Raw genomic sequence first — 55,045 nt, 5'->3', positions numbered from 1 at the left:
TCTGTGCCCACGGGCACTGTCGAAGGGTTTGTCGCCGAAGCCCTGAAAGATCTGCCCCGTCTTGCGCCAGACATTCGTTTGATATTCCTCATTGAGGATCAATTCTCTGACCTGCCAGGCCGAAAGGCAGACATCGCCGTGCGCTTTACAAGCTCTCCCGATCCTGACCTGATTGGCCAAAAAGTCACTCAGAGCGCTTGGGGGTTTTATTCTAGCGCGGATTTGGCCAGGGTCATCAACGCACAGGTTGATGAAGAAACGACTGTCATGGCACCCATCCTGACAACCGAACGTGATGGAGCGTTTCCCGATTGGGCGCGCCGTTATTTTGACCCGGCAAGCCCATGTCACTTTGTCTATGGTTTTCCGTCCAAAGCAGCTATGGCGGCACAGGGCTTTGGTGTGGCGCATCTTCCGCGGGTGATCGGCGACGGCACACCAAGGCTAACATTGCTCAGCAAGCTTGCCAGCCCTTTGGAAACGGAGCTTTGGGTCTTGGCAAATTCCGACACGCGATCCAGCAAAAGGATATCCCAAGTTAAGCGGGTGCTGATTGATGGTCTGACAGCCATGCGGCCGCGGTTTTTCCCAACTGGCGAATGAGAGAACAATCTTGCTTGAAGAATGCAGTGGCTGGCCAGCGGCCACATGGACAACTGGCCAAATAGATTTGCCTTAGCGTGACGCCGACCCAACCAAGTAAGTGAATGACGTCAAGTGCGCATCGTTGAAGGCTGATACTTCCTCTAGGATACCCGTGTTTGCCGCCCGAAACTGGTCGGCCACTTCTGCACTTTCATAGTGAATGACAACCACCTCGTCCGGAGTTGGAATTCCGTCAGCAGCGTGAACCTGAAGAAAAGACTCATTAATCCAGCGGCCATCAAGGGATTGCGCCATCATGTTCAGCGCGGTCAGGTCCTGCTCTCGGGCGTCAACATCGGCGTTGTTATAATAGCCGACTTTCAAAACGTACTGCCGTTGCGCCACGTCGCCATCCACAGCGTCGATCGGAAAATTGATCAACGCGCCTTCGAAGATTGCTATCGCTGTGCCATCGGAAAACAAGTCTGATGTCGCTTGCCTCCGGGCAGTGTTGCCCAAAACGCCCTCCCCGCAATCAAGAACGACGAACTTGTCCGGCTGGGTCAGATCGAACTCCAGTTTGCCCTGCGCAGCCATGATAGATCCTTCACGATGGATGGCACAGCCGAGGTTAGCGACTGCTTCGTCGTTCAGAACGGCGTCCCCGGCATAGAGCCCGACAACCCCGACTTGCCCAGCAAAAGCAGCAGAGGAAGACAGAGCCAACACAGCGCTGGCAATGAGTGTGGATTTCTTGATCATGATCTTAGTCCTTTGTGTCGAGTGAAATGAAAACGCGATGATCGGCAAAGACATCGCTGGGTCGTTTGTGTTTTCCCGACCTGACCGCCTGAATGGCTGCAATCGGCCGTTCGATGAAGGTGGCAGGATGTGCCGGCACGGGAAGTGACGGTGCATGTCCGTGGAAGACTGCCGAAAAACTTGTGTCATCCCATTTGTAGGCGACTTCACATGCGGTTTTGCCGTCATAGGTCAGGCCCAACCGCATTTCCCCATCCAATGGGTCGCGGATATCGGCGTCAATAAGTGTGACTTCGTAGGTCATGGCGCGCTCCAGTTTGTGTTCTGACTGGATATCCATTGGCGAGATGTATATAAATTATCCAAATTTGAGACATAGTGGATAATATTTGCACCATGAAAAATTGGGATGACTTGCGCATTTTTCACGCCATGATTGGTGCGCGCTCTGTGCGTGAAGCGGCCGAGAAGCTCGGAACGACCCACGCGACAGTCTCGCGCCGGATCAGAAGTCTGGAAGCCGAAATGGGCCATACGCTGTTTGAACGCACGCGCACCGGCTATGAGCTGACCAGCTTTGCGCAGGCTGTTGCCGACCTCACGGATGTCGTCGGTGACAACATCGCGGCCATCGACCGGATGGCTTTCGCCAAACAAGGCGGACTGGCAGGAACTGTGCGATTGTCAGTACTCGAAGACTTGTTCCTTGCAGTGCTGGCCGAACCATTGTCTGCCTTCATGGAACTACATCCATTGGTCGAAGTGTTGGTCGACACGACGGCGACATTAAGCGACCTGAGACGACTTGAAGCCGACGTGGTCGTGCGGATAACCCGTGACCCGCCGGAACAGGCATTTGGCCGCAAGGTCGCAGATAGTCCACTCGCGGCCTATGCCTCCCCTGACTACCTCGCCGATCGTCCTGAGATAGATCGGTGGATTGCATTGGATTACCCCCCTGCGCGCGCACCACAGCTACAGGCTCGACCGGTTTTGCGATGCAACTCAATCGGTGCCGTCGTTCGGATGCTGGAGCGTGGGCAGGGTATTGGTTTGCTGCCTTGTTTTGCCGGAGACAAAAGCCAGGGCCTCACCCGCGTCGCTGAAATTCCGCAGGTGCCCGATATGGAAATCTGGGTTCTGACCCATGACGATGTTCGAAAGAACCCACGCGTGCGCGCATTAATGGACCATCTCTATGAAGCATTCAAAGGCACGAGAGGCTTGATCGAAGGCACCAGCGCAGCAGCTGGATGATCATGCTGTTCTTCAAAAGACTGCCCCCTTCGACGTCAAATCTCGAAAGAGTAATTCAACCACACGATCTTGTCGAAAGTCATATCGGCAGAGAATGGGATGATAAGGTAAGGCCGTTTTTTGAACGACCCATTTTTTGGGGGGCATGGGTATCAGCCAAGCGCATTCATATGGCAAGTGCCCCACGAGTTTGAAACGGTTTCGATCAAGCCGTAAAAGCCGACGTTCTTGCGTTGCGCAGCATCGGTCAAGGTGGGCTCTCATTCCTATTTCGCTGCAGCGAGTTTGTAGGCCCGTTCTGAATTGGTGAACGGCACCGGCCATTCGTTCACGACACTGAAAGGATTGTAAGTGCAACTAACGGGTTGCGGACAAACCGGGCTTTCGCTGTGGCGGCTCGAACGACCCTTAGCTTTCTGTGGGGCGAAACACGACATCTAGAGGGAACACAGATCGCGACCGGTGTAAAAAACTAAGGGCAATTTCCAACAGAATTCGGGGGCTGCGTGCCCTCGCCGGGCACGTCACTAGGATACCTTCTTTGCAACCATAAAATAGCTAGATGCACCCTTGAAAATTTCCTCAGTCTCAATGACCTGCAGTCTTTGATCATCCATCAAATCGTCCAAGTCTGCACTCTTAAGCTGTCGAATGGGGACTGGGATAACCCCAACTCTTAACAACGCTCTGACCAACAGAATTTGTAGCGCAACCAAGGCTGACTTTTTACTGCCCAAGCAAGGTGTTACAGAAATAATCAATCCGCCAGGTTTCAGCAGATCAACCGTTCTTTGCACTACACTTTCCGGATCAGGCACCGTGTGCAGCACGTTGAATGCCAACACCACATCGAATGAACCATTCTCGAACTTTTCATCGAAGATGTCAGATTTCTCGAAATCAATGTTGATAATGCCGCCTGTCGCGGCCTTTGCCTTTGCGATTTCAATCATCGCGGTTGAGATATCAATCGCGCGCACGCTCTTGACCAAGCCGGAGATCTCGCAAGCGGTCGTACCTGTTCCACATCCGTAATCCAACACAATGTCGGTATCCTTCAGATGCCTCTTTGCGTATTCGCGGCTGCGACTATGAATGAACTCAAATTTCTCTTCTGTTTTGTCATAGCTGCTGGCGGATTGATTCCAAAACTTTTCCGATTTGTTCATTCTTTCTTTCCCATCAATTCAACATGATCCTGCGGCCTCTTCCGCGTATTCGTGACGACTTCGTCAATGCGCTGCTGCACCTTTTCACTTGCCTGACCGCGCTTGTTTGCCGGGGCCGATTTGACAGCCACAATCAACAGCAACAAAGCCAATGCCCCTAGACCAGCAGCAAGCAAGAATGGTGCGCCGGCGTGCCAAGTGTTTGCCGATCCCTCGTTTGACAATTGGGAGGCGAAAAGCTGGGTCATCATTGGAAACGAAACCAAAGACGCTAATGCGCCAAGGCTTGCAAACGTGCCTTGCAGCTCGCCCTGCCGATCAGGATCGACCTGCGCAGAGCTTTCACCAACAATCGCAATGCCAACAATTGCTCTGAGCGAGAAAGCTGGCAGAAGGATCAAAGCGAACAACCCAGATTGCAGCCAAACCAGTGTTAAATAGCCCGCAAAACCAAGCGACAGCCCTAACGCAGCCACATTCAGGTTGCCTATTCGCTTGGCAACCGGGCCCAGAATTGCCGCCTGTGTCAACACAAAGCATATGCCCATGATACCAAAGGAAAGACCAATTGTGGTGCTGTCCCAACCGTATCGCGCAGCACCGAAATACGCCCAAACCGCAGGAAAGACAAAACCTGCCAATGCATCAAAAAAGTACACGGCGAACAATGCCAAAGACACCCCTTGCACGCGGAATAGCAAGGGACCAAGCGGATTGATGATCTTCCAGGTGATTTGGCGTCTGTTTTCTTGAGGCAACGACTCTTTTACAAAAAAAACCGTTCCCACCAAAGCCACCAATGACAAAGCCGAGGCAGCGTAAAAGGGCGCGCGGGGTCCGTAGGTGCCTAATAGACCACCGATGAATGGCCCCATGACAAAGCCGATACCTGCGGCTGCACCCACGTAGCCAAAAAACTTGGTGCGGTCTTCCTTGGAAGAGCGATCAGCAAGGTATGCCATGGCAACCGATAGCGTCGCCGAACTGGCACCGGATAACGTTCGGCCAACGAAAATCATCCAGAGGTAAGGTGCCGTTGCCATCATTAAATAGTCCGCCGAAGCGAGTGCTAATGAGCACAGCAAGATTGGACGGCGACCGTATCTGTCGGACAACGCACCTAGGATCGGACTGAAAACAAACTGCATCGCCGCAAAAACCAATGAAAGGTATCCGCCAATCGCCGCAGCTCTGGCAATTGACCCACCTTGAAACCCGGCAAGTAGCTCTGGCATGACAGGCATAATCAGGCCGAGGCCCATCGTGTTCAGAATAGCTATTGTACAGATTACGGCTGTTGCTCGGTCAAATCCCTTGGGCATATTGTTCTCCGGTCTCTCGAACAATTCATGCCCGTGAGTTCTCTGGTGGTGACAACATCAGGTAAAACGCTGCCGGAGACTTCTTTTCGTCCCTTGTTCAAACATCATATCCATACATCAATGGTCGTTCTATTGACTAAATACGTTGGTTCTATATACGCAGATCGATGAACTGGCAGGCCGTATCATTCGATTGGAACCAAGTGAGGGCGTTCCACGCTACCGCCCTAGAAGGGTCGTTCAGTGCTGCGGCTCGCGCATTAGATACAACGCAGCCAACAATCAGCAGACAGATATCCGCTCTCGAGGCTTCGCTTTGTGTCACTTTGGTTGACCGCACAGTTAAGGGGCAAACGCTGACCCCAGCGGGACAAGAACTCTTTGCCCACGTACGCTCTATGGGTGAGGCTGCAACGCTCTTGTCGATGGCAGCCAGCCGTCAATCGCAAGACATTACCGGGGAAGTCGTGTTAACCGCGACCGACCTAATGGCAGCGGCTTTCTTACCTGTCATATTGTCGAAACTGCGGAGCCAGGCGCCGGGCATCACAATCTGCATCAACGAATCCAGTGGCATCCAGAACCTCAAGCTACGCGAGGCAGACATTGCTATCCGGCATGCCCGACCGGATCAAAGTGATCTCATATCAACCCATGTCGGAGACCTGAGAGGCAACTTATACGCATCAACCGACTACCTGACACGCGCTGGTCAACCCCGCACCAAAGAAGATCTGGCCGACCATGATTTTGTGGGTATTCCCGACCCCGACCGTCTGATTGCGCCGTTGAACAACATGGGCATCCCGGTGCAACCGTCAAACTTCGTGATGCAGCCCTACTCGAGTTTGGTCACTTGGGAAATGGTGAAGTCCGGTCACGGAATTTCTATGCTGCCCGAGGTGTTAGGAGACGTTGAAACGTCTGTCGAAAAAGCACTCGCGGACCTGCCCTCTCTGGAGTTCCCGATCTGGTTGGTCACGCACAGAGAACTTCAAACAAGTCCGCGGATCAGAGCGGTATTTGACCTTTTGGCCCACTATCTTGGAAAGATCGCCAATGCCCGCATCGAAGAAACAAGCAGTTTGTCGTCATTGTTATCCAAAGAGCCCCACTAAATCGACCATTCGCCACCCCGAAGAAATCTGTTAAATTGGGCCCAAAGCGGGCATCGATGGTGTTGGATGCTGTTCAATAATGCCCTGCCCTCAGTCCACACCCGGAAACGCAAAAAGGCCCCGCAATTTGCGGGGCCTTTCTGGTGTTACAGATCGCGGGTGCGATTATTCGTCGTCGCCTTTCAGAGCGGCGCCGAGGATATCGCCAAGCGATGCACCGGAATCCGAGGATCCGTATTGTGCAACAGCTTCTTTTTCTTCTGCGATTTCGCGGGCTTTGACCGACAGGCCCAAGCGACGTGTTTTTGCGTCGATGTTTGTGACGCGCACGTCGATCTTGTCGCCAACCTGGAAACGCTCTGGGCGCTGGTCAGCACGATCACGGGCAAGGTCAGAACGACGGATGAAGGATTTCATGCCTTCATACTCGACTTCAACGCCGCCATCTTCGATTGCGGTGACTTCAACAGTCACAATCGAACCGCGCTTAACAGAACCGGTTGCATCGGCAAACGGATCGCCGTCCAGCGCTTTGATGGACAGGGAAATACGCTCTTTTTCAACGTCAACTTCGGCAACCTTGGCTTTGACAACGTCCCCTTTGCGGTAATCACCGATCACGTCTTCGCCGCGGCCTTCCCATGTCAGGTCAGACAGGTGAACCATGCCGTCGATTTCGCCGGGCAGACCGATGAACAGACCGAATTCAGTGATGTTTTTAACTTCACCTTCAACTTCAGTGCCTTCTGGGTGTGTCTCAGCAAAGACTTCCCATGGGTTGCGCTGTGTCTGTTTCAGGCCAAGGGAGACGCGACGTTTGCTTTCGTCGATTTCCAGAACCATGACTTCGACTTCTTGGGACGTAGACACGATTTTGCCGGGGTGTACGTTTTTCTTGGTCCAAGACATTTCGGACACGTGCACCAGACCTTCAACGCCGGCTTCCAGCTCAACAAATGCACCGTAGTCGGTGATGTTGGTGACGCGGCCCATGTGAACGGATTCAAGTGGGTATTTGCCAGCAACTGCATCCCATGGATCTTCTTGCAGCTGTTTCATGCCCAAGGAGATGCGGTGGGTTTCTTTGTTGATCTTGATAACCTGAACGTTGACGGTTTCGCCAATGGCCAGGATTTCAGATGGGTGGTTTACACGGCGCCATGCCATGTCTGTGACGTGCAACAGGCCGTCAACGCCGCCCAGATCAACAAACGCACCGTATTCGGTGATGTTTTTCACAACGCCTTCGACCGCTTGGCCTTCGGTCAGGTTGCCGATGACTTCTGCGCGCTGTTCTGCACGGGATTCTTCGAGGATCGCACGACGCGATACAACGATGTTCCCACGACGACGATCCATTTTCAGGATTTGGAACGGCTGTTTCAGACCCATCAATGGGCCCGCGTCACGCACAGGGCGTACGTCAACTTGGGAACCGGGCAGGAACGCAACTGCGCCGCCCAGATCGACTGTAAAGCCGCCTTTGACGCGACCAAAGATTGCGCCTTCGACGCGCTCTTCGTCTGCATATGCTTTTTCCAGACGATCCCATGCTTCTTCGCGGCGCGCCATTTCACGAGAAATAACAGCTTCGCCACGGGCATTTTCAGCAGCGCGAAGGAAAACTTCAACTTCGTCGCCAACCGAAATCTCGGGAGCTTCACCTGGGTTTGCGAATTCTTTCAGATCAACGCGGCCTTCCATTTTGTAGCCTACGTCGATGATTGCTTGGCCAGCCTCGATAGAGATGACCTTGCCTTTGACAACGGACCCTTCATTGGGTGTGTCCATTTCGAAGCTTTCTTGCAGAAGGGCTTCGAATTCTTCCATGCTTGTGTTCTGAGCCATGTGGCGTCGTTTCCTTTACGTATTCTTTTTTCTGGCCGCGCGGTTGTCTCCGCCGGTCTTGGGGTTAGCTTGTTGGTCAAGACGACACATAAAACAAAGAGGGCCGGATAACTCCCGACCCTGCTCGATCTTTTGTTTTATGGCTTAATCGCCTTATTGACACCGCGCGTCTAAGGCGTTTTGCCCTTATTGGCAAGCGCAAACCCAATTTGTGAGACCCAAATGCCCCATCCGATTACGCCCCTCACCGCCGCCCAAACCTATGATTTACGTCATCGGGTGTTGTGGCCGGATCAACCGCGTGACTTTGTGATTGTACCGGGGGATGACGCCGCGCTGCATTTCGGTGTGTTGGATAATGGTCAAGTCATTGGAATCGTGTCGATGTTTGACACAGATGACGGTGTGCAATTGCGCAAACTGGCGACCGACCCCGCGTTCCAAGGCCGCGGCATCGGGTCCGCACTGGTCGCCCACGTGGTCCAAACCGCCCGCATATCCGGCACCCACCGGATTTTCCTAAGCGGCCGCCACAGCGCGCTGGATTTCTACAAATCCTTCGGCTTTGCGGCCTATGGCGATCCCTATCTGGTCGAAAATGTCCCCTGCCAGAAAATGGAGATCCGATTCTAATCCGCCTGCTCGGTTTCAGTTTCCCCTACAATTCTTGCCCTTTGTTCAGCAAGTCTTCGATCAATTGACGCTGCAAATCGGTGCTGTCCCCATTGCCAAACTGGGCCGCGCCGCCAGAATATAGCCCGCCATAGGTCTGGGCGATATTCACCGTCTGAGCCAGCCCCGAGATCAGCTGTTCACGCTCAAGCGGGGACAGCGGGTGGATGTAAGTGGCCCAAAGTTTACCATGCGCAACCGCATAGCGCGCATCCAATGCCGTGTCGAAATTGGCCTGCAAAACCCGCATGATTTCGTCCTCGGTCATGCCTTCCGCATTGCGGATCGGGACCATGGCGCGCATCCGGTCCGCCGCCACATCCACGACGATCAGCACGGGAATGTCGGCGATGGTCAGTTCAACTTGGTTGGGGCCAAATTGCACGTCCGGGTCCAGAATCGTCAGGATTTCCGCCATACGATTCAAGGTCATAGGTGGCTCTGCCCCCTCTGACTGCTGGGCAAAAACCGGCGTTGTAAACGCCAATGTCAGACACAGGGTTAGGACAGACCGCATATGATTTCCTTTCAGGTTATGCCCAGCATGGACCCAAAGGACCGGTGAAGTCCAAGCACGATTGGTCACCGGTTTGTGCGCGATGTTACCGTTTGAGGGTTTGGGCCAACAAAACGCGGGTGAACCGCCCTAAAACGGGGCGATTTCAATGCCTGCCTGTTCTAGTTTTGCCCGCAAAGCGGTGGCCATTTGCACGGCTGTGGCCCCATCCCCATGTAGGCAGATCGTGTCGATCTTGCAGGGAATGCGCACGCCATTTTCGGAAATAATAGCCTGTTCCTGCAACATCTGAATGATCCGGGGCGCGGCGGTTTCGGCGTCATGCAACACTGCGCCCGGCAGGCTGCGATCCACCAACGTCGCATCGTCATTATAGGCCCGATCGGCAAAGATTTCGCCAGCCCAAGCGCATCCCAATTCTTGCACCGCTTTTTCTTGGGCCGTGCCGGACAGAACCATGATGATGATGTCCGGCTGAACGGCCAGAGCCGCGCGATAACAGGCGCGGGCCATGTCGATGTTTTCGGCGCACATATTGGCCAATGCCCCGTGCAATTTCAGGTGGCGCACCTGCCCGCCTGCGACCTTGGCCATCGCTTGGGCTGCGCCCAGTTGATAGGTCACCAGATTGGCCAATTCGGTGGCGTTTAGATGCATCCGGCGACGCCCAAATCCCTGCAAATCAGGAAAACCGGGATGCGCGCCGATCCCCACCCCCGCCTCGACCGCTAACGTCATGGCGGCGGCCATATTATCCGGATCGCTGGCATGAAACCCACAGGCAATATTGGCGGAACTGATAATGTTCAAAAGGGCGGCGTCGCTGCCCATTTTCCAAGGGCCAAAGCTTTCGCCCATATCGGCGTTCAAATCGATTGTTTGGGTCATGTTAAGTCCATTTCGTCATGTCCGGCACTCACTCCGGAAATCAATTGATAGCTTAGCAAATCGGCAATATCGGCCGGATCACGCAACAGCGTTTGCACCTTTGATCGCAAAGAGCGCAGCACATTTGCATCGCTTTGTGCCAAGGCATCGGCCTGATCCAAACTTACCCAGTCAAAGCTGAGCTTGGCCCCGACGGGTGCCTGTGCAATGCGGGGCAAATCGGCGGCGATCACCGTACCGATACGGGGATATCCACCCATCGTCTGGCTTTCGGCCAGCAAAACATAAGGCACGCCCTCACCGGTCATTTGGATGTCACCGGGGCGAATAAAATCCGATGCCAGCCCCGCAGCCAATGCGGTGCCAAAGGGCGCACCATTTTGTTCGATGCGCACGCCTTGGCGATTGGCCTGTGCGCCGCGCACAAAGTCGGTGGCCCCAAATCGGGCCTGCATGTCGGCGTCAAACAGGTCGGTTTGCGGCCCCGGCATGACCCGGATGTTGCCCCCTTGGAACCGATTATCCGCCTGCAATGTCATGGATGATCCGGGGTCAGCAGCATCTGCAAAGGTCAGCACATCCCCGCCAGCCAAGACCCGACCGACCCCGGCCTGTAAATGCACAGATGCGCTTCCTAGCCACGTGGCGTCCAACAAATCTGGGGCAAATGTCAGATAGCCATAGACGCCTTTTTGCACCCCGCCCAGCGTCAGAACCTGACCGGGCAACAGCACATATGATGTGTTCCACGCAACGGGCGCGCCATCAATGGTCGCCCCCATCGGCGCACCCGTCAAGGCAAATTGCACGGCTTGATCAACCGAAAATGCGCCGCCCATTCCGGCCATTTCAATGGCGGGTGTGACGTCTTTTCGCCCCAACAACGCTGCCGCTTCGAACAGGGCCAACCGATCAGCCGCGCCCCCCCGTGACAGCCCCTGCCCCACATATCCGTTGCGTCCCAAATCCTGCAGCGTCATCAATGGACCCGCCCGGTCAATCCGCAGTTTCATGACGTCACCTTGCAGATCGCGCCGCCCAGCCCGTCGGCATTGTCCGCCTCAAGCGATTGCCATTCGGCATGGGAAATCGTTGTAAACTGAACGGCATCGCCTTGTTGAAACAACAAAGGTTCTGCGCGGTCCTGCAAAAAGGGGCGGAACGCGGTTTGCCCGATTTGTCGCCACCCCGTGGCGCTGGCATTGGTAAAAATCACCAATTGACGCACGGCCACCACCAATGCCCCTGCTGGCACGGCTGGGGTCAATTCGGGCAGTCGTGGAAATCCCCAATGGTCTGGCAGCATCCCCAGATAGGGCTGGCCGGGTGCGTAACCGATTGTCAGCACACGCAATTCGGTGTTGCAAATCTCTGAAACGGCCTGTTCCACACTCTGCCCCGCCAGATCAGCCGATTGGGCCAATTGAGGGCCGGCTGCGCCCCCAAATGTCACGGGGATCGTCCAGCGGCGTGTTGGTGCGGGCGTGTCAAACTGCGCCCAATCCCGCGCTGCCAACAACGTCCCTAGCGTTTTGGACAAAACGGCGCGGGTCGTCGCATCCGGATCGAACCGTACCAAAACCGACGTCAGCGAGGCGGACACTTCTGATATGCCCGGCAGGTCCGCCAGCGTGATGTCGCGGCGCAATGTCAACGCAGCCGCACCGGCCTGTTGGGTCACCTTGCGATCAAAACACACAAGAATGCCGTCTTGGCCATGCGGCAAAATTTGGGGGGACAGAATGGTATTTTCAGAGTTCATTCAGGCACTCTAACCGGATTGCCCCCAAGGAAAAGGGGGCGCTGACAAACGCCCCCCGAAAAATTGTCGTCTAAACCCTAATTTGGCCCAGATCCGGTTGGTTTAAGTCTGCAAATCAACCAACATATTCGCCAGCAGTTCCATGCCCGCACCCCAACCAGAATCCAGCCCGGCCATCGCGCCCCGGAAACAGGCGATTTCAGCCTCACTTGCCTCATGCGGGGTCCAGGTCAGACGCATATGGGTTTGGCCGTCCTTTTCCTCAAACGTTACCACCGTCATCAACACCCGCGGCCAATCGGGCATCATCGGATTGCTGGCCACATTCCAGTTTGCATCCGCATTGGCATGAAGCCAAACCAGCTTGGCTTGTGGCTCGACCTCTAGATATTCAACCCGTTGATAACCCGAGCCCTGTTTCATCTTCATTTCATTGAGCCAAAGCCCGCCGGGGCGCACGTCCAATTCGTGGATCACCGTTTCCACACCGGGTCCATACCACTGGCCCAATAACTCAGCTTCGGTCCATGTACGCCAAACCAATGCGCGGGGTGCATCAAAAACGCGGTCTAAAATATAGGTCGGCAGATCATTCATCCGATCCTCCTTCTGGTTGGTTTTTCTTTAATGTTTCCAGCAATGTATCAAGTTGATCGAAACTGTCGGTCCAAAACGATTTAAACTCTTCTAACCAGGCCACAGCATCGGCCATGGGTTGCGCATTCAGCCGTGCGGGGCGGCGTTGTTTGTCGATATCCCGCAGGATCAAACCCGCGCCTTCCAAAACTTTTAGATGTTTTGAAACAGCAGGCTGGCTGATTGCGAAAGGTTCGGCCAAGTCGTTCACCGACGCCGTCCCTTGCGCCAAACGTGACAGGATGGCCCGGCGCGTTGGATCAGCAAGAGCGTGAAAAATGGCATCCAAGGCCGGTGCGTGAGTTTCATAACCAATTTGTTCCATAACAATATGGTTATGTTGATTCGCACATTGGGTCAAACAAAAAAGGCGCCCCAATTGGGACGCCCTTTTGTGTTACGCAAGCAATGCCCTAAACCGTGCCGCCCAACGATCCCTCTAGGGCCACCAGTTCCTGACCACCGGCCATCAGGTCTTGTAATTCCTCTGGGGTGATCTGCCCGCGCTGCGCAGTGCCCAGCGTTTGGCCACGGTTCAGCACCGTAAATCGGTCCCCCACAGCCATGGCGTGGCGCACGTTATGGGTGATGAACACCACACCGATCCCCTGTTTGCGCACCTTATCGATGGTCGACAAAACATTGGCCGTTTGCCGCACCCCCAGCGCCGAAGTGGGTTCGTCCAGGATCAGCACCTTGGCCCCGAAATGCACCGCACGGGCGATGGCAACCGTTTGACGTTCCCCGCCTGACAATGTGCCGACCGCCTGATCAGGGCCACGCAGGTTGATGCCCATTTTGCGCATCTCAGTCATCGTCACTTCGTTGGCGTGATCGTGATCAAACAGGGTAAATGGACCGGCCTTTTTGGTTGGCTCATTTCCCATAAAGAAATTGCGCGACACAGACATCAAAGGGATCATCGCCAAATCCTGATAAACGGTGGCGATCCCGGCCGAAATGGCATCCCTCGGATCGGTGAAATTCATCGGCTGGCCCTCAAACAGGATCTCGCCTTTGGTGGGTTTATGCACGCCCGACATGGTTTTGATGAACGTGGATTTACCCGCGCCATTGTCGCCTAGCAGGCAGTGACATTCACCCGGAAAGATATCCAGCGATACCCCAGCCAGCGCAATGACGGACCCGAAATGCTTTTCGATCCCTTGCATTTGAATGATGGGTGCATGGTCGTTTGTCATATCACCGCTCCCCTGTGATGATGCGGCGGATATAGGTGTTTAGGATCACCGCAGACAGCAGGATCACCCCCAAAAACACCCGGAAAAGCGAGCTTTCGACCCCTGCGAAAAATAGGCCCTGCTGCACGACGCCAAATATCAACGCACCCAGTGCCGCCCCCAAAACAGAGCCGTAACCACCGGTCAACAACGCGCCGCCGATGACCACGGCGATGATGGCTTCGAACTCTTTTAACATGCCGCGATCCGATCCAGCCGATCCAAATTCCATCACCTGACAGGTTGCCAAAATTGTGGCGCAAAAGGCGGTGAACATGAACAACAGGATTTTCACCCGGTTCACCGGAACCCCCACATAACGGGCGGCCTGGGCGTCACCACCGGCGGCGAAAACCCAGTTTCCGAACCGTGTGCGCGTCATAATCAAATGACCAATCACCACCAAAGCGATGGCCCAGATGATCATCATTGGCACGCCTTCGATCACGGGCTGACCCTCTTTGGTGCCGCGGGTGAATGTGTCGATGACGCCTTTGTCGCCCAGCCACTGGAACAGGCCCTTGAACACTTTGCCACCAAAAATCGGCGCCAGCCAATCGCCTTCTGCGACATCCTTTAACCCGCCAATCACAGTTTTGCGTTCCACCAATTGCGGCAGGAAAATCGCAAACCCCCGCAGGATAAACAGGAACGCCAACGTCACGATGAAACTGGGCAATCCAGTGCGCACAACGATATAGCCATTCAGGGCACCAATCGCGATGGCCAGAACAAAGGTCGCGATGATGGCCTGCCACATCGGCCAGCCCAGCGTGACGGAAAAAATCGCGATCATCATGCCCGCGAACCCGATCATCGACCCAACGGACAGGTCAAATTCACCGGCAATCATCAGCATACAGGCGCCCACCGCGATGATCATGAATTGGGCGGAAACGGTGGACCAGTTCATCACGCCTTGGGCGTTGAACATGCCACTGTCTCCGGCGAAAATCAGGAACAATGCAAACACGATGATGGTGCCACATATCCCACCCAATTCGGGGCGGATCAGGGCGGTGCGAAGACGGGATTGTTGTTTAATACGCTCGTCTGCGCCGGAAATGGAGGTTCCGTCTGACATGCTTTTACTCCGAAGCGTGCAAAGATTTTGAGGAAAGGTGAGATGCGTATGGCGGCATGTCGCACGCCGCCATACAGGTTAAGAAACCGCGCAAATCGCGATGGCATTTGCCTCAGGGATTAGCGGTATTCACCTGCAAATTCTTCGACTTTGCCCAGGGCGTCAGCGGTGACAAAACCGGGGCCCGAATTGATGTTATTGCCGGGCAGAACGCCGTAGCGATCGTAGTTGGTCAACACAACAACCGGCAGATAAGCCTGCAGGAATGGCTGCTGATCGATACCCCAGTTGATCACGCCGTCTTTGATCCCCTGAACGATGTTATCGCCCAGATCAAATGTCCCGAAATAGATGTCACCGGCGATGCCCATTTCATCCACGGCCAGCAATGTTGGATCCGCAGAGGTCGGCCCCAGCGTCAGGATCGCGTCGGTTTCAGGATTTGCGGTCAGATAGGCAATCACCCGGTTTTTAATCTCGGCCGGATCTTGGCCGGAATCGATCATCTGATCACCCAGCTCAATGCCCAGACCGTCCGCAAAACCGCGGCACCGTTCGGCGACCACTGTGTTTGAAATCACGTGGTTCACGCACACAAAGGATTCAATGCCGTCGCCCTTGGCGCGCAGACCCGCCGCCAGACCAGCGTCATATTCAGGCTGCCCGACAAACATCAAGGCCCCCACTTCGCGCACCTGTTCAGGTGTGCCGGAATTCATGATGATCACGTTGATCCCCTGATCAACCGCCGCCCGGATTGGGCCGCTTAGCACATCGAAATCCGCCAGCGTGGTGATGATCCCATCCGGGTTAGACGCCGCGGCCTGTTCGATGATGCGCGCCATATCGGCCAGATCACCGGTGGGCGGGTTGCGGTATTCCACCTCAACGCCCATTTGATCGCCCGCCAAGGCAATGCCGTTTTTGATCGTGTTCCACCAGCTGTCGCTGTCTGGCGCGTGGCTGACCAGAATATAGGTCTCAGCTGTCGCAACGGACCCTGCCAATGAAACGGCAGCGGCTAGCGCAATCTTCTTGAATGTTGAAGTCATGATTTCCTCCCAGATTATCACCCTCAAGGTGTCGAAAGAGCGGTCTCCTCCGTCTCTCCGAATCTAAATAACCACAAATTTCACCATTTTGCAACCGGTTGCAAAATTGATCCGCGAATTAGATGCTGAATTCAGCGGCGCGTTCAGGTAAAACATCATCCAAACAAGAAGGAAGCAGGCATGGCCGTCACATTAAAGGATGTCGCAGAACGCGCGGGCGTGTCCCGTTCTGCGGTATCGCGCACCTTTACCGATGGGGCCTCAGTTTCCGACAAAATGCGTCGAAAGGTCGAAAAAGCGGCCCAAGATCTGGGATATAGCCCCAATTTCCTCGCCCGAAGCCTGACCACACGGCGCACCAAATTGATTGGTTTGGTGTCCAACAACTTTCACAACCCGATTTTCCTAGAGGTGTTTGATCTGTTTACCCGCGGCCTACAGGATCGCGGGCTGCGGCCATTGCTGGTGAATTTGACCGATGAAACCGATCCCGAAAATTCCGTGCGGATGCTGCAACAATATTCGGTGGATGGGGTCGTCGTCGCGTCCTCTACCCTGCCCCCAAATTTCGCCAAATCGTTTCGCGATGCCGGGGTTCCGGTGGTGCATTCCTTTGGCCGGTATTCCAGTTCACCTCAGGTCCATGTGGTTGGGGTGGATAACGTCGAATGTGGGCGTATGGCGGCGCAAACCCTGGTTGCTCGTGGCTATAAACATGTTGGATTTATGGGTGGACCGATTACCGCGACATCGACCCAAGACCGCTTCAAAGGCTTTGAACAAGAGTTGAAAAACCACCCCGACATCACCCTGAGCCACAGCTTTGCCGATGCCTATTCATTTGAAGCTGGCCGCACTGAAATGCAGCGTCTGCTAAACGAAACCCGCGCCGAAGCCTATTTTTGCGGGGATGATGTGCTGTCGATCGGGGCGTTGTCCGCGATCGATGACCATGGCCTGACAATCGCACAAGACATTGGCATTATTGGATTAAACGACATGGAAATGTCGCGGTGGGAAAACATAAACCTGACCACAATCCACCAGCCCATTCAACAAATCATCCGATCCTCCATTGAATTGATGGTCGCCATGTTAGAAGAACCCGACCGCTATCCCGAAGCACGCCTGTTCCCCTGTTCCGTTGTCGAACGCGGCACGTTGCGCCCTCCAGAAGGCAAGTAAATGTTCAAAAAAATCGTCGATTTGTTCCGCCCGATCCCACCCCGCACCAGCCCGCGCCCCAAAACCGTGATCGCACAGGGAAATCACATCGAAAATCTAGCGGCCCATCCAGAGGTCACACATGCCCCCATTTCCCAAGGTCAGACAGAGTTCGATCTGCCCGTTTGGGTTGACCACCCCGCCGATGCGGATCACGTCGACACCTACGCTGGCCTGTTCTGGGACGTTGAGCCGATGGGGGAATACCTGTATTACCTGTCCGGTAAATTTCTAAAGAATGACAAAGGGTTACTGCGTTTCAGAACCGCCCCAATCGAAACACGTGTTGAGCGAAATTTTGAAGTCGACGTCATGGAAGTCGCCTCTTTGAACGCAATGGACGACCAATTCATCGCCACCCAAACCGCCGCAGATTTGTCCGATATCGCAGCGTTGGATGTGGCCACAGCGGCGAATATGTTTGTGCCCAAAGCCTTTGAATTGGGTCAGGATCGCTGGATGATTTCGCTCAGCGGCCCCGGTATTAACGTACATTCAGGCGTGGCTCGTTTGATGCTGGGCCTGGGGCCGGATGATGCGCCATTTGTAGAAATTCTGTATCAGCGCCAGCAGCCCAAAGGCCCGGACGTTCCGCATGCGTCGTTAATATCTGTGTTTGTGTTTTGCACCGATGCCACCGCCAATATCGGCGCTTTGGCGCAGGAATTTGAAGCCCTGCGCCAACGGTATCGCGACATGCCATACCGCGCCCTGACTGGCGCGATCCGCATGTAATTACCGCAGCATCGGCGGACGTGCATCGACCCATGCCCCGTCGGTTTTGCCGCTTTCTGCGACCGCAAATACGGCGGCCATGGACCGCAAACCATCCACAGCACGCGGGTACAAGTTCGCTGCGGGATCCATGGCACGCCCTTCTTTTTCAGCGCGGATCGCTTCGGCCAAGTCTTTGTAAATATTAGCGAATGCCAATGGCATACCTTCGGCATGACCGATTGTGACGCGGGTGGTGCGGTCGGCTTCTGGGCTCAGCCCTGCTTCGCCCCGCTCGATCACTTGCAGTCGACCATTCAGCGGCATCCAAAACAGCTGATTTGGATGCTCTTGCGACCACCGCAACCCGCCCTTTTCGCCAAATACCTGAATGCCCAGACCATGCTGACGCCCAATCGCAACAGACGACGTCCACAACCGGCCAACCGCCCCGCCATCCATGCGGAAATTAACCATTGCGTCGTCTTCCAGCTCTCGGCTTGGCAGGCAAGACACTATGTCAGCGGACAGTTTTTCAACCTCTTGGCCAGTCACAAATGACGCCATATGCATCGCATGAATCCCACAATCTGCGAACTGCGCCGACACGCCAGCCTGCGCCGGATCATACCGCCAGCGCACCCGCGGATTGTCGGCATCGGCGGCATCTGCGTGATGGCCATGGGCAAACTCTGCTTTGACCAAACGGATCGCCCCTAAATCACCGCGCAAAACCATCGCCCGCATGTGCCGGACCAACGAATATCCGGTGTAACCATAGTTCACAGCACAGATTTTTCCGGTTGCTTGGCTGATCTTAACGATCTCTTCGCCCTCATCGACATTCATGGTCATGGGTTTTTCGCACAGCACGTGAAACCCGTTTTCAAGGAACGCTTTGGTGATTTCAAAATGCGTCGCATTTGGCGTCGCCACCGTGACCAGATCGACGCGGTCCGCGCGGTCCTTTTCACCGGCCAGCATGTCGCGCCAATCACCATAGGACCGGTCCGCCGCAAGGCCGAGCCGCTGACCGTAGTCACGCCCCGCATCGGGCCGATGATCCAAGGCGCCCGCGGTGAATTCAAATTCCCCATCAAGCCCTGATCCAAGCCGATGTGCCGGTCCAATTTGGCTGCCTTCGCCGCCGCCAATCATACCCCATTTAAGTTTTGCCATGATCAGGGTTCCTTAGTTAAAGCCAATAGATTCAAGGTATTCACGGTTCTTGGTCGCATCCCCCAAAGGGTCAGGATCAAGGTTGGGATCGCAGTCCTGTTCAATCGTGCACCAGCCTTCGAAACCGGTTTCCAACAGCAGGTCGCGTACTGCAGGCAGGTCAACCTCACCATCGGCCAGGTTGCAGAAAATGCCCTGCCCGCAGGCGTCATAAAACCCGGTGCGATTGGCGATAGCTTCTGCCTTGATGGCGGCATCCGTCGATTTGAAATGCACATAGGTGATCCGGTCCATATGCCGTTTCATGAACGCAACCGGGTCAAAGCCCGCATAGGTGCAATGCCCTGTATCTAAACACAATTTCAGCGTGTCTGCATCGACTTCTGATAGAATCCGTTCGACTTCGGGCTCAAAATCCATGAACCCGCCGGCATGGGGGTGCAATTCGGGGATCAGCCCATAATCCGCGCCCATTTTGGCGATGTCCACGATCCGGTCGCGATAGGCGTTCCATTCGTCATCGGCCATTTGTTCGGCCTCTGCGGGGCGGCCAGCGGTGGGGGCACGGCGTTCGGAAATGGAATCGATCAACACCAGATGTTTGGCGCCATGAGCGACCAGCGCTTCGCAGGTGCGTTTGGAGGCATCCACGACCTCATCCCATTTTGACGCGTCGTGGAACGGGCGGAAAATCACGCCGCCGATCAGTTCCAAATCGTTTTTAGCCAGCTCGTCTTTCAGGATCGCCGGGTCTTCGGGCATGAACCCAATCGGGCCCAATTCGATGCCTTTATACCCTGCGGCTGCGCAATCGCTCAGCACACTTTGCCATGTGGGGTTACGTGGATCTTCTGCAAATTCGACGCCCCACGAACAAGGGGCGTTACCGATTCTGATCGTCATTTTTTTGCCTTTCAAGACGGGATCGACGGCACGTCGACCCAAGTTTTCTGTTTCGAAGATGTCAAAGCGGCTGCCACAATCTGGTTCACCTCAAGCCCATCACGAAAGGTGGGCCAAACCGGTTTTCCGGTTTCGATTGCGTGTAAAAAATCGCGGGCTTCGATGATGATTTGATCCTGATAGCCGGTGCCATGTCCGGGCCCCTGACAAAAAGGTTCATAATCAGGATGCGCAGGCCCCGTCAGGATTTTGCGAAACCCGCGGATATGTTCGGGATCGTCTGATTGATACAACCACAACGCGTTCTGGTCCTCTTGGTCGAACCGAATTGCGCCTTTTGTGCCTGTGATTTCATAGGCATAGCCCATTTTTCGCCCCGACGAGATACGGCTAAAATACATCTGCCCCATGGCGCCATTTGCAAACCGCACCATCATTTGGGCGTGGTCATCATTGGTGACGTCGCCACCGGGGCGGGTTTTGTGAACGGTTTCAACTTCGGCGATCAATTTCGCCACAGGACCGATCAACGCGAGGGCCGCATTGATCATGTGGGGTGCCAAATCCCCCATCGTGCCGTTGGCCGCACCGGATGTGCGCCACGTGGCAGGGCTGTTGGGATCGGCGTAGAAATCTTCGGTATGTTCGCCCCGAAACCACGTGATGTCGCCAATTGCGCCATCCGAAATGAGCTGCCGGGCGAATTGACTGGCGGGGGTGCGGATATAGTTGAATCCCACCATGTTCACCACGCCCGCCTTCTCTGCGGCGTTGGTCATGGCGGCACTGTCAGCGGCATCCGCGCCCAGTGGTTTTTCGCAAAACACGGGTTTTTGCAGTGCAAATGCCGCCTCTGCGATGGCGCGGTGGGTGGATTGGGGCGATGCGATGATGATGGCGTCGACCTTGGGGTCATTGACCAACACGCGCCAATCATCCGTTGCGCGCGCAAAACCATAGGCCGCGCGATAGCGTTCGGCGCTGGCGGGCGTCGATGCCGCGACCATTTCCAGCCGTGGACGCAGGCCCGTATTAAACACCGCGCCAACCGCAGACATGGCCACCGCATGGGCCTTGCCCATATAGCCGCCACCCAAGATGCCGATTCCGATCTGTTTCAATGCTGATCCTCCCCGCCGATTGAAATATATTTGCAACCGGTTGCAAAACTTGTATCCTCAGATTCGAAATCTCGCAAGCTTCAAAAGCGGGAACGTTAATTTTGCCGCCCCGCAATTGGGGTGGGGCACAGAGGATAGCGCCACATGAATATGGCCCCGAACACCATTCGCCTGACCACTGCACAGGCCATCATCCGTTGGCTTGCCAACCAGTTTATTGTGATTGACAGCGTGGAAATGCGCGTTTGTGGCGGGGGGTTTGGCATCTTTGGCCACGGCAATGTGACCTGTCTGGGCGAAGCGTTGCATAATGTGCAGGACGAACTGCCGCTTTATCGGGGGCAAAGCGAACAAAGCATGGGATTCGCCGCCGCCGCCTATGCCAAACAATGGCTGCGTCAGCGGTTTATGTTTTGCACCGCCAGCGCCGGGCCCGGCACCAGCAATCTGGTGACCAGCGCCGCTCTGGCCCATGCCAACCGGCTGCCGATGCTAATGCTATGTGGTGATGGCTTTGTGACCCGCCTGCCCGATCCGATTTTGCAGCAGATGGAAAACTTCAACGATCCGACCTTTGGGGTGAATGACGCGTTCAAACCCGTCACACGTTACTGGGACCGCATCACCCATCCGGCGCAAATCCTCAGCGCGCTACCCAACGCATTGGCGACGATGCTGGACCCGGCAGAATGCGGACCGGCGTTTTTGGGATTGCCGCAGGATATTCAGGGCTGGAGCTATGATTATCCGGTTAGTTTTTTTGACAAAAAGGTGCATCGCATCCGTCGCCAAACGCCAGATATGGCCGAGGTTGACGATGCCGCTGCCCTGTTGAAATCCGCCAAACGCCCGATGATCATCGCCGGTGGCGGCGTGCAATATTCCGGTGCAGTGGCTGAATTGACGCGCTTTGCCGACACCCACAACATCCCGGTTGTCGAAACCATTGCCGGGCGCGCCAATTTGCTGGCAACCTATCCGCTGAATATCGGGCCTATTGGGGTCACGGGGTCAAATTCCGCCAACGCGATTGCCCAGCAGGCCGATGTGATCGTTGCGATTGGCACACGGCTTCAGGATTTTACCACCGGATCATGGACCGCGTTTGCGCCTGAGTCCCGGTTCATTTCCATCAATGTCGGGCGTTACGATGCGGGCAAACATATGTCTTTGCCCATAGTCGGCGATGCAAAACTGGCGCTGCCTTTGTTAGGACAGGGCCTAAATTCCTATGCCGCACCACCCGACTGGACTGCGCAGGCCCAGTCGGAACGGCACAAATGGGATGCCTATGTGGCCGAAAATACCGCCCCCGGAAATCGGCCCAATTCCTATGCGCAGGCCATCGGCGTGGTGAATGAATTATGTGCCCCACGCGATCGCATTGTCGCAGCCGCAGGTGGCCTGCCAGCCGAGGTCACCGCCAATTGGCGCACCTTGGATGTGGGCACGGTGGATGTGGAATTTGGGTTTTCCTGCATGGGATATGAAATCGCTGGCGGCTGGGGCGCACGGATCGCGCAGGCCGAACGTGAACCGGATCAGGACACGATCATTTTCACCGGTGACGGGTCCTATATGTTGATGAATTCCGACATCTATTCCTCCGTACTAAGCCAAAAGAAACTGATCGTGTTGGTGCTGGATAATGGCGGGTTCGCCGTGATCAACAAGCTGCAAAACAACACCGGAAATCAGAGCTTTAACAATCTGTTGGTGGATTGCCCGACCATCCCTCAGGCCTTTGGCGTTGATTTTACCGCCCATGCCGCATCCATGGGGGCCAGCGCCGAAAAAGTCGCCAATCCATCCGAACTGGCCGAGGCCTTTAAACGCGCCAAAGCGTCCGACAAAACCTATGTGATCGTGATGGATGTGGACCCCTATGAAGGCTGGACCCAAGAGGGCCACACATGGTGGGAGGTCGGAACACCCCATATCAGCGAGGACGAAAACGTCACCAAAGCGCATCTGGAATGGGAATCGTCGCGCGCCAAACAGCGAAAGGGCGTGTGATGGTGATCGACGGCATCGCCCAAAAGAAATTTCTGGTGATTGGGCGCGTTGGGATGGACCTGACCCCGACGCCGACCAATACCGCAACCCAGCATGCCACCGACATGATGGTGGCGATGGGGGGCTCATCGGCCAACATCGCTGCGGGTCTTGTAAAACTGGGCTGTCAGGCCGCGCTTGTGACGCGCGTGTCGGACGATTCCATCGGCTGGTATTGCCAGAACCAGTTGGATCATTACGGCGTGGACCGCCAACATGTGACGCCCATTTCAGGCGAAAGCCGCACGTCACTGGCGATTTATGAAACCCGCATTGAGGACCACCAATCGGTGATCTATCGCAACAATGCCGCCGATTTTCAGATGGATATCGCCGATGTTGAGGCGGTCGATTACAGCCAATACAGCGCATTGATCACCGCCGGAACTGTCTTTGCCGCCGAACCATCGCGCAGCGCCACATTCCGCGCCTTTGAACTGGCGCGCGCCGCTGGCATCCCGGTCATCTTTGACGTGGATTACCGCCCCTATAGCTGGCCTAGCCCGCAGGTCGCCCAACAGGTTCTATCCCGCGCCGGAACCCTGTCAGACATGATTGTCGGCAATGACGAAGAGTTCGGCTTTATGGCTGGTCACATCGACCAAGGTTTGGCCAAAGCCCGCGAACTGGCCCAGAAAAACGCCGCCATTGTGGTCTATAAAATGGGCGCTGAGGGGGCTGTGACCTTTGTTCAGGGGCAGGAAATCCGCACAGGGATCTATCCCGTTCAGGCCGTCAAACCCACCGGCGCGGGCGACAGTTTCATGGCCGGTTTTCTGGCCTCACTCGCGGATGGGCACCCTATGCGCGACGCCATTTTGCGCGGGTCCGCCTGTGCCTCGATCGTTGTGGCCAAACCCGGCTGCGCCCCCGCCATGCCCACCTTAGCCGAGCTTGACGCGTTCCTCGCTTCGCATCCCGGCGCTACCCAAGCTTGAAAGGATCAAGACATGCATATCCCGCCATTTGATAACAAAAACAAACCGATCGTTGACGCCGAGGATGGTTTTGTCCCGCTGAATTATTTCAACATGATCAACCTGAAAAAGGGCGAAGTGTTTGAATATGCCGTGCCCGGTTACGAAACCTGTATCGTGCCCGCCACAGGCAGCATTGATGTGCAGGTTGGCGATTTTCGCGCCGACGATCTGGGCGGGCGCGGTGTGGATGTCTGGGACGGCGATCCCGAAGGCGTCTATGTCCCGTCTGGCATGAAGGCGACGTTTACCTGCCTCAGCGACACCACCGAAGTGTTCATTGCCGGTGCCAAATTTGACGAGGTTCTGGAACCTTTTGCCGTACGCGCAGACGAATTGGACGTGGTGCAATACGGGTCCGACGACACCAAAACCCATCGCAAAATTAAACATATCCTCGGCCAGAAACAGCATGACAAAGTGGGCCGCCTGCTGGTCAGTGAACTTTACACTGTTGGCGCGGGCGGCTGGTCCGGTTTTCCGCCCCACAAACACGACACAGATCGTCTGCCGGATGAAACCCGCCATGATGAAACCTATAATTACCGGTTCCGGCCCAATTACGGCACCGGCGTTCAGATCATCCAACAAGAAGGGGACGATCTGGGACAAGCCCATCATATCAAAGATAAATCCACGATTTGTCTGCGCTCTGGCTATCACCCATGTGTGGCGATGCCGGGCTATGAAATGTATTATTTCACCATCCTTGGCGGTCTGTCTCAGCGTTCGTTGAAACAATATTTCCAGCCGCAACATGCCGAACAATTGCACACAATTCCCGGTATTCTGGACATGGTGGCGAAATTTAAATGACGCTGGCAACGCTTTCTGATGTGCTTCAACCTGCATTGAAACACGGGTATGCGGTGGCCGGGTTGGTCACGCTGGGCTGGGAAGATATGCGCGCCTTTGTCGCCGCCGCCGAGGCCGAAAATGTGCCGGTGATTTTGCAGGCAGGCCCGGGTTGTCGCGCGCATACACCGTTGCCGATCCTTGGCAAAATGTTCCGCCATTTGGCCGAAGCTGCCGATGTGCCGGTCGTGGCACATCTGGACCACGGCTATACGTATGAGGATTGCAAAATCGCGCTCGATTCGGGCTTTACGTCGGTAATGTTTGACGGATCTCGCACGTCTTTGGCCCAGAATATCGACGACACTGCCCGCATCGCAGACATGGCCCATGCCGCCGGAATGTCCTGCGAAGGCGAAATCGGTTTTGTCGGCTATAGCGGCGGCGAGCGGTCCGCCGGAACCGACCCGGACCAAGCGGCGCAATTTGCCCGCGACACCGGGGTCGATGCCATGGCGATTTCGGTCGGCAACGTGCATTTGCAACAGGACAAAGAGGGCGGATTGGACGAAGCCCGCATTCGCGCCATTCAGGCCGTCACAGATGTGCCGCTGGTCATCCATGGCGGATCCGGCGTGCCTGTGGCGCAACGCACCGCATTGGCGCGCGGATCAAACGTGTGCAAATTCAACATCGGCACGGAATTACGCATGGCCTTTGGCGCGGCGATGCGCAACGCTGTCAACGTTGACCCGGACAGATTTGACCGGGTCACCATCCTGCAAGAAACCCATGACCCGATGGTCGCGGCAACGCGCCGGGTTTTAGCCGCCTTCAAAGGAGCCTGACATGGTGCGTATCGGAATTCTGGGCTGTGGGCGCATTGGCCAAGTCCACGCCCGCACGTTAAATTTTCTGGACACCGCACAGGTTACAGCCGTGGCGGATGCCTTTGACGCACCGGCACAGGCGTTGGCGGCCAAAACAGGTGCACAGGTGATGAACGCGGATGAGTTAATCGCGTCCGATCAGGTGGATGCGGTGGTGATTGGCACGCCGACCACCCTGCATTACGATCAAATCCACGCCTGCGCCCGCGCGGGCAAGGCGATTTTCTGCGAAAAGCCTGTGGACCTGTCATCGGATCGCATTCGCGACTGTATTCGCATCGTCGAAGAGACAGGTGTGCCGTTTATGACCGCGTTTAATCGCCGGTTTGATCCCAGCTTTGCCGCAATGCAAAACCGGATCACCAAGGGTCAGATTGGCAATGTGGAACTGGTCACCATCCTGTCGCGCGACCCGTCCCCGCCCCCGATTTCCTACATCGAAACCTCAGGCGGGCTGTTTCGTGACATGATGATCCACGATCTGGACATGGCGCGGTTTCTGCTGGGCGAAGACCCGGTCAGCCTGCATGCGGTTGGGTCGTCCTTGGTTGATCCGCAAATCGGCCAAGCCGGGGATGTGGACACAGCCGCCGTGACGCTGACCACCGCCAGCGGCAAAATTTGCCAGATCAGCAATTCGCGCCGCGCCACCTATGGATATGACCAACGGATCGAAGTGCATGGCGCCAAAGGCATGTTGCGCGCGGAAAACCAATTAGAGGACAGCGTTGAAATCGCAACGGAAAATGGCATTACCCGGGCGCCAACACAGAACTTTTTCCTGGAACGGTATGAAGCTGCCTATCGCCATGAAATGACCCATTTCGTTGAGGCGCTAAACAATGGCACGCCGCCCCATCCGGGCATACGTGATGGGCTAAAGGCGCAATTGATGGCCGATGCCGCCGCGCAAAGCTGCGCAACGGGTCAACCCCAGATGCTGAACCTATAACGCTGTCGCGCGGTTAACCCCGCGCGGCCTGCACGGCTTGGGCGGCTTGGGCGATGGCTTCGTCGATGCTCAAATCAGACGTGTCGATCAGGATCGCATCTTTGGCGGCCACCATCGGCGCCTCGGCGCGGTCGGCGTCGCGTGCATCGCGGGCTTTGACATCTGCCAGCACGGTTTCGAAACTGTCATCGATCCCGTTGCTGACCAATTCTGCATGGCGACGTTTGGCGCGGATGTCCGCGCGGGCCGTGACAAATAATTTCACGTCTGCATCCGGGCAAATCACCGTGCCGATGTCGCGCCCATCCAGCACAGCGCCCCCGGCCCGCATGGCAAATGCGCGCTGAAAATCCAGCAACGCGGCGCGCACTTCTGGGATCACCGCGACCTTGCTGGCCGCCTGCGCCACATCCGGTGTGCGCAAATCGCCCTGCATCTGATCCAGAGTTAACGCTTTGGCCGCTTCGATCGGGTCAAACCCTGCCAACATCTGCGCGCCCACCGCCCGATAAAGCAGCCCCGTATCCAGATGCCCAAAGCCGAATTCGGCAGCCACGGCCTTGGAAATGGTGCCTTTTCCAGCTGCTGCTGGCCCATCAATTGCCACGGTAAAGCTCATCGCATCCTCCTGATATTCTGCACATATCTGGACCAAATTGGCCCCAAAGAAAAGGAGCCACAATGCGTATCACCCTACTTCACCCGCCCCATAGCGCAATCGGCAGCCGTATGCCGCGCGAAAACCTGCCACCCTTTGGGTTATTGTGCATTGGCGGGCCACTGATTGATGCGGGTCATGACGTGACATTGCTGAACGCGGACCCTGACAATCTGGACGATTTGACGATCCTGAAACGGCTCAAATCGACCCGGCCGGACGCCGTGCTGATCGGCCATTCTGGTTCGTCGTCTGTGCATCCGGTTGTGGCGCGTCTGGTGGCCCGCATTCGTGCGTGGCTGCCGCAGGTTCAGATCATCTATGGGGGTGTTTATCCCAGTTATCATTGGCAACAGGTGCTGGATCAATGCCCAGAGGTAGACGTGATTGTGCGCGGCGAAGGCGAAGCGACAGCCGTGTCATTGATGAGCGCCATTGCGGCCCAACACGACCTGCGCCAGATCCCCGGCATTGCGCTGCGGGTGGCAGGCAAACCCACGGCCACCCGCCCGGCCCCGATGATCAAAGACCTGGATGCTTATCGCATCGGTTGGGAACTGATGGATTTTGCCGATCATTCCTATTGGGGCGGTAAACGCGCGGTGATCCTGCAATTTTCGCGGGGCTGTCCGCATCTATGCACCTATTGCGGCCAACGTGGGTTCTGGACCAAATGGCGCTATCGTGATCCGGTCAAACTGGCCGCTGAAATCGCGTGGCTGCACCGCGAACATGGGGTCGAGCTGATCAATCTGGCCGATGAAAACCCCACCTCTTCGCGCCGCGTTTGGACGGCATTTTTGCACGCGATGATCGCTGAAAATGTCCCGGTTCAGATCATCGGATCGACCCGCGCGGATGATATTGTGCGTGATGCCGATTTGTTGCCGCTCTATAAACAGGCCGGTGTGTTGCGGGTTTTGCTGGGGTTAGAAGGCACAGACGAAGCCACGTTAGAGGCCGTCAAAAAGGGCGGCACCCGCGCCAAGGATCAACAGGCCATTCAATTGCTGCGCGCCCATGGCATGATCGGGCTTTGTACCTTTGCGGTTGGGTTCGAAGAAGAGACAGATCGCGATTACTGGCGTCTTTTGAAACACTTACTGGCATATGATCCGGATCAGGTCATGTCGGTATTTGCCACGCCGCACCGTTGGACCCCGTTTTTTGATCACGTCAAAAACCGCATTGTGATCGAACCGGATATGACGCGGTGGGATTACAAACACCAAGTGATGGAGGTGCCAAATGTTCCGGCTTGGCGGGTGTTTTTATGGGTGAAATTGATCGAAATGTGCCTGCAACTGCGCCCCAAAGCCTTGGCTCGGGTTTGGTTTCACCCGGACCCAGACATTCGACATGCCATGCGGTGGTACACGCGCATGGGGCGTCGTGTGGTGATCCGCGAAGTCTGGGATTTTATCCGTCGCTCACACCGCCCCACGGCCAGCGTCGCACAGGTTTTGGGGGAACAACGCCTGCCGGAAAACGCCTTGGCGCGGGGGGGATAGATCAGGATTTGGCGGGCCGAAAACGGCGATACAGCGCCAACAATCCGCCGATCAACAACGCGGTCATTGCGATTGTGTCACCTGCGGATTTGACCAGGGTGGCCCAATTGGCCGACGCAACCATGTCAGGGGTCACAGCATCCACCGTTTGACGCAACATACGTCCCACCAACATGTTTTCGGTGTAATCCGCAACCGCTGCGACACAGGCGGCGATGCTGAATTGCGTGGCCAATCGCGGCGCCCAGACCAGTCGCAAACCAAGGATCAAGGTCAGAGCCAGCAACCCCGGATAGATTAAATCCAACCGGTGTTGCGCGCCCAGATAGAGGTCACGCCCGTCTTGGCTGAGCGCGGTTAGAAACGTTTGCGCGGCGGCAAAATCATAGCCGCCCGGACGCATATCAAAGGCAGGCAGCCCCCCAGCTGCGGCCTGAATGGTCGGCAATGTCCATGTGATCATTGTCACATAGATCGCCATTGTGGCCGCAAACAGCCCCCAGAAAATACATCGTATCAACGGTTTGCCCGTTCAACGTTGGCACCCAGTTCCGCCATCAAAGGTTCAAAAATCGGGAACGATGTGGCGATTGGGTTGCCGTCATCCACAGACATCGGCGCATTGGTGCCCATGCCCATGATCATAAACGACATGGCGATCCGGTGATCCAGTTGCGCCATGGCGGTGGCCCCGCCCGGCACATTGCCGTGGCCCAGACCGTTGACGATCCACCAATCTTCGCCCTCTTCTACCGTCACACCTGCGGCCCGCAGACCTTTGGCCATGGCATCAATGCGGTCGCTTTCTTTGACGCGCAATTCTTTGACGCCGCGCATCACGGTCTGACCTTTGGCAAAACACGCCACAACGGACAGGACCGGATATTCGTCGATCATGGATGCGGCGCGTGCGGGGTCCACTTCGATGCCTTTCAGGTCCGGTGAAAACCGCGCCCGCAGATCGGCCACAGGTTCGCCGCCCTCAAAACGTTCGTTTTCATAAGTTAGGTCTGCCCCCATTTCGCGCAGGGTTGTAAACAGCCCCGCACGGGTTGGGTTCAGGCCAATATTAGGCACCAGCACGTCCGACCCTTCGGTGATGATCGCCGCGCAGACCGGGAATGCCGCAGATGACGGATCGCGCGGCACGGCGATGGTTTGCGGCTTCAATTCGGGCTGGCCTTTTAGGGTGATCACCCGGCCTTCTTCGGTTTGTTCAACGCGGATATCTGCGCCAAACCCGGCCAACATCCGTTCGGTGTGATCGCGGGTTGCCTCTGTTTCGATCACCACGGTTTCGCCCGGCGCGTTCAGCCCGGCCAACAGCACCGCGGATTTCACCTGTGCCGACGGCATGGGCACGGTATAGCGCACAGGCACCGGGTTTTGGGCGCCCACAATTGTCATCGGCAAACGGCCCCCGGCACGGCCCACCGATTGCGCGCCAAACAACGCGATTGGGTCTGTGACCCGCGCCATGGGGCGGCCATTCAGGCTGGCATCCCCGGTAAAGGTTACGGTGATCGGCGACGTGGCCATCGCGCCCATGATCAGCCGCACGCCGGTGCCGGAATTGCCGCAATCCACCACATTGTCGGGTTCCGCGAAACCGCCAACGCCGACGCCATGCACACTCCATTCGCCGCCGCCATGATCCGTGACCTCAGCCCCAAAGGCCCGCATAGCCTTGGCGGTATCCAGCACGTCTTCACCTTCGAGCAGGCCAGTGATGCGGGTTTCGCCCACAGCCATCGCCCCAAGGATCAATGAGCGATGCGAAATGGATTTATCACCGGGAACATTTGCGACGCCTTTCAGCGGCCCGCATTTACGAGAGGTCATAGGGATCGGGGTGCCGTGGCCAGACATGAGGGTCCTCGTCTTATATATGCAATGATTGCGTTAACGCCGGTTTAGACGACAGAAACGAAAACATCCATCGGATTTGACATCGCTTAGTCGCCAATAAAGTCCGCGCGCCGTTCCAACAGCGCCGCACAGAGGTAATCCACAAACAGCCGCACCCGTTTGACCCGCTGCAAATCGCCGTGCAGCAACACCCAAGTCGACCGGCTGCTTTCGAATTTGGTGCCGGGCACCCGTTGCAATTCGGGGAATTGCGCCTGCACCCAATTGGCCAAAAACGTCATCCCGGCCCCGGCGCGGGCCATATGCAGGTGCATTTCAGGATCCGCGATGGAATGACGAATGCGCCCTTTGGGAAAGGCGGATTGAGCGATCATTTGTTGCAATACCGGCTCTGGCCCATAACCAATCCAATCCAGCCCCTGCCCTTTGGGGCCTGCCTTGGGCAAGGCGCGATCCAGATAATCCCGCGCCGCAAACACCCCGATATTGAGCGGGAATAGCTTGCGCCCGACCACGTCCTCTTGGACCTGCGTCACATGTCGGATCGACACATCTGTTTCCAGTTTTTCGATGGAATCGATGCCAAATGACAGCCTAAGTTCCAGATCAATTTCAGGGTAAAGCGCTGAAAAGTCCGCCAATACCGGGGCCAGCAAAAAATGCGCCGTCATGGGGTCCACCGACACCCGGATGTGACCGCTGGCCTCTCGGTCCAGCCCTTGCACGGCGCTGAACCCTTGCAGCAATTGCGCCTCAGCCTCTAACGCTTGGGGCAGCAATGTTTTGCCGGCGGCGGTTAAATGCAGACCATTTTGCGCGCGCCGAAACAACTGCGCCCCAAGCTGCGCCTCCAGCGCCTCTATTTGACGTCGCAGCGTCGCATGGGTTGCGTTTAAATGATCCGCCGCCGCCCGCAATGATCCTTCTCGGGCCACGGCCAGAAACGCAGGCACAGATTTCCAATCCATCATAGGTGGTTCATTTTTGATCCATAGGTGGGCATTTCAGGCAATTCATGGGTCAATTTTGACGTGCTAGATCGGTCCCGTCAAGTTAACACCCCCAATTAGGACCCATTCCATGACCCACCAATCCGCAACAACAACCTTTCAGGCTGCCTCCTCCACCTCATTCGCCCAAGCATGGCGCGTCACGCGATATGGCGGACCCGAAGTGTTGGAACCCACATCCTTTGCCGTGCCAACCCCACCCAAAGGCGAGGTGCTGATCAAAATTCACGCCTCAGCCGTCACCCGCGCCGACGGGATGATGCGTGCTGGCACACCAAAATTTGCCCGCTTGTTTCTCGGGCTGGGCAAACCCAAACAAGACCGGATCGGCACAGGTATTTCCGGTGTGGTTCAAGCCGTCGGGACCGATGTGACCCAGTTCAAAGTGGGCGATGAAATCTTTGGGGAAACGGGGCTGCGATTTGGCGGCAACGCCAGCCATATCTGCCTGCCAGAGGATTACATGCTGGTGCATAAACCCGCGCAATTGTCCCATGCCGAAGCCGCAGGAATGTGCGACGGCCCCCTGACATCGTTCAACTTTTTATCTCAGCTGGCCCAAATTCGCCCCAATGATAAAGTGTTGATTTTAGGCGCTTCTGGATCACTTGGCACCGCAGCGGTGCAGATCGCCGCCGCATTGGGCGCGCAGGTCACAGGCACATGCAGCACCCGCAACACCGGGCTGGTGGCGTCGCTTGGGGCGCATCATGTGATTGATTATACGGACACCGATTTTACCCAGGACACACGCCAATATGATGTGATCTATGACACGCTGGGCGTGTCGAATTTCGACGATTGCAATCCGGTTCTGACCCGCACGGGCCGCTATTTGTCACCGGTTTTGGGGCTTGGATTGCTATGTGCGATGTTGCGCAGCAAATTCACCCGCAAAAAGGCGCAATTTTCGGCCACAGGCATGTTACCCGTCAAAGAGTTGCGCCCTATGATGGCGCAGATTTTGGACCTCGTTGCCCAAGAGAAACTGCGCCCTGTGATGGACCGGTCCTGGCCTTTGTCTGACCTGCCAGAGGCCCATTCCTACGTGGAAACAGGCCGCAAACGCGGCAATGTCACCGTGTCCTGATCAAACACTGTCCTAAACGAAAAAGGCCAGAGCAATCCCAGCTCTGGCCTCTTTTATACCGTTCTGGGCAAATTACTGCCCCAGACACCACCGCATCACGGCCTTTTGGGCATGCAGTCGGTTTTCGGCTTCGTCAAAAATCACCGAATGGGGGCCATCCATCACGGCGCTGGTGGCTTCGTCATCGCGGTGGGCGGGCAGACAATGCATGAACAGCGAATCTGATTTTGCGTGGCTCATCAACGCGTCATTCACCTGATATCCGCGCAGCTGATTGTGGCGCCGTTCGCGGGCCGATTGCGGATCATGCATCGACACCCACGTATCCGTCACCACCAGATCGGCACCTTTGACGGCTTTTACCGGGTCGCGTTCGATGGTCACATTTGCGCCTTTGGCACGGGCTTCGTCAATGAAACCTTGTTCGGGATCAAGTGGTTCCGGCCCGGTAAAGACCAGATCAAACCCAAATTGACCCGCCGCATGGGCAAAGCTGGCAAATACATTGTTACCGTCGCCAGACCAGACAACTTTCTTGCCAGCGATCGGCCCGCGCTGTTCCTCAAATGTCAGGATATCGGCCATGATTTGGCAGGGATGGGTGCGATCGGTCAGGCCGTTGATCACCGGAACGCTGGCATATTCGGCCATTTCCAGCAGGGTCTGTTCCTCAAAGGTGCGGATCATGATCAGATCAACATAGCGCGACAGAACGCGCGCCGTGTCGGCAATGGTTTCGCCGTGGCCCAGCTGCATATCCGTGCCGGACAGGACCATAGTTTGCCCGCCCATTTGCCGCACGCCAACGTCGAACGAAACGCGGGTCCGGGTCGATGGTTTTTCAAAAATCAACGCCACCATGTGGTTTTTCAAGGGCTGCTCGGCGTCCAGCGTGCCCTTTGGCAGGCCAGCACGCGCAGATTTCATCGCTGCGGCCTGATCTAAGATGCCCCGCAATGCGGCCGGGTCGGTTTTGTTGATATCCAGAAAATGATTCATATCTTTGTCTTTCTCGTCAGAGGCATCCGCCCCAAATTCACTAAACGGGAAATTCCGTTATATATCAAAGGGCAGAGGCCGCCTGATCCAGACGTTTGAACGCCTGATCAATGTCGTCATCTGTCAGGTTCAGCGGGGGCAAAAGCCGCACAACGTTATCCGCAGCAGGCACGGTGATCACATCGTTATCATAGCCTGCTTGCACCAAATCCATGTTGCTGAGCTTGCATTTCAGCCCCAGCATCAGCCCCGCGCCGCGCACCTCTTCGAAGATATCTGGATGGGCGGCGATCAGGCCTTCTAGCTTTTGGCGCAGCAGGGCGGATTTGCGGTTCACCTCGGCCAGAAATGCAGGATCCCCCACGATTTCCAGCACTTTTGCGCCCACAGCACAGCCCAGTGGGTTGCCGCCATAGGTGGACCCATGTGTGCCCGCGACCATGCCTCTGGCGGCGGCTTCTTTGGCCAACACGGCCCCCAACGGGAACCCGCCACCGATGCCTTTGGCAACCATCATGATGTCCGGCGTGATGCCCGCCCATTCATGTGCAAACAGACGCCCCGTGCGCCCAACGCCGCATTGCACTTCGTCCAGAACCAGCAAAATGCTGTGTTCATCACAGATGGCGCGCAAAGCTTGCAAATCTGCATCCGGGATCGTGCGAATGCCGCCTTCGCCCTGAACCGGTTCGATCAGGATCGCCGCGGTTGTGTCAGAGATGGCGGCGCGCACTGCGTCCAGATCAAGGAAAGGCAGATGTACAAATCCCTCAAGCACCGGGCCAAAGCCGCCGATCATTTTTTCCGACCCTGCCGCCGCGATGGCCGCAGATGACCGGCCATGAAAACAGCCGTCAAAGGTCAGAATGTCGATTTTTTGGGGTTCGCCCTGATCGTGCCAGTATTTGCGCACCATTTTTACGGCCAATTCGCAGGCTTCGGTGCCGGAATTGGTGAAAAACACGGTGTCGGCAAAGCTGAGATCGACCAGCATATCCGCCAATTTCTGCTGGGCAGGAATCTGATAGAGGTTGGACACGTGCCACAGGTTTTGCGCCTGATCGGTCAAGGCGTTGACCAGTTCAGGGTTTGCATGGCCCAGCGCATTCACCGCAATCCCAGCGCCCAGATCCAACATGCGTCGGCCCTCTGCGGTCTCAAGCCAGGCGCCTTGGCCTTTTTCGAACGACAAAGGGGCGCGATTATAAGTCGGCAATACGGAAGGGATCATGTCTGTGGTCCTTCAACAGAAAGCCCGTTGGTGCCGTAGCGGCAGGGCTGTGTCAATAATTTGCAGAGATTTGGAGAAGAGATGCGCATAGGCGCGACGAAACAACGCTATTAATTAGCGTCGGCGTCGGACAAAAATGAGTGCATATGTCATCATGCGGCCCGTGTAGAGCATTCGATCGCGTCTGTGAACCCCTTTGGTGGGGCGGCATGAAACGGTGCGAAATCCGTTGCATCCCGTACGGACGATTGTGTCACCACCGCGCATAGTTGTGTCGACCCAATGGGACAGGGACGACCACAATGATAAATGCCTGTTTCTATTGATCAGAAGAAACGGTCGGACCAACAAGTTCGATCCGGTTCGTCCAAATATATCCGTCGAAATGTTCTGGCACATTGGCAAGAGTGGTCGCATCGTCGATACCGCTGATGAAACCAGACCCGTCATACGGACCGGCGATAATAACGTCGGTGCCTTTGTCACCTAGACGGCGGGTGAAACGATGCGGCCAGCCCCACAAAAAACCAGCGTAATTCTGCGGAACGACAATCATCGTGTCCCGGCAGACTTCTGGTACATACCCGCTCCAACCGATTGCAAAATACCTCATTAGGCAGCTTTTAATCATGGCTTTGTCAAAACCGCGCAGGCCAAGTGGCGCATCGATGACGGCCTGTGTTGGCGAGCTGCCACCATAAACCCCGTAAACCCGTTCACGCAATTCTGGGTTTTCAAGCAGTGCCAACAAAGCGACACCGTCACCGCGGCGCGTGCTCTTGAAATTCACCAAAAATGCGCCACCCATATCTTGGGATAAAACGGTGAGCAGGTCAGGCATTTGCCCAATCGCCTGCCCCCGAAGTGGAAACGAACCGCTGCCATCATCGATACGATAGCCAAGGTCGAGAGCTTGGAGATCGGCAAAATTCTGATTGTGGGTGACACCAGTCCCATCGGTCCGACAATCCACGGTCCAATCATGAAACACGGCAAAAACGTTATCGTTGGTCAGGTGAACATCGATTTCAACAACGTCCGCTCCTAGGCGAAAGGCTTCGCGCATGGATGGCAGCGTGTTCTCAATAAAACGATGTTCGATTGGCTCCACAGGAGAGGCATGACAAGAATCGACCGACCGATCTGATCCTGTGTAAATGTGATGCACACCGCGATGGGCAATGACACGGGTTTTGTGACTCTCGACTTGTGAAACCAACAATGAAGAGTTTGCAGCCCAAAGACCGAGGCCAACCACAACAATAACAAAGACGAAACGCTTAAAAAACTTTAACATGTGAAGTGGTTACAATGTGATTCAGGTTTTGAAAAGCTAGATTTCACAGCATGGCAAAAGTTCGCTAAGCCCCTGCGTGTCGCCCCGTGTTTTTGCAATCTGCCGCATCTTTCTTGATGCAGGCGCGCACCCATTTGGCCGCAGATCGATAATGGGATGGGCCCGCAGCTTCGGCCCAGCGGCCGGGGGTCCATTTGTTATTAGCGCCCTGCATTGGGCCACCATATAGCGCGCCGTCATCCCGTGTGTGAATGAAATCGATCAGCGCGGCATGATTTTGCGCCAGCATGTCACGCACATCATCCCAGCCCAAATCCGCCTGCTGCCCGCGCAACATGGCGTTATAGGATTTCAGATCGCTCCACTTATAGCCTTGGGCGGGGAAATAAACCTGTTTGCCCGCCAACCCATCCACATACCACCCTAAAAACAACGCAATCCAGTGGGCACGATGGCCGATCACATCCTTGATCGAAGTGTCTTGTTCGCGTTTGCGCAGGGCCTGATCCGCAGGCATATCCGCGATCAGTTTTTGCAATTTGGCATATTCTTTGTCGGCGATTTTGATCAGGTCCAGTTTGTGCGTCGCTGCAGGCATGGCGATCTCCTTTGAAACTGATTGACACTTTCGCCGAACTGACGCCTTGATCCGCGTCATGTTACATCAACAAAATCCCCGGCTCGCGATCCTATTGATGATCACAGCGACGGCGTTCATCGCTGGCACAATGCTGAGCGCGAAATTGCTGGGCACGGATGCGCTTGGCCCTGCTTTGCCCGCATTGCAGGTAACCCATGGCCGGTTCACATTTGCCTTGCTTGCCTTTTTGGTGGCCACGGCCGTGATCCGCCCTGCCTTTACCCGGCCGCACTGGCGATTGCACATCGCGCGCACGACCTGTGGCGCGTTGGGGGTGACGCTGATGTTTGCCGCAGCGGCCCGCATTCCGTTATCGGATGCAACGGCGCTTAGTTTTTTGAACCCGATCTTTGGGATGATGCTGGCCATTCCCCTATTGGGTGAACGGGTGGGGCCGGTCCGCTGGGGGGCCGCGGGGATCGCGTTGATAGGCGCAATGATCCTGCTGCGCCCCGGCTTTGCCACGTTTCAGGCCGCCGCATTGCTGGCCGTGGGCGCGGCCATGGCGCTGGGACTAGAGCTGATCTTTATGAAGAAACTGTCAGGGCGCGAAAAACCACTGAAAATCCTGTTGGTGAATAATATTCTTGGCTTTTCGATTGCCAGTCTGGTTGTGATCCCGGTTTGGCAAATGCCCAATGCGGCCCAATGGGCGGTTTTGGTGGCGCTTGGTGTGTTAATGGCCTTGGCGCAAACCTGTTTTCTAAACGCAGTTGCCCGCGCCGAGGCCAGTTTTATCACGCCTTTTTCATACCTTACGCTGGTTTTTGTCGCGCTTTATGATGGGGTGGCGTTCCAATCCTGGCCCAACATCGTATCGCTACTGGGTGCCGGTGTCATCATTGCCGGGGCGGCGTTATTGGCCTTTCGTGAGGCGCGGATCGCCCGTTAACCTCGCCTTCATAGCTGTGTTTCAAAGGTCGCGCATGCAAACGATCCGTATTATCCCGCGACAGGCGCTTGTATCCCGGCCAAGGGTGCTTAAAATAGGATGCTGACGAATTCAGATGGGTCGGGCGGTTTCACGCGCGCCCCCTTACCAAAGGAAATGCCATGTCCTGGACCGACGAGCGGGTTGAGCTGCTTAAAAAGATGTGGGGCGAAGGCCAGTCCGCCAGCCAGATTGCCAAGGAACTGGGCGGGGTTACCCGCAACGCAGTGATCGGCAAAGTGCACCGTTTGGGGCTGTCCAACCGGACCAGCACAACAACGGCGGCAAAAACCACCAAAGAAAAATCCGCGCCCAAGCCCAAGGCAACAGCGGCCCCCAAACCCAAGGCCGAGCCCAAGGCAGCCGCCCCGGCGGCCAAGCCAGAGATCGACACATCCAAGCCGCTGCCCATGAGCCCAGCGCGCCGTGCGATCATTCCCGCGGGCCAGCCATTGCCACCACAGCCTTCGGCCAATGAAATCAGCCCCGAAGCATTGGCCAAGGTCAGTGAAGTGGAAAAAGGCGCTAAGAAAATCAGCCTGATGGAATTGACCGAACGGACCTGCAAATGGCCCATCGGCGATCCGGCCACTCCAGATTTCTGGTTCTGCGGCCTGCCCGTTCAACAAGGCAAACCCTATTGCGAAGCCCATGTCGGCGTGGCGTTTCAGCCCATGTCATCACGGCGCGACCGCCGCCGGTAATCCCGGACATATTGATCTGACAAAGCCCTGCCAAACTGGCGGGGCTTTTTCGTTGGCTTGGTGACTGATCACCCCGCTGGTGTCGCCCCTTGGCCGCAGCTTTTGGCGATCTTGGTTGTTGTGCATCGCCCTGCACCCGCGTACCAGTTTTGCATCGCCCTGATCCACCATCAGGTCGGTGTTCAAACAGGAATATTCATGCAAAACCTCGCCCCCCGAAACGCATCTACAAATGCCCCGGCAAACGCCCCTGCAAACGCACGGGCCAACCTGATCGGCAGCTTGTTCATGGTTGCGGCGATGACGGGCTTCGCGGTTGAGGATGCATTCCTAAAAGCGACATTTGTCCAACTGCCCATCGGCCAGATCCTGATGATGTTTGGCCTGGGCGGTGCGATCCTATTTGCGATAGTGGCCCGGCTTCAGGGCACGTCGCTGCTGCAAGCGGCGGTTTTGTCCAAACCCATGCGCATCCGGGTTTTGTTCGAAATCACCGGGCGGCTTTTTTATGGGTTGGCCATCACCCTGACCCCTTTATCCTCGGCGACGGTGATCCTGCAGGCCACACCGATTGTTGTGGTCGCGGGCGCATCAATTGCGTTTGGCGAACATGTCGGCTGGAGACGTTGGTTGGCCATCGTGATCGGATTGATCGGCGTGCTGATCATCCTGCGCCCTACGTCGGACAGTTTTTCGATGCTGTCGATTTTGGCCGTGTTGGGCATGTTAGGCTTTGCCGGGCGCGATCTGGCCAGCCGGGCGGCGCCATCCACGCTGTCCACATCGGTTTTGGGGTTTTATGGCTTCTTGGCGGTGATCGTCGCGGGCGGGCTCTATGCTCTTTGGGACGGCCAAGCCTTTGTGATGCCCCACTTGCGCATCTGGGCCATGATGATCGGGGCCGTGGTCGCCGGTGTTCTGGCCTATTCCGGCCTGATGAAGGCGATGCGTACCGGCGACGTATCCGCCGTCACCCCGTTTCGCTATTCCCGCCTGCTGATCGGGATTGCCTTTGGGGTGCTGTTTTTCGGCGAAACACTGGACTGGCAGATGGCGCAAGGCTGTGTTCTGATTGTGCTGTCAGGTCTGTTTATTTTGTGGCGATCCCCGTCAAAACCACGCTAAAGAAACAAAATGTCGGGATTGCCGACATTTCCGACCGACAAACTTGTGATTTCACCGCGTGGCCTTACATCCAAATCAGCCACAGATGTTTTTTGATAAAGGATCGTCCTATGCCTAACCTCGCCCTCATCACTGGTGCATCATCGGGAATTGGCCGGGAACTGGCGCGGTTTCACGCAGGTCTGGGCGGTGATATGATCATTACGGCTCGACGTGATGCTGAATTGCAGGCGTTGAAATCCGAACTAGAGTCAAAATACTACGTCACCGTGCACACCATTTCACTGGATTTGGGCGCACCGGGCGGGGCAGATGATCTGGCCAAACAGGCCATGGCGATTGGCCCGATTGAGGTGCTGATCAACAATGCTGGCTTTGGCGGGCATGGCGCGTTTATTGACCGGGATCTGGCGGCGGATCACGCGATGGTGGACCTAAATGTCAGCGCTTTGATGACCCTGTGCCATCATTTCGGGCGGGATATGGCGGCGCGTGGCGGTGGCAAAATCCTCAACGTGTCGTCGACCGCATCCTACATGCCTGGCCCCCTTCAGGCGACCTATTTCGCCACCAAGGCATTTGTGTCGTCCTTTTCCCAAGCCTTGGACGAAGAGTTGCGCGACAAAGGCGTGACCGTGACCGCACTGGAACCGGGCGCTGTGGCCACCGAATTTATGGACACCGCAGACCTGAACGGCACGGATTTGGCCAAAGGCGGCGCTAGCGCGGCGGATGTGGCCGCATTTGGATACCGCGCCATGATGGCCGGTGAATTGCGCGCGATCAATGAAACGCGCCTGCAGGTCCTGATGAATTGGGTCATGCCATTTCTGCCCCGCCGCCGGGTGCTAAAAATGGTGCGCAACATGCAGACGAAATAGCATCGCCAATTTGTCTTCGGGATGGAAGGGGCCCATGGTATAAAGGGGCTTCTCGCGGTCCTTATCGCGCAACCCGGAGCGAAAAACAATGCAACTCGGTGCCTTTTCCATCAGCCTATCTGTCGAAAACATTCACGCATCCAAAGCGTTCTATGAAACCCTTGGCTTTGCGACCATTGGCGGCGATATCGACCAAAACTGGCTGATTTTGCGCAATGGATCGGCCACGATTGGCCTGTTTCACGGCATGTTCGAAGGCAACATGCTGACGTTCAATCCCGGCTGGTCCCCGGACGCGCAGCCATTGGACGCATTCGACGATGTGCGCTCCATTCAGGCGCATCTGCAAACCGCAGGGATATCACTGGACATGCAGGCCGACCCCGGCAGCACAGGCCCCGCGCATTTGGCGCTAAAGGACCCAGACGGCAACGGGATTTTCATCGACCAACACGTGGATAAACCCGATTAACGCAAACGGAACCGCTGACGCAGACCCAACCCAAGGAAAAACAGCAGGACATAGCCAAAGATGGTCTGAACCGCCGTTAAGGTTTGGATAGCCGGGTCGGCATTGTTGACCTGACCATCGAAATACAGCGACTGAAACCCAAAGAATTTGAACATATTGGCAAATGAAAACGCCGCTCCGGTGAGGCCAGATTGCACCCACCCCACATCCGCCGGATGCCATAGCACGCGCGCATAAACCATCGTCGCGGCAATCCACAAAAACGCCATCCACAACACTGGCCGGGCAATCGAATAGCCGTAATCCGACAGTGCGCCGTAGATCAAATACGGCACCCTATGCCAAATCGGTCCAATTCGCCCGGAAAAGCCCATTTCGCGCCGAAAAAAGAAATGCGCGTCTTCATGGAACCCTTGATTTGTGAGGGAGTGGCGAATGATGGAGCATGACTCCTTCGCTTGCACTAATTCAGGAGAATAGGCCGTTTTATTGCTCTTCCTTGAAAGAAATGATGAAGCATATTTCTTTACCACCGGCCAATGCTCAATTTCTGTAGAAAAAATGAACCGATCATTTAGCTTTGTATTAGACAAGATCGGATATTGGTCATCAAACTTAGCATTGCGAAATGTAGCTGGCTTTTCAAAACGGGCATTGGTAAAGTTTACTCCAGATGGCCCCTGTGGTGTGCGATGACCGAAATGACAATCTGCAAAACTAACATGCTCATCGAACAAAGCATTTTGAAAGCTGGCTAGCTGTCTAAATTCAGCGAAATCAAACTGTGCTCTATCGTACCAGCTTGTTAAGAAGAAACGCGCTTCGCCAAGGAATTTGGTTCTAGAGAAATCACAATAACCCATGAATTTAGAGCGGCCGAAGTTCGCTGACCCTACAAAAATTGAACTATCGAATGATGATCGATCCGCGACCTGCGTGTTTTCCATACTCATCGATTTACAAGCGACCGACGACACAAATTCCAAGCGATTAAATCTAGAGCTTGCTAGAGATACCGGCCTAAAAAAGCACGCACCATATGCTTCTAATGCATCGCATTTGGAGTTCCGCATGCGAAGTGAAGAAAGGAATAAATAGTTTGAAACATTCAAGGTCTTTGGCATGTTCAAACTTGATAGATCTACGCACTCGTCAGGGTTCGGTAATCCTCTGTACAGATAGTTTTTCCCTCCCTTTTCATTCCGCTCAGTCATTTCTCGCTGATGTATTCTTTGAACTTCAGCCGACAGTTTTTCCCAAGCGATTAGCTCCTCTTCAACTATAATTTGATGCGGAGTATATAAATTCAATTCTGATAAATACCATCGCAGCTCTGCATTCGACAAAGATTGACTCACCCAAGCATTCCACGCTCGTCGGTTTTTTTCTTGTATATACTCGTCAATCTCTTCCCCATCCTGTTCCCCATAAAGGGTCATCAGCACATACCACGGGTTCTCATTCGCGGGTGTTAGCCCGGTGGGCGCGGCGGTGTCGGGGGCTTGGGTGGGTTGGTCACTCATACTCGGCTCACATTCTGCGTTAAGTGCAGCCTAGCGATGCGCATTCCCGCGTCAAACCCCATTCCCCTTTGGCTGCGGCATCGTTATACGGCCCTCATGTCCAGCAATCCGCCCGATCTTCGCCCCGACCTCGCGCCTGCCCCAAAATTCGGGGGCCGCATTACCGAAACCAAACGTGACGGTCAGCCGACCATCGGGATGGTGTCACTTGGCTGTCCCAAAGCTTTGGTCGACAGCGAACGCATTTTGACCCGTCTGCGCGCCGAAGGTTATGCGATCAGCCCCGATTACAACGGCGCAGATGCGGTGATCGTCAACACCTGTGGGTTTCTGGACAGCGCCAAGGCCGAAAGTCTGGATGCGATCGGCGAAGCATTGGTGGAAAACGGCAAGGTGATTGTCACCGGCTGTTTAGGGGCTGAGCCCGATTATATCCGCGAACATCACCCCAACATTCTGGCCGTCACCGGCCCGCATCAATACGAACAGGTGCTGGATGCGGTGCATGGTGCTGTGCCCCCGTCCCCCGATCCGTTTGTCGATCTGCTGCCGGCGTCAGGCGTGTCCCTGACCCCGCGCCATTACAGCTATCTAAAGATTTCTGAGGGCTGCAATCACAAGTGTAAATTCTGCATCATCCCCGATATGCGCGGTCGCCTGTCATCGCGTCCGGCCTTTGCAGTGCTGCGCGAAGCCGAAAAGCTGGTGGAAAACGGCGTGCGCGAATTGCTGGTGATTTCGCAGGATACGTCGGCCTATGGGGTCGATCTGAAACACGCCACGGAACGCGGGCATCGCGCCCATATTACCGATCTGGCGCGCGATCTGGGGGCGCTTGGATCTGGACGCGATCTGTGGGTGCGGATGCACTACGTTTACCCTTACCCGCATGTGCGCGACATGATCCCGTTAATGGCGGATGGGCTGATCCTGCCCTATCTGGATATCCCGTTTCAGCACGCGCACCCGGATGTGCTAAAACGGATGGCCCGCCCTGCGGCGGCGGCCAAAACGCTGGATGAAATCGCCGCTTGGCGCAACACCTGCCCCGATATCACCCTGCGCAGCACGTTCATCGTTGGCTATCCCGGCGAAACCGAGGCCGAATTTCAGACCCTGCTGGATTGGATGGACGAAGCCCAGCTGGACCGTGTGGGGTGTTTCCAATACGAAAACGTCGATGGCGCGCGGTCAAACGCCCTGCCAGACCATGTGCCTGCAGATGTAAAACAGGATCGCTGGGATCGTTTCATGGAAAAAGCCCAAGCGATTTCCGAAGCCAAGCTGGCCGCCAAAGTGGGCAAAACGCTGGACGTGATCGTGGACGACATCGACAGCGACGGCATCGCCACCTGCCGCAGCAAAGCCGACGCGCCCGAGATTGACGGGAACCTGTTTATCGATGTCGGAACCGAGGGTTTGTCGGTTGGCGACATCGTGTCGGTCGAAGTCGATGAGGCTGGGGAATATGATTTGTGGGGTAAACTCGGATAAAGAAACGATCCGGGGGATCGTTTCCCGAGTTTACGGGCGGAGCCCTATTATTGAAGATATTGGAAGCCCAAGAAGAATCATTCCCAGACATTTCATGCGGGGGACTAGTGGTTAACAATTCATAAAATGACATTTTCTTTGTTAACGTGTGAGGATTTTAACCTGACCCTTAGGTGAAATATTCACATTTTTTTTGTGGACGCCCAAACTTTGGATGCGCGCCCATAAACAGTTACAAATCAATGCCTTACAAAACCATCCAGTCGCAAGATCAAGTTTTTGTGGACATTTCCTATTGACCCACAACACCCTGTGTGCGAGAGTAAATGTTGCGTACCCCGCGGGCACATCTTGACGCCGCACGAATCCCCCCTGATACTGCAGTTACGAAAAAAACGAGCCAGAGATTCTCTCTGACCCGTTCATTTTTCGGAGGCTGTAGAATGCTCGAAAGCAGCCGGCTGCTCAGGACTAAAACTACGGCCCCAAAGTTCACACCTTTGCCTAGCATAGTCCTGACCTGTCTAACAAGAGCGTAGTAAGAAGGGAGAACGCCAAATGGCTTCTTTCAACAGGCGTGGGCGCCTGAAAAGTCCAACAATGACGGCAACTGTTGCTGGGTTTATCAAGTGGCTTTGGACCAATACAAATCTAAACCAAGCTCAGATCGCGGCAAAGTTTGACGTCAACCAAGGGCGGGTTTCAGAAGTGATCAGCGGCAAACGTTTCGCCACAATTGCTCCTCTTGAGTTTAAGGGGGATTACTGATGTCTAAAATCACCGGCAACAATGATGGCCCCAATGGTCGAAACGAAAGCTATCGCGTGGACAACAGGCACAACGTCCCCAGAGATGTTGTTGTGCGTGAAGTCGAAGATGGGCTTCACCCCGGGAGGCATATCTATGAGCGGGATGGTGAGCGTTACGTTCGGGACAACCCAGATTCATCTACGAATGACAATGTGAACCGATAGTTTCTAAAAATGGCGTTGCCCAGCAAAGCTGGGCAGCGCCCAGACCTCCCCCATGGGGAGGGCGCTTTGCACCCACCCCGAGGTCCTTGCGCGGCATAGCCTAAATAGTCTTGATCCGCCTTGCCACGCTTTGCCACATTGCCCGCCCTGCCTTCTGCCCCCATATTCCCCCTATGACCCAAACCGATCAAACCCCCAGCGACACTCAGGTCCTCTACAATGCGGAATGTCCCGTCTGTCACTTTGAGGTTAGTCGCTACGCGCGCTATAGCGACGATAACGGCCTGCCGATCCGGTTTGATGATCTCAACGGCGCGGGGCTGGCCCGGTGGGGCCTGACCCCGGACAGGGCGGCGCGGCGGCTTTATGTGTCCCATCGCGGGGAATTGCTGTCGGGGATGCCTGCGTTTCGCCTGTTATGGGCGCAGATGCCGCGGTATCGCTGGTTGGCGCGCGTCGCGGGTTGGCCGATCCTGCGCCCTGCCTCGGTGTTTTTGTATGATCGCATGATCGCGCCGGTGATTTATCGCTGGCACAAACGCCGCAAAGCCCGCACCCCTAGCAAAAACGGCTAACTAAACACGACAATCACCCAAGCCAGCCCCGCAGCAAAGGCGGTCACTGCGACCCCTGCGCTGCCTGCGTCTTTGGCTTGTTTGGCCAAAGGGTGCGGTTCGGTTGAGATATAATCCACCGCCCGTTCCAGTGCCGTATTGAACAGCTCGGCCGCCAAAACCAGCACGCCCAAAATCAGGATCAGCGCCAGTTCCATTCCGCTGAGAAACCACAGCGCAAAGAGCGCCGAAACCACATTGGCCCAGACCCAGCTGCGAAACGAATGTTCGTTCTGCCATGCGTCGACCACGCCGGCCCAGCTCCAGATGCAACGCATTTTTAACCGTTTGATAAAGTATATCATTGCGCCACCCTAGCGCCCAAATGGGTCAGGTCAACTGATCCAGATAAATCCGCACCGCATCCTGCACGTGGCGGAACCGATCCCCGCCCAGATGTTTGCCACCATACCAGCGCGTCACACAGATCAGATGCCCCTGCAGGGCTTCGCGTTCCAGCATCCGAACGATGATCATGCCCGCCCCGCTTTCGCCGTCATCGTTTTTCAGCGGTGCGTCGGGCAACAGGACCGCCCAGCTGTTATGGGTGGCTTTGGCGAACTTTTTCTTGCGGCGCAATTCTTTGATAAAGGCGCGTGCTTCGTCGGCGGATGTGACGGGGGCGCCGGACACGGCATATTTCGATCCACGATCGCTGGCGACGTTTTCAATGATTTTCATTCCCCCTTTTCCCGCTGTGGTTGATGCAGGTCAAGGCCCCGCGGATCCCGGGCTGCTAGGGTTTGCGCGAGATACAAAAGAGAGGGCCAACATGACAACATCCACCACAGCAACCACAAAACCTGCCGCCGCCAACACCAAGCCGCAGCCCGTCAAAACCGCCGCGAAACCCGCTGTTATTGCCAAACCTGTTGTTGCGCAAAGTGACGCGAAACCCGAAAAAATGGCCCGTCGTCCCTATGAAGCCGAAAAGGCAAAGCTGCAGGCCGAGCTGTTGAAGGTTCAGCTATGGGCGCAGGAAACTGGTCAGAAATTTGTTCTGCTGTTTGAGGGGCGCGATGCGGCCGGTAAAGGCGGCACAATCAAGCGGTTTACCGAACACCTGAACCCGCGCGCCGCGCGTGTGGTTGCGCTGAACAAACCCACCGAAGAAGAGCAAGGCCAGTGGTATTTCCAGCGCTATATCGACCATCTGCCCACTGCCGGTGAAATGGTGCTGTATGACCGCAGCTGGTACAATCGCGCCGGTGTGGAACGGGTCATGGGGTTCTGTGAGCCAAACCAATACCTTGAATTCATGCGTCAGACGCCGGAATTGGAGCGCATGTTGGTGCGGTCGGGCATCCGGCTTTATAAATACTGGTTTTCAGTCACGCAGGATGAACAAAAACGCCGGTTTGATAGCCGCGCATTGGATCCGTTGAAACAATGGAAACTGTCCCCCATCGACAAAGCGTCGCTGAACAAATGGGGTGATTACACCGAGGCCAAAGAGGCGATGTTTTTCTACACCGACACCGCCGATGCACCATGGACGGTGATCAAATCGACCGACAAAAAACGTGCGCGGATCAATTGCATGCGTCATTTCCTGTCGACGTTGGATTATCCGGGCAAGGATCACGATGTGGTCGGGCAACCGGACCCTGAAATCGTCAATGCAGCGGCCCATGAAATCCATCAATCGGAACATATCCTGGGCAAAAGTTTACACCCCGACACCCGTCGGGTTCAGAGCTGAGTATAGACTTCCACGCCTCTCTCCCTCTCTCAGCGTGGTTGCCTTACCCAGGCCGGGTCCCGTCACAGGGGCCCGGCTTTTTGTGCAAATGCCTGCACCATTTCAAACAACCAGCGTAGAAAAGCGTATCAGAAGCGCGCAACCAGCGCGTCATAGCTGTAGCTTTGTTCAATCGTGCCATCATCACCCTCAACAAAATTCGGGTCTTTGGGCAGGCAGCCAATGCCGCAGACTTGGTAGGTTTCCATGTCGGTTGTATCAACATACCAAAGCCGTCCGCCCGGTGTCGCTACCCAGCCATCGATGCCTTCTTCTTCGTCGCCTTCCATGTCAGCGCCGCTGGGCGTTTCGCTGGAATATTCGGTCGAAAAATTCCCGTGCGTATGATATGATGCGGTTGTAATTTCCAGGTTTGTGGGGTCATCCGCCAAACAGCTGCTGGTCGCGCCTGCGGTGGGTGGGGAAACCGCCAATTCACCTGAGGCCGTAAACCCAACATAGCCGCAATATTCGATCCCTTTCTCAAACGAGAGAGGATTGATTTCTGCGAATGTCTGTCGAATGAGGGCTTCTTCCTCTTGTGATTGTGCGGCAACGGTCGTCGCAACACATGAAAGAGCAAGCCCAAGTGGCATCAAGATACGATACATTTGGAATAATCCTATAGATTGAACGGCTTTATCGGTATCCCATTCAGTCGATCTGTCAACATCAAAGCCGAAGTCATCAGGCGTGTGACCGTATCTCACTATTCTGCCCATGGCTTTGCGATGGGCATGGCCAACGCCAACAGATCGATGGCGCGGGCGGCGATCTGATCGACGATATCAGTCACATTGTCCGGGTTTAAATAAAACGCCGGAACCGGCGGCAGGATGATGGCGCCCTGTTCCGTTGCAGCCGTCATATTGCGCAGATGGGCCAATGTCAGAGGCGCTTCGCGGGTCAACAGCACAAGCCTGCGGCGTTCCTTGAGCTGAACACTGGCGGATCGGGTCAATAGGTTATCATCCAGCCCCTGCGCAATCGCGGCGAGGGACCGCATGGAACAGGGCGCAATGATCATGCCCGTCACAGGCACCGATCCCGACGCAATGCTGGCCCCGATATTGGACAAAGGGTGGCATCGCGTGGCCAGCATTTGCAAATCAGCCAACGCATTTGGGCCGCATTCCTGAACCAAGGTCCGGTGCGCCGCTGCACTGATCACCAGATCGATTTCGACGTCCAGCGCGGCCAATTGTCGGGCCACCGACAGGCCCAATGCCGCACCAGATGCGCCCGACACCCCTAAAATCACTCGGGGGGCGTTCATGTTGTCACCTGCGGCATCAATCGTGCGACCAAATCCGCCGCGAACTCTGCGTCCTGCGTCGCGGTTTTCATCACTTCGCCCCAATCCCGGTTGGTTTCAGCGTCGATTTTTATGGTGGCATCTATGCCCATTTTCCCGGCCAAACCGGGCCGCGGTGACGCAAAGTCTAGGTAATCCATAGGCGTATCATCCAAATGCATTACATCGCGCGCCGGATCCATGCGCGTCGCCAGCGCCCAAGCAATGTCATCCCAGTTTCTGACATCAATATCCGGGTCCACAACAATGACCATTTTTGTGTAGCTAAACTGCGGCAACATCCCCCAAAGCGCCATCATCACACGCCGCGCCTGACCGGGGTAGCGTTTGGCGATACTGACCACAGCAATGCGATAAGAACACGCCGCCGCTGGCAGCCAAAGGTCGCGAATTTCGGGGATTTGCGCCCGAATTGTCGGCAGGGCAAGCCTGTTAAACACATCGCCAATGATTGCCGGTTCATCGGGGGGACGCCCCGTATAGGTCGACAAATAAAGCGGGTCCTTTTGATGGGTGATTGCCGTGATCTGCACCACCGGAAATGGCTCGGCCCTGTTGTAATACCCTGTGTGGTCCCCAAACGGTCCTTCGGGGGCGGTTTCGGTGGGACTGACCCACCCTTCTAGGATGGTTTCCGCCTCAGCAGGGACCATCAATGGCACGGTTTTGGCCGCAACCATGCGCGGGCGCAGGCCGTTAATCGCACCGGCAAATGTCAGTTCTGACACCGTTTCCGGCAGCGGAAGAGCCGCCGACAGCAATGTTGCAGGGTCCGCGCCCAGCGCGATGGCCACGGGCGTCTTTTGGCCATTTTGCGCCCAACTTTGGTGATGGGCCGCGCCGCCGCGATGGGGCAACCAACGCATGATCAAACGGTCACGCGCCAAAACCTGCGCACGGTAAATCCCTGCATTATAGGCCCCGATATCGGCCTGTTTTGTGGCGCAGGACCGGGTGATAACCACCGGCCATGTGATCAATGGTGCCGCGTCACCCGGCCAATGGGTCTGCACCGGGATCGCCGTCAGATCCACATCAGAGCCTTGCAAAACGACCTGCTGGGCCGGGGCCGATTTGACGATCTTTGGCCGTGTCGCCAACGCAGCTTTTAGCATCGGCCAGCGCGCCAACGCATCGCGCAATCCGTCCGGCGGCGTTGGGCTTCTGAGGGCGGCCAGAAACGATCCCAGATCATCGATCTGATCCAACGCCATCCCCAATCCCGCCGCGACACGTTCACCTGTACCAAACAGATTGGCCACAACCGGGATATCAAAGCGACCGCCATCCCCCTGAACCGGCTGATCAAACCGCAAAACAGGGCCTTTGCGTTCCAGAATATTGCGATGAACCGCTGTCATTTGATGACGGACCGAAACAGGCTGCGGCACTGGCAATAGCTGCCCGGTTTCATCGCACCAGCTGAGATAGCTGCGCAGGCTGGGGAATGAAGGCAAGGTGCGCACATAATTTCCTGACATTGGACCCCGCGCTGCCTATCAGCAGAAATGCGCCGCGAAATTGACGATCGTCAATTTGCCCAAACACGCAAACGACTACCAAGACCAAACCGGATCAGCCCCGTCCCAAAGGATCTCTGTTTGTCCCAGTCGCCCGCTCAGATTTCACGCCTTCCATTGGCGTTGACCTATCCATTGCGGTTTGTGCCGCTTGCGCCATTATCCGCGTCCTTGACGCTTTTTGCCCGTAAAACGGCGCGCAATCACCCCGCATTGTTTCGGCGGCTCGGGGTGCATGGCCAGAAACGGTATGTGCTGGATCCAACCGATTTGCCATTTGTCATTCTTCTGGACCCAAATGGCGGCACCCCAAAGGTGACCGTGATCCGCGGTTCGGGGACTGGCGCTGCACGGATCGCCGGACCGTTGGCTGCGCTGATTGGGCTGGTGCATGGGGTCTATGATGGGGATGCTTTGTTTTTCTCACGTGATCTGGTGATCGAAGGCGAAACCGCCGCGACGCTTGCCTTGCGCAATGCGGTGGATGACGCGGAGCTCGATCTTTCGCAGGAATTATTGAACCTTTCAGGGCCGCTGGCCCGCCCGTTGCACAACATGATGGCATTTTGGGAACGGCATACCGGTGTCCATTTGACCAGACCGGATGAGGTGGAAACATGGTAATGGAAATCGTCTGCCCCGCAGGCACCCCGGCCGCTTTGCGCGCCGCCGTAAAGGCCGGTGCGCACACTATTTATTGCGGCTTTGCCGACGAAAGCAACGCGCGCAATTTTCCGGGGTTGAACTTTGATCGCAATGAAATGCGCGACGGCGTGTCATTTGCCCATGCCCATGGTGCCAAGGTGCTGGTTGCGATCAACACCTTTGCGCGCGCGGGCGAAGAAGCCATTTGGCACCGCGCGATTGGGGATGCGCAAACCTGCGGCGCGGATGCGGTGATCTTGGCTGATCCGGGGTTGCTGGCGTTTACGGCGCATCACCACCCGACCCTGCGGCGACATCTGTCGGTTCAGGCCGCCGCTGCAAATGCCGACATCATCAATTTTTATGCCCAGGAATTCGGGATCAAACGGGTGGTATTGCCACGTGTCCTGTCGGTGCCTGAAATCGCCGCGATCAACGCGGAAACCACCATCGAAACAGAGGTATTTGTGTTTGGCGGACTATGTGTCATGGCAGAAGGCCGGTGTTCGCTATCGTCTTATGCGACCGGACAATCCCCCAATATGAACGGCGTGTGTTCGCCCGCCAGCCATGTGAAATACAGCCAAGATCACGGTGTCTTGGACGCCCGGCTGGGCGGATACACCATTCACCGGGTCGGCAAAAATGATCCCGCACCCTATCCAACATTGTGCAAAGGCTGTTTTGGCGCGGGCGGCAAAACCGGCCACCTGTTCGAAGACCCGGTCAGCCTGAACGCCGAACGCCTGATCCCGCAGTTGCAAAAGGCAGGTGTCACCGCCCTGAAAATCGAAGGCCGCCAACGATCTCGGTCCTATGTCGCACAGGTGGTGCGCAATTTTCGCGCCGCAGTCGATGCGCTGGACGCCGGTAAACCACTGCCAGAAGGCATGTTGGCCCGTTTATCCGAAGGCCAAGCGATGACAACCGGCGCCTATAAGAAAACATGGAGATGACATCATGGACCTGACTATTGGGCCAAATCAGTTTTTCTGGGCCACCGATCGCTGGGCTGCGCTTTACCGGGACCTCGCGCAGGCGCCCATTGACCGGGTTGTTCTGGGTGAACTGGTTTGTTCCAAACGATTGCCGTTTTATCAGGATCACATCCCGGATGCTGTTGCGACCTTATTGGCCGCGGGAAAATCCGTTGCTTTGACAAGTCTCGCGTTGATCACGCTAAAACGTGAACGCAAACAGATGGCAGAGCTGGCCGAAATGGGTGTCGAAATCGAAGTGAACGATCTGACCGCCCTGCCCTTTTTGCCGCAAGACGCGGGATTTTCGGTGGGCCCCTTAGTGAACGTCTATAACGAAGGCACGCTGGCTTGGTTGGCCAAACGTGGGGCGCACCGGGTGTGTTTGCCCCCCGAGCTGCCTTTGAAATCCGTGGAAACGCTGGCGTCAGCGGGGGCTGATTTAGGTGTCTCAATCGAAGTGTGGGGGCATGGACGATTGCCGCTCGCGATTTCTGGGCGGTGTTATCATGCCCGTTTGCATGGCCGCACCAAAGACAATTGCCAATTCGCCTGTGATCAGGACCCCGATGGAAAAGACGTGAAAACGCTGGATGATCAGCCCTTTATGGCCATGAACGGGGTGCAAACCCTGTCTGATACATATGCCAGTGTGGCCCATCACGTGCAGGCCCTGACCCAGGCCGGGGTTTCGGCCCTGCGATTGTCACCGCAATCAACAGGGTTCATAGAGCTGTGCCATCTCTATCGCCAATTGCTGGACGGGCAAATCGATGGCCCCCAGACCGCAGCCGCAATCCACCAGATAGACGGCAATGCCCGCCTGTCTGATGGGTTTTTGACGGGGCAACGCGGTGCGGATTGGTCCGGTCTGACCGCCAGCCCGTAGGCTGCCCCATTTCGCCCCCCCCCCGGTCCACCAGTCCGGCAATCTAGCCGCCCGCGCCTTTGGGGGTGGGGTGTGACATCGTTTTGTAGGGCGTCCAATCCGTGATTTCTGGATAGAATTGTTTGCGCCATGCCCGCACCCGCGGGTTAAAGAGGCGACGCCACACCGGGGGCACCATCGCAATCGCCGTCATAGGCGGATATCCGGTTGGCAGCATGGGGACCTGTGTTTCGTCATAGATTTGCAGCAGCGGAAACCGGCGAAGCGGATGCACATGATGATCCGCATGGCGTTGCAGGTTGATCAGCAACAGACCCGACACACGATGTGCGGAATCCCATGAATGATGCGGCTTGACGGGTTCGTATTTTCCATCCCCCAAATATTTTCGAGTCAGGCCATAATGTTCTACGTAATTGGTCAGCTCTAATTGCCAGATCGCAACAAAGGCTTGAAACGCAAACAGCCCAACGCCGATCCATCCACCAACCGCAAATGCAAGGCACAAAAACCCCGTCTGCAATCCAAGATATTTCCAGATCGGATTGGACGGATGAAACGGCGAACGACCGCGCCGGGCTTGCATTGCCTTTTCGGCGCGCCACGCTGATCCAAATCCTTTTGTCAGGGTGCGGGCAAACGCGCGGTGGAACCCTTCGTTATAGCACGCCGTCACCGTGTCCCGCGGCGTGCCAACATAGGGGTGATGCACCAACAAATGTTCGGTTCGAAAATGCCCATAAAGCACCAACGCCAACAGCAAATCACCTAGATTTCGCTCAATCCGGTTGGGTTTGTGAAACAATTCATGGGCGTAAACGATGCCCACGGTCCCGGTTGTGACACCGATCCCAAACATGATCCCAAATGTTTCCAACACAGAATGTTGCCCCACATGAGACAGGTAATAAAGCGTGCCAAAAACCAGCAAAAACTGGATGGGAAACCAGATGCAGGTCAGCAATCGGAACCAGAACAGGCATTCGACCGGTGTGTCAGGGTCCGGATTGCGCAGATCCTGGCCTAATATCGTGTCCAACAGAGGCATCAAAACCCACCCAAATGCGGGGATCAACAATATCGTCCAGCCGCCATAAACCACGGCCAAAATCACCAAGGGTACAAATAGAATTGTGACCCAATAAGGCCACGCTTTGAGGCGGCCCTGAGGGGTGGGATTAAAAGGCGCAAACGTCATGAATTTGCATCCTGTTTTGTGTCATGTAACCGGGGCGTTAGGCGCAGGCGAATGCCATTGGCGGATCGAACTGTCAGATGGGCGGCCGGAACGGGTCGATCCCCATCGACCACATCAAACCGATAGGCGCGTACCAACATCGACAACAAAAGCGGCCCCTCGGCCATCGCAAATGCTGAACCGGGACACACCCTTGGACCTGCTGAAAATGGGATATAGGCAGATCGCAGACATTGTTTGCCATTGGGGGTGTCAAACCGGCTGGGGTCAAATTCATCCGGACGATCCCAAAGCCGTTCATGCCGATGCAAATGCCACGGGCTTAGGATAATCTGCGACCCTTTTTTGATACGGCGCCCCCTGAATGTTCCACGACCAGCGGTTTGGCGTACATACATCGGCACCGGGGGATAAAGCCGCATTGATTCACGGAAAACCGCGCGGGAATGGCGCAGTTTAGACAGGGCTGAAAAATAGATTTTATCGGGCTCCAACGCTGCGTGCGCCTCTTGGGCCAGCCTGTCCTGCCAATCTGGATGGGTGGCCAGCAAATACAGCGCCCACGCCAAAGCCGCCGCTGACGTTTCATGCCCCGCCAAAAAGAAAATCGCGACTTGGTCGATCATTTCTTTGGCGTTGAATACCTGCCCTGTTTCAGGGTCCGGGGTTGTCATGATTTTGGTGGATAAATCATCAGGCGCGGTTCCCGCTTTGATGGCCTGTGACCGTGCATCGATCAGCTGTCCGATCAGGTCGCGTATCGTGCGGGCCGTGCGCAAAGTTTTTGGCGAATGAAACCGTGGGGCCCATTTGGGAAACGGCAATACCGCAGCAATCCCCGCCACGGGCTGCGCCGTTTGATGCTGGCAAAACGCTTCATAGGCTTTTTGGGCGGTTTCATGTTCAATCGGAACGGAAAATAATGTGCGAAAAATGACATCCATGGCGACATGGCTGGTTTGGCTTTCGATGTCGACCGGCATCCCATCCGCAAGCGGCTTTAATCGTGCGACC

General features: G+C 55.9%; 59 protein-coding genes and 1 pseudogene (2 of these 60 only partly in view). 27 read left to right on the top strand and 33 right to left on the bottom strand.

Annotated elements, in window-relative coordinates; all coding sequences use genetic code 11:
- Window positions 1–603: the 3' portion of a LysR family transcriptional regulator gene (locus tag AB1F12_RS04370; RefSeq protein WP_368186852.1), read on the top strand. The gene continues 285 nt to the left of window position 1, outside the view; the window shows 603 of its 888 coding nt (coding positions 286–888); its start codon lies off the left edge, out of view; the stop codon is at window positions 601–603.
- 72 nt (window positions 604–675) lie between these two features.
- Here the strand turns inward: AB1F12_RS04370 and AB1F12_RS04365 are convergent, their stop codons facing one another.
- The gene (locus AB1F12_RS04365; protein WP_368186850.1) at window positions 676–1,347 is read right to left on the bottom strand and encodes a hypothetical protein; all 672 of its coding nucleotides are present in this window, start codon (window positions 1,345–1,347) and stop codon (window positions 676–678) included.
- A gap of 4 nt (window positions 1,348–1,351) precedes the next feature.
- Entirely contained in the window at window positions 1,352–1,651 is a 300-nt protein-coding gene (locus AB1F12_RS04360; RefSeq protein WP_368186849.1) for a hypothetical protein, read from the bottom strand.
- A gap of 92 nt (window positions 1,652–1,743) precedes the next feature.
- On the opposite strand from AB1F12_RS04360, the gene AB1F12_RS04355 reads away from it, so the two are divergent.
- On the top strand, window positions 1,744–2,604 hold the full coding sequence (locus AB1F12_RS04355) for a LysR family transcriptional regulator (protein WP_368186847.1): 861 nt from the start codon (window positions 1,744–1,746) through the stop codon (window positions 2,602–2,604).
- Window positions 2,605–3,131: 527 nt separating this feature from the next.
- On the opposite strand, the gene AB1F12_RS04350 is transcribed toward AB1F12_RS04355, so the two are convergent.
- Together AB1F12_RS04350 and AB1F12_RS04345 are read right to left on the bottom strand one after the other, a co-directional pair.
- Window positions 3,132–3,773 carry a class I SAM-dependent methyltransferase gene (locus tag AB1F12_RS04350; protein ID WP_368186846.1) on the bottom strand — a complete coding sequence of 214 codons (642 nt, stop codon included), beginning with the start codon at window positions 3,771–3,773 and terminating at the stop codon, window positions 3,132–3,134.
- Window positions 3,770–5,095, bottom strand: coding sequence for an MFS transporter (locus AB1F12_RS04345; protein WP_368186845.1), 1,326 nt, complete (start codon window positions 5,093–5,095; stop codon window positions 3,770–3,772). Before AB1F12_RS04345 ends, AB1F12_RS04350 begins: the two co-directional genes overlap by 4 nt.
- Before the next feature lie 167 nt (window positions 5,096–5,262).
- Between AB1F12_RS04345 and AB1F12_RS04340 the strand changes: the two are divergent.
- Window positions 5,263–5,409, top strand: a pseudogene (locus AB1F12_RS04340) (LysR family transcriptional regulator); the annotation flags it as partial.
- A gap of 84 nt (window positions 5,410–5,493) precedes the next feature.
- Window positions 5,494–6,213, top strand: a complete 720-nt coding sequence (locus AB1F12_RS04335) for a substrate-binding domain-containing protein (protein WP_368188268.1) — start codon at window positions 5,494–5,496, stop codon at window positions 6,211–6,213.
- Between the two features lie 165 nt (window positions 6,214–6,378).
- On the opposite strand, the gene rpsA is transcribed toward AB1F12_RS04335, so the two are convergent.
- A complete protein-coding gene (gene rpsA / locus AB1F12_RS04330) occupies window positions 6,379–8,061 on the bottom strand; it encodes a 30S ribosomal protein S1 (RefSeq protein ID WP_368186843.1) in 1,683 nt (560 codons plus the stop codon).
- Between the two features lie 222 nt (window positions 8,062–8,283).
- On the opposite strand from rpsA, the gene AB1F12_RS04325 reads away from it, so the two are divergent.
- Entirely contained in the window at window positions 8,284–8,694 is a 411-nt protein-coding gene (locus tag AB1F12_RS04325) for a GNAT family N-acetyltransferase (RefSeq protein ID WP_368186841.1), read from the top strand.
- A 25-nt stretch (window positions 8,695–8,719) separates the two neighbouring features.
- Here the strand turns inward: AB1F12_RS04325 and AB1F12_RS04320 are convergent, their stop codons facing one another.
- The 9 genes from AB1F12_RS04320 to AB1F12_RS04280 all read right to left on the bottom strand — a co-directional run bounded on the left by AB1F12_RS04320 (window position 8,720) and on the right by AB1F12_RS04280 (window position 15,913).
- On the bottom strand, window positions 8,720–9,250 hold the full coding sequence (locus AB1F12_RS04320; protein ID WP_368186840.1) for a hypothetical protein: 531 nt from the start codon (window positions 9,248–9,250) through the stop codon (window positions 8,720–8,722).
- Window positions 9,251–9,379: 129 nt separating this feature from the next.
- Window positions 9,380–10,138 carry a LamB/YcsF family protein gene (locus AB1F12_RS04315; RefSeq protein ID WP_368186839.1) on the bottom strand — a complete coding sequence of 253 codons (759 nt, stop codon included), beginning with the start codon at window positions 10,136–10,138 and terminating at the stop codon, window positions 9,380–9,382.
- Entirely contained in the window at window positions 10,135–11,151 is a 1,017-nt protein-coding gene (locus AB1F12_RS04310; RefSeq protein WP_368186838.1) for a biotin-dependent carboxyltransferase family protein, read from the bottom strand. The genes AB1F12_RS04315 and AB1F12_RS04310 overlap by 4 nt, the downstream gene beginning before the upstream one ends.
- On the bottom strand, window positions 11,148–11,900 hold the full coding sequence (locus tag AB1F12_RS04305) for an allophanate hydrolase subunit 1 (RefSeq protein ID WP_368186836.1): 753 nt from the start codon (window positions 11,898–11,900) through the stop codon (window positions 11,148–11,150). The genes AB1F12_RS04310 and AB1F12_RS04305 overlap by 4 nt, the downstream gene beginning before the upstream one ends.
- A 102-nt stretch (window positions 11,901–12,002) precedes the next feature.
- A complete protein-coding gene (locus AB1F12_RS04300; RefSeq protein WP_368186835.1) occupies window positions 12,003–12,497 on the bottom strand; it encodes an SRPBCC domain-containing protein in 495 nt (164 codons plus the stop codon).
- On the bottom strand, window positions 12,490–12,861 hold the full coding sequence (locus tag AB1F12_RS04295; RefSeq protein WP_368186833.1) for an ArsR/SmtB family transcription factor: 372 nt from the start codon (window positions 12,859–12,861) through the stop codon (window positions 12,490–12,492). Before AB1F12_RS04295 ends, AB1F12_RS04300 begins: the two co-directional genes overlap by 8 nt.
- Before the next feature lie 88 nt (window positions 12,862–12,949).
- Window positions 12,950–13,738 (bottom strand): ATP-binding cassette domain-containing protein, encoded by a 789-nt coding sequence (locus tag AB1F12_RS04290; RefSeq protein ID WP_368186831.1) that lies wholly within the window; start codon window positions 13,736–13,738, stop codon window positions 12,950–12,952.
- A 1-nt stretch (window position 13,739) separates the two neighbouring features.
- Complete coding sequence (locus tag AB1F12_RS04285) at window positions 13,740–14,861, bottom strand: ABC transporter permease (RefSeq protein ID WP_368186830.1); 1,122 nt, start codon at window positions 14,859–14,861, stop codon at window positions 13,740–13,742.
- A 119-nt stretch (window positions 14,862–14,980) separates the two neighbouring features.
- Entirely contained in the window at window positions 14,981–15,913 is a 933-nt protein-coding gene (locus AB1F12_RS04280; protein WP_368186828.1) for a sugar ABC transporter substrate-binding protein, read from the bottom strand.
- Window positions 15,914–16,093: 180 nt separating this feature from the next.
- Between AB1F12_RS04280 and AB1F12_RS04275 the strand changes: the two genes are divergently transcribed.
- Both AB1F12_RS04275 and AB1F12_RS04270 read left to right on the top strand, forming a co-directional pair.
- Complete coding sequence (locus tag AB1F12_RS04275) at window positions 16,094–17,098, top strand: LacI family DNA-binding transcriptional regulator (RefSeq protein ID WP_368186827.1); 1,005 nt, start codon at window positions 16,094–16,096, stop codon at window positions 17,096–17,098.
- Complete coding sequence (locus AB1F12_RS04270) at window positions 17,099–17,872, top strand: hypothetical protein (RefSeq protein WP_368186826.1); 774 nt, start codon at window positions 17,099–17,101, stop codon at window positions 17,870–17,872.
- On the opposite strand, the gene AB1F12_RS04265 is transcribed toward AB1F12_RS04270, so the two are convergent.
- Genes AB1F12_RS04265 through AB1F12_RS04255 form a run of 3 tightly spaced genes read right to left on the bottom strand, consistent with a single transcriptional unit; the run spans window position 17,873 to window position 21,054 of the window.
- On the bottom strand, window positions 17,873–19,030 hold the full coding sequence (locus AB1F12_RS04265; RefSeq protein ID WP_368186825.1) for a Gfo/Idh/MocA family protein: 1,158 nt from the start codon (window positions 19,028–19,030) through the stop codon (window positions 17,873–17,875).
- 12 nt (window positions 19,031–19,042) lie between these two features.
- Complete coding sequence (locus AB1F12_RS04260; protein ID WP_368186824.1) at window positions 19,043–19,933, bottom strand: TIM barrel protein; 891 nt, start codon at window positions 19,931–19,933, stop codon at window positions 19,043–19,045.
- Between the two features lie 11 nt (window positions 19,934–19,944).
- The gene (locus AB1F12_RS04255; protein ID WP_368186822.1) at window positions 19,945–21,054 is read right to left on the bottom strand and encodes a Gfo/Idh/MocA family protein; all 1,110 of its coding nucleotides are present in this window, start codon (window positions 21,052–21,054) and stop codon (window positions 19,945–19,947) included.
- A 144-nt stretch (window positions 21,055–21,198) separates the two neighbouring features.
- Here AB1F12_RS04255 and iolD point away from each other — a divergent pair, with 144 nt between their 5' ends.
- From iolD to iolG, 5 genes are read left to right on the top strand one after another with little or no spacing between them, the layout of a single operon-like run.
- Window positions 21,199–23,070, top strand: coding sequence for a 3D-(3,5/4)-trihydroxycyclohexane-1,2-dione acylhydrolase (decyclizing) (gene iolD, locus AB1F12_RS04250; protein WP_368186820.1), 1,872 nt, complete (start codon window positions 21,199–21,201; stop codon window positions 23,068–23,070).
- Window positions 23,070–24,047 (top strand): 5-dehydro-2-deoxygluconokinase, encoded by a 978-nt coding sequence (gene iolC / locus AB1F12_RS04245; RefSeq protein WP_368186819.1) that lies wholly within the window; start codon window positions 23,070–23,072, stop codon window positions 24,045–24,047. The genes iolD and iolC overlap by 1 nt, the downstream gene beginning before the upstream one ends.
- Before the next feature lie 12 nt (window positions 24,048–24,059).
- Window positions 24,060–24,902 carry a 5-deoxy-glucuronate isomerase gene (locus AB1F12_RS04240; RefSeq protein ID WP_368186817.1) on the top strand — a complete coding sequence of 281 codons (843 nt, stop codon included), beginning with the start codon at window positions 24,060–24,062 and terminating at the stop codon, window positions 24,900–24,902.
- Complete coding sequence (locus AB1F12_RS04235) at window positions 24,899–25,729, top strand: class II fructose-bisphosphate aldolase (protein ID WP_368186816.1); 831 nt, start codon at window positions 24,899–24,901, stop codon at window positions 25,727–25,729. The genes AB1F12_RS04240 and AB1F12_RS04235 overlap by 4 nt, the downstream gene beginning before the upstream one ends.
- A 1-nt stretch (window position 25,730) precedes the next feature.
- Window positions 25,731–26,723, top strand: a complete 993-nt coding sequence (iolG, locus tag AB1F12_RS04230; RefSeq protein WP_368186814.1) for an inositol 2-dehydrogenase — start codon at window positions 25,731–25,733, stop codon at window positions 26,721–26,723.
- A gap of 13 nt (window positions 26,724–26,736) precedes the next feature.
- Here the strand turns inward: iolG and AB1F12_RS04225 are convergent, their stop codons facing one another.
- Window positions 26,737–27,342: a d(CMP) kinase gene (locus AB1F12_RS04225; RefSeq protein WP_368186813.1), complete on the bottom strand. Its 606-nt coding sequence runs from the start codon at window positions 27,340–27,342 to the stop codon at window positions 26,737–26,739.
- Window positions 27,343–27,404: 62 nt separating this feature from the next.
- Between AB1F12_RS04225 and bchE the strand changes: the two genes are divergently transcribed.
- Window positions 27,405–28,892, top strand: a complete 1,488-nt coding sequence (bchE, locus tag AB1F12_RS04220; protein ID WP_368186812.1) for a magnesium-protoporphyrin IX monomethyl ester anaerobic oxidative cyclase — start codon at window positions 27,405–27,407, stop codon at window positions 28,890–28,892.
- Between the two features lies 1 nt (window position 28,893).
- Here the strand turns inward: bchE and AB1F12_RS04215 are convergent, their stop codons facing one another.
- The 3 genes from AB1F12_RS04215 to AB1F12_RS04205 all read right to left on the bottom strand — a co-directional run bounded on the left by AB1F12_RS04215 (window position 28,894) and on the right by AB1F12_RS04205 (window position 31,732).
- On the bottom strand, window positions 28,894–29,412 hold the full coding sequence (locus AB1F12_RS04215) for a hypothetical protein (RefSeq protein WP_368186811.1): 519 nt from the start codon (window positions 29,410–29,412) through the stop codon (window positions 28,894–28,896).
- A complete protein-coding gene (gene aroA, locus AB1F12_RS04210) occupies window positions 29,409–30,761 on the bottom strand; it encodes a 3-phosphoshikimate 1-carboxyvinyltransferase (RefSeq protein WP_368186810.1) in 1,353 nt (450 codons plus the stop codon). Before aroA ends, AB1F12_RS04215 begins: the two co-directional genes overlap by 4 nt.
- Window positions 30,762–30,847: 86 nt before the next feature.
- Window positions 30,848–31,732, bottom strand: coding sequence for a LysR family transcriptional regulator (locus AB1F12_RS04205; protein ID WP_368186808.1), 885 nt, complete (start codon window positions 31,730–31,732; stop codon window positions 30,848–30,850).
- 109 nt (window positions 31,733–31,841) lie between these two features.
- Here AB1F12_RS04205 and AB1F12_RS04200 point away from each other — a divergent pair, with 109 nt between their 5' ends.
- The gene (locus AB1F12_RS04200) at window positions 31,842–32,861 is read left to right on the top strand and encodes an NAD(P)-dependent alcohol dehydrogenase (protein ID WP_368186806.1); all 1,020 of its coding nucleotides are present in this window, start codon (window positions 31,842–31,844) and stop codon (window positions 32,859–32,861) included.
- A gap of 72 nt (window positions 32,862–32,933) precedes the next feature.
- Here AB1F12_RS04200 and argF read toward each other — a convergent pair whose 3' ends face one another.
- From argF to AB1F12_RS04180, 4 genes are all read right to left on the bottom strand, one after another.
- The gene (gene argF, locus AB1F12_RS04195; protein WP_368186805.1) at window positions 32,934–33,860 is read right to left on the bottom strand and encodes an ornithine carbamoyltransferase; all 927 of its coding nucleotides are present in this window, start codon (window positions 33,858–33,860) and stop codon (window positions 32,934–32,936) included.
- A gap of 64 nt (window positions 33,861–33,924) precedes the next feature.
- Window positions 33,925–35,091: an aspartate aminotransferase family protein gene (locus tag AB1F12_RS04190; protein ID WP_368186804.1), complete on the bottom strand. Its 1,167-nt coding sequence runs from the start codon at window positions 35,089–35,091 to the stop codon at window positions 33,925–33,927.
- A gap of 319 nt (window positions 35,092–35,410) precedes the next feature.
- Window positions 35,411–36,388: a glycerophosphodiester phosphodiesterase family protein gene (locus AB1F12_RS04185; RefSeq protein WP_368186802.1), complete on the bottom strand. Its 978-nt coding sequence runs from the start codon at window positions 36,386–36,388 to the stop codon at window positions 35,411–35,413.
- 64 nt (window positions 36,389–36,452) lie between these two features.
- Entirely contained in the window at window positions 36,453–36,986 is a 534-nt protein-coding gene (locus AB1F12_RS04180; RefSeq protein ID WP_368186801.1) for a ClbS/DfsB family four-helix bundle protein, read from the bottom strand.
- 58 nt (window positions 36,987–37,044) lie between these two features.
- Between AB1F12_RS04180 and AB1F12_RS04175 the strand changes: the two genes are divergently transcribed.
- The 5 genes from AB1F12_RS04175 (at window position 37,045) to AB1F12_RS04155 (ending at window position 41,141) form a co-directional block, all read left to right on the top strand.
- A complete protein-coding gene (locus tag AB1F12_RS04175) occupies window positions 37,045–37,920 on the top strand; it encodes a DMT family transporter (RefSeq protein ID WP_368186800.1) in 876 nt (291 codons plus the stop codon).
- 161 nt (window positions 37,921–38,081) lie between these two features.
- Window positions 38,082–38,663, top strand: a complete 582-nt coding sequence (locus AB1F12_RS04170) for a GcrA family cell cycle regulator (protein ID WP_368186798.1) — start codon at window positions 38,082–38,084, stop codon at window positions 38,661–38,663.
- Between the two features lie 288 nt (window positions 38,664–38,951).
- On the top strand, window positions 38,952–39,788 hold the full coding sequence (locus AB1F12_RS04165; protein WP_368188265.1) for a DMT family transporter: 837 nt from the start codon (window positions 38,952–38,954) through the stop codon (window positions 39,786–39,788).
- 110 nt (window positions 39,789–39,898) lie between these two features.
- Window positions 39,899–40,669, top strand: coding sequence for an SDR family NAD(P)-dependent oxidoreductase (locus AB1F12_RS04160; RefSeq protein WP_368186796.1), 771 nt, complete (start codon window positions 39,899–39,901; stop codon window positions 40,667–40,669).
- Window positions 40,670–40,757: 88 nt separating this feature from the next.
- Window positions 40,758–41,141: a VOC family protein gene (locus AB1F12_RS04155; RefSeq protein WP_368186795.1), complete on the top strand. Its 384-nt coding sequence runs from the start codon at window positions 40,758–40,760 to the stop codon at window positions 41,139–41,141.
- On the opposite strand, the gene AB1F12_RS04150 is transcribed toward AB1F12_RS04155, so the two are convergent.
- On the bottom strand, window positions 41,138–42,664 hold the full coding sequence (locus AB1F12_RS04150; RefSeq protein ID WP_368186794.1) for a pentapeptide repeat-containing protein: 1,527 nt from the start codon (window positions 42,662–42,664) through the stop codon (window positions 41,138–41,140). The genes AB1F12_RS04155 and AB1F12_RS04150 overlap by 4 nt on opposite strands.
- Before the next feature lie 96 nt (window positions 42,665–42,760).
- On the opposite strand from AB1F12_RS04150, the gene rimO reads away from it, so the two are divergent.
- The 4 genes from rimO to AB1F12_RS04130 all read left to right on the top strand — a co-directional run bounded on the left by rimO (window position 42,761) and on the right by AB1F12_RS04130 (window position 45,707).
- The gene (rimO, locus tag AB1F12_RS04145) at window positions 42,761–44,158 is read left to right on the top strand and encodes a 30S ribosomal protein S12 methylthiotransferase RimO (RefSeq protein WP_368186792.1); all 1,398 of its coding nucleotides are present in this window, start codon (window positions 42,761–42,763) and stop codon (window positions 44,156–44,158) included.
- Window positions 44,159–44,716: 558 nt separating this feature from the next.
- Window positions 44,717–44,926 carry a hypothetical protein gene (locus AB1F12_RS04140; RefSeq protein ID WP_368186790.1) on the top strand — a complete coding sequence of 70 codons (210 nt, stop codon included), beginning with the start codon at window positions 44,717–44,719 and terminating at the stop codon, window positions 44,924–44,926.
- Window positions 44,926–45,132, top strand: coding sequence for a DUF3892 domain-containing protein (locus AB1F12_RS04135; RefSeq protein ID WP_368186789.1), 207 nt, complete (start codon window positions 44,926–44,928; stop codon window positions 45,130–45,132). Before AB1F12_RS04140 ends, AB1F12_RS04135 begins: the two co-directional genes overlap by 1 nt.
- Before the next feature lie 173 nt (window positions 45,133–45,305).
- Entirely contained in the window at window positions 45,306–45,707 is a 402-nt protein-coding gene (locus AB1F12_RS04130) for a thiol-disulfide oxidoreductase DCC family protein (RefSeq protein ID WP_368186787.1), read from the top strand.
- On the opposite strand, the gene AB1F12_RS04125 is transcribed toward AB1F12_RS04130, so the two are convergent.
- Entirely contained in the window at window positions 45,704–46,051 is a 348-nt protein-coding gene (locus AB1F12_RS04125) for a diacylglycerol kinase (RefSeq protein WP_368186786.1), read from the bottom strand. The two genes, AB1F12_RS04130 and AB1F12_RS04125, sit on opposite strands and share 4 nt — an antisense overlap.
- A 25-nt stretch (window positions 46,052–46,076) precedes the next feature.
- Window positions 46,077–46,427 carry a YigZ family protein gene (locus tag AB1F12_RS04120; protein ID WP_368186785.1) on the bottom strand — a complete coding sequence of 117 codons (351 nt, stop codon included), beginning with the start codon at window positions 46,425–46,427 and terminating at the stop codon, window positions 46,077–46,079.
- Between the two features lie 91 nt (window positions 46,428–46,518).
- Between AB1F12_RS04120 and ppk2 the strand changes: the two genes are divergently transcribed.
- The gene (gene ppk2 / locus AB1F12_RS04115) at window positions 46,519–47,448 is read left to right on the top strand and encodes a polyphosphate kinase 2 (protein ID WP_368186783.1); all 930 of its coding nucleotides are present in this window, start codon (window positions 46,519–46,521) and stop codon (window positions 47,446–47,448) included.
- Between the two features lie 128 nt (window positions 47,449–47,576).
- Here the strand turns inward: ppk2 and AB1F12_RS04110 are convergent, their stop codons facing one another.
- The 3 genes from AB1F12_RS04110 to AB1F12_RS04100 all read right to left on the bottom strand — a co-directional run bounded on the left by AB1F12_RS04110 (window position 47,577) and on the right by AB1F12_RS04100 (window position 50,268).
- On the bottom strand, window positions 47,577–48,098 hold the full coding sequence (locus AB1F12_RS04110) for a DUF4329 domain-containing protein (protein ID WP_368186782.1): 522 nt from the start codon (window positions 48,096–48,098) through the stop codon (window positions 47,577–47,579).
- A gap of 98 nt (window positions 48,099–48,196) precedes the next feature.
- Entirely contained in the window at window positions 48,197–48,763 is a 567-nt protein-coding gene (locus AB1F12_RS04105) for a UbiX family flavin prenyltransferase (protein WP_368186781.1), read from the bottom strand.
- Window positions 48,760–50,268: a UbiD family decarboxylase gene (locus AB1F12_RS04100; protein ID WP_368186779.1), complete on the bottom strand. Its 1,509-nt coding sequence runs from the start codon at window positions 50,266–50,268 to the stop codon at window positions 48,760–48,762. Before AB1F12_RS04100 ends, AB1F12_RS04105 begins: the two co-directional genes overlap by 4 nt.
- Before the next feature lie 135 nt (window positions 50,269–50,403).
- Between AB1F12_RS04100 and AB1F12_RS04095 the strand changes: the two genes are divergently transcribed.
- From AB1F12_RS04095 to AB1F12_RS04085, 3 genes are read left to right on the top strand one after another with little or no spacing between them, the layout of a single operon-like run.
- Window positions 50,404–50,946, top strand: coding sequence for an SCP2 domain-containing protein (locus tag AB1F12_RS04095; RefSeq protein WP_368186777.1), 543 nt, complete (start codon window positions 50,404–50,406; stop codon window positions 50,944–50,946).
- On the top strand, window positions 50,946–51,923 hold the full coding sequence (locus AB1F12_RS04090) for a peptidase U32 family protein (protein ID WP_368188262.1): 978 nt from the start codon (window positions 50,946–50,948) through the stop codon (window positions 51,921–51,923). Before AB1F12_RS04095 ends, AB1F12_RS04090 begins: the two co-directional genes overlap by 1 nt.
- Before the next feature lie 4 nt (window positions 51,924–51,927).
- Entirely contained in the window at window positions 51,928–52,833 is a 906-nt protein-coding gene (locus AB1F12_RS04085) for a U32 family peptidase (protein WP_368186776.1), read from the top strand.
- Window positions 52,834–52,876: 43 nt separating this feature from the next.
- Here the strand turns inward: AB1F12_RS04085 and AB1F12_RS04080 are convergent, their stop codons facing one another.
- Entirely contained in the window at window positions 52,877–54,031 is a 1,155-nt protein-coding gene (locus tag AB1F12_RS04080; protein WP_368186775.1) for an alkane 1-monooxygenase, read from the bottom strand.
- On the bottom strand, window positions 54,028–55,045 hold the 3' portion of the coding sequence (locus AB1F12_RS04075) for a cytochrome P450 (protein WP_368186773.1). It continues 404 nt past the right edge of the window; only the last 1,018 of its 1,422 coding nucleotides appear in the window; the start codon falls outside the window, past its right edge — the gene reads right to left on this strand; the stop codon is at window positions 54,028–54,030. Before AB1F12_RS04075 ends, AB1F12_RS04080 begins: the two co-directional genes overlap by 4 nt.

The sequence above is a fragment of the Aestuariibius sp. HNIBRBA575 genome, from assembly GCF_040932005.1.
In the GTDB taxonomy this organism is placed as follows: domain Bacteria; phylum Pseudomonadota; class Alphaproteobacteria; order Rhodobacterales; family Rhodobacteraceae; genus CANLNM01.
Note: the sequence above shows the minus strand (reverse complement) of the source record. Positions and strands in the feature narration are given on the sequence as shown.

Bases quoted from the DNA above. Each gene is read 5' to 3' on its own strand.
- AB1F12_RS04185 (WP_368186802.1), bottom strand. From the start codon at position 36,388: ATGTTAAAGTTTTTTAAGCGTTTCGTCTTTGTTATTGTTGTGGTTGGC.
- AB1F12_RS04190 (WP_368186804.1), bottom strand. From the start codon at position 35,091: ATGATCCCTTCCGTATTGCCGACTTATAATCGCGCCCCTTTGTCGTTC.
- AB1F12_RS04165 (WP_368188265.1), top strand. From the start codon at position 38,952: ATGGTTGCGGCGATGACGGGCTTCGCGGTTGAGGATGCATTCCTAAAA.
- ppk2 (WP_368186783.1), top strand. From the start codon at position 46,519: ATGACAACATCCACCACAGCAACCACAAAACCTGCCGCCGCCAACACC.
- iolG (WP_368186814.1), top strand. From the start codon at position 25,731: ATGGTGCGTATCGGAATTCTGGGCTGTGGGCGCATTGGCCAAGTCCAC.
- AB1F12_RS04135 (WP_368186789.1), top strand. From the start codon at position 44,926: ATGTCTAAAATCACCGGCAACAATGATGGCCCCAATGGTCGAAACGAA.
- AB1F12_RS04160 (WP_368186796.1), top strand. From the start codon at position 39,899: ATGCCTAACCTCGCCCTCATCACTGGTGCATCATCGGGAATTGGCCGG.
- AB1F12_RS04225 (WP_368186813.1), bottom strand. From the start codon at position 27,342: ATGAGCTTTACCGTGGCAATTGATGGGCCAGCAGCAGCTGGAAAAGGC.
- AB1F12_RS04170 (WP_368186798.1), top strand. From the start codon at position 38,082: ATGTCCTGGACCGACGAGCGGGTTGAGCTGCTTAAAAAGATGTGGGGC.
- AB1F12_RS04365 (WP_368186850.1), bottom strand. From the start codon at position 1,347: ATGATCAAGAAATCCACACTCATTGCCAGCGCTGTGTTGGCTCTGTCT.
- iolD (WP_368186820.1), top strand. From the start codon at position 21,199: ATGAATATGGCCCCGAACACCATTCGCCTGACCACTGCACAGGCCATC.
- AB1F12_RS04300 (WP_368186835.1), bottom strand. From the start codon at position 12,497: ATGAATGATCTGCCGACCTATATTTTAGACCGCGTTTTTGATGCACCC.
- AB1F12_RS04175 (WP_368186800.1), top strand. From the start codon at position 37,045: ATGTTACATCAACAAAATCCCCGGCTCGCGATCCTATTGATGATCACA.
- AB1F12_RS04350 (WP_368186846.1), bottom strand. From the start codon at position 3,773: ATGAACAAATCGGAAAAGTTTTGGAATCAATCCGCCAGCAGCTATGAC.
- AB1F12_RS04295 (WP_368186833.1), bottom strand. From the start codon at position 12,861: ATGGAACAAATTGGTTATGAAACTCACGCACCGGCCTTGGATGCCATT.
- AB1F12_RS04200 (WP_368186806.1), top strand. From the start codon at position 31,842: ATGACCCACCAATCCGCAACAACAACCTTTCAGGCTGCCTCCTCCACC.
- iolC (WP_368186819.1), top strand. From the start codon at position 23,070: ATGGTGATCGACGGCATCGCCCAAAAGAAATTTCTGGTGATTGGGCGC.
- AB1F12_RS04150 (WP_368186794.1), bottom strand. From the start codon at position 42,664: ATGAGTGACCAACCCACCCAAGCCCCCGACACCGCCGCGCCCACCGGG.
- bchE (WP_368186812.1), top strand. From the start codon at position 27,405: ATGCGTATCACCCTACTTCACCCGCCCCATAGCGCAATCGGCAGCCGT.
- AB1F12_RS04235 (WP_368186816.1), top strand. From the start codon at position 24,899: ATGACGCTGGCAACGCTTTCTGATGTGCTTCAACCTGCATTGAAACAC.
- AB1F12_RS04315 (WP_368186839.1), bottom strand. From the start codon at position 10,138: ATGACCCAAACAATCGATTTGAACGCCGATATGGGCGAAAGCTTTGGC.
- AB1F12_RS04310 (WP_368186838.1), bottom strand. From the start codon at position 11,151: ATGAAACTGCGGATTGACCGGGCGGGTCCATTGATGACGCTGCAGGAT.
- AB1F12_RS04260 (WP_368186824.1), bottom strand. From the start codon at position 19,933: ATGACGATCAGAATCGGTAACGCCCCTTGTTCGTGGGGCGTCGAATTT.
- AB1F12_RS04180 (WP_368186801.1), bottom strand. From the start codon at position 36,986: ATGCCTGCAGCGACGCACAAACTGGACCTGATCAAAATCGCCGACAAA.
- AB1F12_RS04120 (WP_368186785.1), bottom strand. From the start codon at position 46,427: ATGAAAATCATTGAAAACGTCGCCAGCGATCGTGGATCGAAATATGCC.
- rimO (WP_368186792.1), top strand. From the start codon at position 42,761: ATGTCCAGCAATCCGCCCGATCTTCGCCCCGACCTCGCGCCTGCCCCA.
- AB1F12_RS04205 (WP_368186808.1), bottom strand. From the start codon at position 31,732: ATGATGGATTGGAAATCTGTGCCTGCGTTTCTGGCCGTGGCCCGAGAA.
- AB1F12_RS04130 (WP_368186787.1), top strand. From the start codon at position 45,306: ATGACCCAAACCGATCAAACCCCCAGCGACACTCAGGTCCTCTACAAT.
- AB1F12_RS04355 (WP_368186847.1), top strand. From the start codon at position 1,744: ATGAAAAATTGGGATGACTTGCGCATTTTTCACGCCATGATTGGTGCG.
- AB1F12_RS04105 (WP_368186781.1), bottom strand. From the start codon at position 48,763: ATGAACGCCCCCCGAGTGATTTTAGGGGTGTCGGGCGCATCTGGTGCG.
- AB1F12_RS04320 (WP_368186840.1), bottom strand. From the start codon at position 9,250: ATGCGGTCTGTCCTAACCCTGTGTCTGACATTGGCGTTTACAACGCCG.
- AB1F12_RS04360 (WP_368186849.1), bottom strand. From the start codon at position 1,651: ATGACCTACGAAGTCACACTTATTGACGCCGATATCCGCGACCCATTG.
- AB1F12_RS04240 (WP_368186817.1), top strand. From the start codon at position 24,060: ATGCATATCCCGCCATTTGATAACAAAAACAAACCGATCGTTGACGCC.
- AB1F12_RS04325 (WP_368186841.1), top strand. From the start codon at position 8,284: ATGCCCCATCCGATTACGCCCCTCACCGCCGCCCAAACCTATGATTTA.
- AB1F12_RS04305 (WP_368186836.1), bottom strand. From the start codon at position 11,900: ATGAACTCTGAAAATACCATTCTGTCCCCCCAAATTTTGCCGCATGGC.
- AB1F12_RS04290 (WP_368186831.1), bottom strand. From the start codon at position 13,738: ATGACAAACGACCATGCACCCATCATTCAAATGCAAGGGATCGAAAAG.
- AB1F12_RS04140 (WP_368186790.1), top strand. From the start codon at position 44,717: ATGGCTTCTTTCAACAGGCGTGGGCGCCTGAAAAGTCCAACAATGACG.
- AB1F12_RS04155 (WP_368186795.1), top strand. From the start codon at position 40,758: ATGCAACTCGGTGCCTTTTCCATCAGCCTATCTGTCGAAAACATTCAC.
- AB1F12_RS04125 (WP_368186786.1), bottom strand. From the start codon at position 46,051: ATGATATACTTTATCAAACGGTTAAAAATGCGTTGCATCTGGAGCTGG.
- AB1F12_RS04345 (WP_368186845.1), bottom strand. From the start codon at position 5,095: ATGCCCAAGGGATTTGACCGAGCAACAGCCGTAATCTGTACAATAGCT.
- AB1F12_RS04285 (WP_368186830.1), bottom strand. From the start codon at position 14,861: ATGTCAGACGGAACCTCCATTTCCGGCGCAGACGAGCGTATTAAACAA.
- AB1F12_RS04110 (WP_368186782.1), bottom strand. From the start codon at position 48,098: ATGTATCGTATCTTGATGCCACTTGGGCTTGCTCTTTCATGTGTTGCG.
- rpsA (WP_368186843.1), bottom strand. From the start codon at position 8,061: ATGGCTCAGAACACAAGCATGGAAGAATTCGAAGCCCTTCTGCAAGAA.
- aroA (WP_368186810.1), bottom strand. From the start codon at position 30,761: ATGTCTGGCCACGGCACCCCGATCCCTATGACCTCTCGTAAATGCGGG.
- AB1F12_RS04270 (WP_368186826.1), top strand. From the start codon at position 17,099: ATGTTCAAAAAAATCGTCGATTTGTTCCGCCCGATCCCACCCCGCACC.
- AB1F12_RS04265 (WP_368186825.1), bottom strand. From the start codon at position 19,030: ATGGCAAAACTTAAATGGGGTATGATTGGCGGCGGCGAAGGCAGCCAA.
- AB1F12_RS04280 (WP_368186828.1), bottom strand. From the start codon at position 15,913: ATGACTTCAACATTCAAGAAGATTGCGCTAGCCGCTGCCGTTTCATTG.
- AB1F12_RS04090 (WP_368188262.1), top strand. From the start codon at position 50,946: ATGGAAATCGTCTGCCCCGCAGGCACCCCGGCCGCTTTGCGCGCCGCC.
- argF (WP_368186805.1), bottom strand. From the start codon at position 33,860: ATGAATCATTTTCTGGATATCAACAAAACCGACCCGGCCGCATTGCGG.
- AB1F12_RS04275 (WP_368186827.1), top strand. From the start codon at position 16,094: ATGGCCGTCACATTAAAGGATGTCGCAGAACGCGCGGGCGTGTCCCGT.
- AB1F12_RS04085 (WP_368186776.1), top strand. From the start codon at position 51,928: ATGGACCTGACTATTGGGCCAAATCAGTTTTTCTGGGCCACCGATCGC.
- AB1F12_RS04080 (WP_368186775.1), bottom strand. From the start codon at position 54,031: ATGACGTTTGCGCCTTTTAATCCCACCCCTCAGGGCCGCCTCAAAGCG.
- AB1F12_RS04335 (WP_368188268.1), top strand. From the start codon at position 5,494: ATGGGTGAGGCTGCAACGCTCTTGTCGATGGCAGCCAGCCGTCAATCG.